This is a genomic window from Lactobacillus melliventris (assembly GCF_013346935.1).
GTDB lineage: Bacteria > Bacillota > Bacilli > Lactobacillales > Lactobacillaceae > Lactobacillus.
The window spans coordinates 173,014-230,684 of the sequence record NZ_JAAEEB010000002.1 but is presented as its reverse complement, the minus strand read 5'-3'; the positions used below and the strand labels follow the sequence as shown (position 1 = coordinate 230,684).

The following is a 57,671-nucleotide window of genomic DNA, read 5'->3' as shown; positions in this document are numbered from 1 at the left end:
TTAATTGCCCCTGGTATCATACTTCCTCATGCAGGAATTAGTTCGCACGTATTTAAAACTGGCATGAGTTTGTTAAAAATTAAAAAGCCCTTTAATTACAAGGGAGAAAAAATAATAGCTTTTATTGCCTTTTGTACAATAAATAGCACTCAACATCAAGGAGCTTTTCAACAGTTAGGTTATTTATTAGATGATAAAGAATTTCTAGAAGGTTTTAAAGAAACAGAAAATTATGAGGACTTTAAAAATTTAGTTTTAAGTTGTTTAAAAAAAGGAGAAAAATTATTATGAAAATTGTTGCTGTATGCGGAATGGGCATGGGAAGTTCACTCATTGCTAAAATGAATATTGATAGTATTTTAAACGAAAAAGGTATTGAGGGAACAGTCGAAAATTGTGATGTAGGATCAGTAAGTGGTCATCCCGCAGATTGGTATGTTGCAACCCAAGAAATTGCCAACAACATGCCAGAAGAATTTAAGAAAAGAACAATCATACTTCATGACTTTGTTAATAAAGATGAAATGGAAAAAGAATTAAGTAAATATTTATTTTAAGACAAAAATACTAACATATAAAAATCACATTTTATTTTTGATTGTAATATTATCTAAATATAGTTATAATTGAAAGCGATAACACGAGGGGTGCCTTTTAGGCTGAGATGAATTTTTTTCAGACCCTTTGAACCTGTAAGCTAATACTTGCGTAGGAACGTGTCAAAAACGCTTAAGCTTTGGCACTTCCACGTGCCAGGGCTTTTTTATTAATCAAAATTTTTCAAAAACATTTAGTCGGGAGTAATAAAATGCAGTTAGACTTATTAGATAAATTACGAGCGCAAAATCCCGTTATTTTTAACATCGCCAATTTTGTGACAGTCCAAGATGTGGCGAATGCTGTCAATGCTATTGGTGCTTCACCAATTATGAGCAATGAAGTCGCTGAAGCCGAAGAAATAGTGCGAATGGCTTCCGCAGTGGCAGTTAATATTGGCTGTTTAACCAAGCAGCAAATCAATCATATTAAAAAGGTAGAAGACCTAGCAAGGCAGTATAATAAGCCGATAGTATTTGATCCTGTTGCGGTTGGTGCAGTCGAATATCGCTACAAAATCGCAGATAAGCTTTTATGGGATTTTCATACCAGTATTATTCGCGGTAATATTGGTGAAATCGCTGCACTAGGTGACTTCAACTGGAATTCAAAGGGCATCGATGCAGGTTCCGGCTCCGGTAATATTGATGATATTGCTATGAAAACTGCTCAGAAATATCATTGTACGGTCATTGCCAGTGGTCCTACAGATACAATTAGTGACGGTAAAAGACTGGCTCATATTCACAACGGCTCACCACTTTTTAAAACTCATGTGGGCTCAGGTGATATGTTGTCCAGTATTGTCACAGCTTTTACCGCAGTCACTGATGATCCGTTTGAAGCGGCTCAGATAGGTGCTTTAATTTTCAGTTGTGCGGGTCAAATGGTTGTCCAAGATCATCCCGGTGTTGGACCAAGTACTTTTGGTATGTACCTTATAGATTATTTGTACAAAGTAACAGTCGCTGATATTAAGCAAATTGCTGATTTTGATTAAGGAACTTCATGATGACAGAAAAAATTAATTCTTTTCCCCAGGTTTTAACTATTGCCGGTACAGATTCAGGTGGTGGTGCCGGAATAATGGCTGACCTTAAAACTTTTCAAATGCAAAAAGTATTTGGAACAGCTGTTGTAGTAGCAGTGACAGCACAAAACACTTTAGGTGTACAAAAATCTTTTTTACTACCACTAGAAATGATCGATGCCCAATTTGCATCTTTAGCAGAAGATTTTCATATTCGTGCTTGTAAAACGGGAATGTTAGGTGATGCAGCTCATGTTCACCAAGTTGCTCTTAACCTGCAAAAGTATGACTTTGGCCCTATTACCATAGATCCCGTGATGATTGCTAAAGGAGGTGCACCACTTTTAAGTCAAGATGCTGTTGCCACGGTTAAAAATGAACTACTGCCTTTAGCCGATTTAATCACACCTAACTTACCCGAAGCAGAAGCTTTAACTGGCATTAAGGTGCAAGTGCAAGATCAATTTCCTGAATTAGCCCATAAACTACAAGACATGGGTGTTAAAAATGTACTAATTAAAGGTGGACACACTAATAGCGCAGAAGTAAAAGATTATGCTTTATTTGCCGATGGTACTGATCTTTGGGTCAGCAGTTTTAGAGTACATACTAAACGGACTCACGGCACCGGTGATACTTTAGCTGCAGCAATTACGGCGCAGCTAGCTTTAGGTCAAAGTTTACCTGCAGCAATTACAATTGCTAAGAAATACGTTACCGAGACTATTAAGGAAACTATTCAAGTCGGTCATGGCCATGGTCCCTTAAATCATTGGGCAAAGTAATTTAGGAGAAATAATGAAAGAATTTAACACTGATTTTTTACATGCTTATTTTATTTGCGGCAGTCAAGATGTGCCCAAAGGTAAAACACTACCTGGTATAGTCGCAGAAGCCCTTGCTGCCGGCATCACGGCTTTTCAGTTTCGGGACAAGGGTCCTAATTCAACTTTAAGTAAAACTGAGAGACTACCTATGGCGCAAAAATTACATCAACTGTGTCAAGCATATCATGTACCCTTCTTCATTGATGATGATGTCAAGTTGGCCCAACAAGTTCATGCCGAGGGAGTTCATGTTGGTCAAAGTGATGAAGAAATAAAACAGGTTATTAAAGAAGTTGGTGGTCAAATGTTTATCGGCTATTCCTGTTCGAATTTAGCTCAAATTGAGCAAGCCAATAAAATTAGCGGAATCGATTATTACGGTAGTGGTCCAATTTATGCCACCCAGTCTAAAAGTGATGCCGATCCCGAAATTGGTATTACTGGTTTAACCCAGCTGGTTAAAAGCAGCGCTCGGCTAATTGTTGCTATTGGCGGAATAACTGCTAGCGACTTAGAAGCAATCTCCAAAACTGGGGCAGCTGGTGCTGCAGTAATCTCAATGATTGCTCAAAGCAATAATATTAAGCAAACTGTTAGTCAAATGCTCACAGCGCCATGGGTAAAAAGCGACTAGCGTATTTTAAAGACACAAAAAATGATTCTGCACTTGGCAGAACCATTTTTTTATTGATGATAAACAGTTTTTAATTGTAAAAATATAAGTTATATTGATAATTAACCTAATTGGGCAACTTTTTGCAGTGTTCTAATCATTTGAGCTACAAAGCCGGATTCATTATCATACCAGGCGTAACCCTTAACTAATTGTGCACCGTCATCACCAGTTTCAACCTGAGTCAGAGTTGGATCAAAGACCGAGCCATACTCAGTACCAATAATATCTGATGATACAATCTGATCATCATTATAACCAAAAGAAGGATTACCTTCAGTGTGCTTTTTAATTTTGGCATTAAACTCTTCAGCTGTAACTTTTTGCTTTAAAATAGCAGCTAGTTCAGTAATTGAACCGGAAATAACAGGGACTCGTTGAGCAATACCTGTAAGTTTACCGTCTAATTCAGGTATAACTAGTCCTATCGCTTTAGCTGCTCCTGTAGAATGGGGAATAACATTAGCAACTGCGGCACGGGCATTACGGACATTTCCTCCACGGTCAGGTCCGTCCTGCAACATTTGCGAAGCAGTATAAGCATGAGTGGTAGACATGATTCCTACCTGAATGCCAAATTCATCGTTCATTGCTTGTGCTAACGGTGCCAAGCAATTAGTGGTACATGAGCCAGCAGAAATAATTTGATCAGAGTCAGTTAGTTGGTCATCATTTACACTGTAGACAATTGTCTTCATGTTACCTGCGGGTGCTGAGATCAGTACTCTTTTAACACCGGCATCAAGATGAGCCTGTGATTTTGCAGTTGAAGTGTAAAAGCCGGTACATTCAAGCACTATTTTGACGCCATCATTTTTGACCCACGGAATTTGACTAGCATCTTTTTCCGCATAAACCGGAATATTTTTGCCATCTATTACAATACTATTAGTGGTAGCAATTACTTCATGATGAAATTGGCCATGCGCGGTATCATACTTCAATAAATGTGCTAACATAGCTGGTGAAGTCAAATCATTGATTGCGACAATTTCGATATCATCACTGGCCACTTCATATATCCGCCGTAAAGCAAGTCGGCCAATGCGGCCAAAGCCGTTAATACCAATTTTTGTAGTCATAATAAGTTCCTCCTTTTAGATTACAAAATTAGTATATTAAGATAAAATTGCCTTGCATAATCCAAGTTTATAATAGAGCTATCACTTTTAATGATATGGAGCAACATGAATTTCAACGACTTACATATTTACCAAACAATTTATGAAACTAGATCGCTTAACAAAGCAGCACTGAAATTAGGCTACACCCAATCCAATATTACAGCCAGGCTCAAAGCACTGGAGCAAGAATTGAATACGCCCCTTTTTGTGCGTTCTAATTTAGGAGTCAAACCAACTAAAAACGGACAAAAAATGCATAACTTTGCTACTAAAGTTTTACAAAACTACCAAAACCTGAAAGAGGATTTGTCTATTAACAAGCCCAAAGTCCTCATTTCTGAGTTGCTTTTTGGCTATATTATTACCAAAAAAGCACCATTTTCATTTGAGCACTACGACATTATCATTAAAAATACCAATGAAATTCAAGAATTAATAACTAAGCATGCATATGACATGGTCTGGACTTTTACCCCTATTACTCTACCCAAATATTCGCTAATCAAAAAAAGTCATTTAGAAGCTTGCTTTTTAAAGGGCAATAAAAAAGCAACCGGCAAAGTACCAGTTGCCATCAATGCTGATATTAATTGTCCTTTTCGTAACTTAACTCTTAAGTTAACACAAAATAAAAATGACATAACTGAAATCAATTCTCTGGAAATGATTTTAGAGCTGGTCAAAAAAGGCCAGGCAACTGCATTACTGCCCAAATATTTAATTAATGATGATCTAGTTGCAGCTGATTCACAAGTTTGGAATATTCCCTATTATTTTTACCGTTATCAACTGTAAATAAAACATCCAATTTTTAGAAAAGTTATTTTTTCGCCTGTAAAATTTTGGCCTTGGCATCATTGTAGCCGTCAATGTAGCGTTCTATTTCAACTGCTTTATTCTGGGTAACACGATTAACTAAGTTAACACCTTTTTTAGGAAAAGCCTTGAAAGAATGACTCTCTGCATAGTCCTTTTTGGCTTGTTCACAACCCATTTGATAATCACTGAGAGAACTCTTTTTCACAGCATTTTTTGCTGCATGATAGGTATAATCATTGGTATCACGCCATTTTTTATATGCTTTTTCAGCTTCTTTATAGTTTCCGGCCTCATAATTTTTTTTGACATAATCATGTAATTGTTTTAAAGTAACCATTTTTTCCTCCTAAATTAAAGATAATAAGTTCCAACTTCATTCAAAAAATAATTAATTGTTATACTGCGTAAATTATGTGAATGACGTAGCACGAAACTGATGATAAATGCTATTTTACTATTATATTTTTTCCTAAATTTATTGAAATGCTTAGTACAGAAGACATCATTAGCGGAGATTTAATATTATGCATCTTTTATGAGTAAGATATTAATCCCACCAATTAATATCAGAAGTGAACTGATCAATATAATTACTTCAGACCCTGTATGATCAAGTAATAAACCCGCTAAAACAGAAGAAATTGGCCCACCAATATATGCAGTTGTTCTTATGGTCGTGAAAACTCTGGCCAAGTAATCATCTGGTGTAGTAGTTTGAATAATTGATTCTGCCAGAACGTTATGAATACTCGTTACTGGTCCAAACAGGAAGAGCAAAATACAAAAAGCAATTAGATTTGATTTAAAAAGCAACATTAGCCCTATTGGAATAGAGCTTAAAAGCCAGGCTAAACCAATAGTTTTGATTTTTGCTTTCATTTTGCCAGCAATCATGGCTCCCAAAATTATCCCCAGTAAGATCATAATATAAAACGTACCATATAATGAAGCATTACCGGCTTCTTGAGCAACACGAGGCAGCACTAACATTAGCGCTGGCTGAGCAAACGAATATAAAACTCCAGCCCATAAGTAGCGCCTTAAGAACTTGTTTTTTCTGATATATTGATATCCACTAGTTATGCTATATACATATGAAGCTACAACAGACCCTTTTTGACTCTTCTTGTTTGATAAATTATTGGCACTATCAGGAATTTTTCTTAAAGCAATATTTAAAAAAATTAATCCTATTAAACTAAGGAAAGAACAGACCAGCATTATTTGTCCACTTAACAAAAATACAAGCAGTGCTCCAGAAAGTGCTGTTCCTCCAACATTAACCAATTGATCAACAATATTAACTTTAGAGATTATTTTTGTCATTTCATCTTCATTTAAAATTGCTTCACTTAAAATTGCACGATCAGCTGGACTAAAAAATTCATCACAAATTGAAAGTACACTTGCTATTACAATTGCCAGTAAATAATTATATGGAGAAAAAAGTATAACGTATGTTAACCCAAATAATAAAATTACTTGGATGAGCATAGAATAAATACTAACTTTTTTATAAGACTGCCTATCAATTATAGGCCCATAAAAGATAGACAATGCAGCTGTAACCGAGAATATTGCATTACAAATACCAACTATTGATGAACTTTTTGTCTGATTTTGAAGCCACCAAATAAATACCATGCCATACAGTGAGTTGCCTAGGCCACACGCCAGTCGTGAAGCTAGATAAGCTTTTTTATTTAACATATTTTTACCCCTTCATTTATATTTAAGCTAATTTTTGCTAAAATGACCTCATTTCATAGAAACAATAAGACTTCTTTTTGTTCTAAAAGCTTTTTATTACTATTTAGTTTTAATCTAATCATAATTTTGCTTTAAAATATATGTTTATATACTAAGAGGTAGTTTTAAAAGACCAAGTGGTCATTTTTAGACACTAAAAATCTCACTGAGCTGGAAAAAACAATCAAAGACTACATTGAGTATCACAACCCGCAAAGAATCAAGACCAAACTAAAAGGACTAACTCCGATTGAATAACGGCAGTTAGTCCTCAGTTATTAACTAATAAAATGTCCTAATTTTATTGTTCACATCAAATCACCGAGAGAACTTTTTTATAAACATGATAGGTATAGTCATTGGTTTCAAACCATTTTTAATATGCTTTTTCAGCATCTTTATAGTTTTCTTTGACATAATCATGTAGCTGCTTTAAAGCAACTATTTTATTTTTATACATAATTAATTTCAACTTCAGACATACTGCAGTGGCCGGTCAAAACCAATGTGGGACCATCGCCACTAGATTCACCAGAAATTTCCAGTTCTCCCAAAACAAGATCTAAGTTTTCACTATTAACTTTCCATGAAAGTGGCACATAAATTTCAATTTCACCCATGGTACCGTTAATATCTACTGTCACTACATCGCCAGCAGCCTTAGCCTGATCAAGGTAGACTTCAACTTCACCTAATGAAGAATTAATCATGACACTACGTAAATTTTGTGAATGAACGTAGCGTGAAACTGATGACAGCTTCTGATTGATTACTATATCTTCACCAGCAGTATAGTTTTTACTATCATTAATGGAACTGCTATCAGTTGTATAGTCTTTACTGTCATTAATGGTATTATTATCAGTCGTTTTATAACTTTTATCAAAGTCTGACCAATCATCATAGTAATCTCTAGGACTAAATTTATGTTTAAAGTAGTTTCCTCCTAAAAACCAGCTTTTTCTAAAAATTAATGTCAAACCTATATAAATCAACAATGCAGCAATCAATACTGTCCATGGAACAATTTTGGTAATATGCAATGGTTCAGCGTAAACAATTAAGAGAAAAGCAATAGAAAAAGTCGTACCAAACAAGCTTCTATCTGCTAGACTTTCAATTAAAGCCGCTCCAAACACAATAGTCCAAATAATCATGCTTACTTTCAAATGGAAAGAAAACAGGTGCAGCTGGTTCATTACCAAGAAAATAGCAGCAGCCACTAATGCTATCCCCCAAAATATTTCTCTAATTTTATTTTTTCTCATTATGATGACCTTCTCTCGTTTAACCTATCATTTAAGTTATGGTAGTAATGACGTGAAACATAGACAGTTTTATAAGAATCGCGAAAATTAATTTTACAGTTAGAAATCGAGCGTGTTAACGCATAAATTTGATTTAAATTTAAAATTGTTGACTTAGAGACCCGCATGAATTGATTGTTTAATAAATTTTCTAATTCATAGAGTTTGTAATCTACTGTAAAAGCATCCCTCGCAGTATGAGCAATCACTTGTTTATCTTCTGTTTCAAAAAATAAAATTTCGTTCATACTCAAGTAATAGGACACGTTATCTTTTTTACATTCAATTTGATCAGGGTGGCTGTTGATACCTTGAAGTTGACGGTAAATTTGTTCAACTTCTGGTGTCACAGCTTTAGCACGGATAGTTACACTAGTTTCATCATTATCCATATCCGGATCCAGCTCTATTTTTATTTTCACGCTTCTCACCTGCCCTTCATCACTTGATGATTTTATTAAACGCTAATTTTAATATAAAATCTAGCCTTTTTAACTAAGTGGCAATTTTAAGAAACTAAGTGGCTCACTTTTTGGATTCACAAGCAATAAAAAGTATTTAAAAATGCCAAAAAGTCGTAATTTGCTTTATTGTAAAATAAGGTTATTTTATATATATAAAAGTTGCAACAATAAAAAGCAGGTCATTAGCTTTAACCAAACTTATGACCTGTTTTAAATTCCAAACAACTATTTATTTAATTTTACTTAATGCATCCCTGACAGCGTCTTTTAATCCTCTAGTGGTATTAGAGGCACCAGAAATTGCATCGACATCAACTGTATTTGCATTAACCATTTTTACTGGTAATTCATTAATTGCCTTTTGACCATAGTCATCGGATTCAGCTTGTTTCAGAACTTCGATATTTTTGAGATTCTTTTGCTTATCAGCCGTTACCCGGACAACAATTTCATCTCCCATACCTTTAGTGGATTTACCAATATATTGTTCAGGACCAGTTGGATATTCTTCTTTCTTAATATCAGAACCAAGTGGCCGTGGCTTTAATGGCTTTTCATGCTTAGGAGCAGGCACATTAACTTCCGCTACATCGTCTTTAGGATGAGCTGCATTTTGGCCTGCAATCTTACCGAAAATCAAGCAGTCCGCAAGATCGGACCCACCTTGATATAAGTTAGACATATTACTGCCCAGCTCCCCAGCACCATATAAATGAGGAATTGGTTTGTGCTCTGGATCAAGAATTTCAGCACGAGCATTTCTTCTAGGACCAGCTTCGGACCAGCCAATAGTTTGTACTAGCGGTATGGCATAATACGGACCCTCTTCAGAAAATGCACTTAAAGTAGCGGGATCACGATGATAAGCATAATCATGTTTCTTTTCGGCAAAGAAGTTAAATTCGTCAATTGTACTTTGCAGTTTATCCGCAGCAACTCCCATCTTTTCTGCTAATTCAGAAACAGAATCAGCTTTAAGAACGGAATTAAGTGCTTTATTATCAGGGAAAGTATTAATTTCACTGATCTTGTCATATTGCTTTTGATCAAAGACAAAGTAAGGGTGAATTGGATTCAACGGTTTATACCATGAACCATGATTTTCTACATAGCCTTCACGTGCTCCTTGGTCTTCCTTAAAGTAGCGTGTACCGTCATCGCCAACCGTAAAAATACTGCCTGTATAGAAGACTGGGTTACCCATATAAAATGGTGCACGTTTCATCCCAGGTTCATAAAAAGCAAAAGCTTGTTGCATTCCACCGGCCGCATACATTGACATATGCCACATATCCGCACCTGCCTCGTGGGCCAGGTCAATACCCTTACCTTTATTATAAAGTGAACCCAGTGGCACTAACTTGTGTGAACCAATGTAATCCTGAATCATTTGCGGATTATTTTCGATACCACCAGTGGTTAACACTACACCATTTTTAGCGTAAACGTTTAATAAAACATGATCCCGCTCAATTTGAGCTCCGACAACTTTTTTACCAGGAGTTTGCAAGATGTGCTTAACAGGTGCAGAATACCAAACATCAATTTTATCACTACGATCAAGTACTTTTTGCCGTAAAATATTCCATAATGAAGCGTTAAAAATCCCCTTCTCCATTGTGATCATGTCATAGCTTTTAGCACCAGGTAAATCAGGATGATCGGCAATTACTGCATCATCCGGCAATCCTAAAATAGTTTTATAGCTAACAGGTTCATTCACATCCAGATATTTTCTAAAATATTCTTTCATGTGTGTAATGCCATGAACAACTGTATCCTCTATTTCAGAGTCAATGTTAAAGTGCTGGGCCAAATGCTCGTAGTAAGCACGATAATCTTCTTCATTGCTGCTATAACCTACAAGTTCAGCAGCATACCTTGTATTACCACCTTCGTGACCTTCTGGAGCAGAATCAACTATTAGCACTTTAGCACCACTATCAGCCGCAAAGCGAGCCGCAGTTGCTCCGGCTCCACCAAAACCTAAAACTACTACATCATAGCTTGCGTCATAATATGTATGATCATTAACTATCATATGATTACCTTTCTTTCATAATAATAATTTTTAAAACTATTTATATTCTTCATCAAAAACAATAATTGGTTTTATCATGCTGCCATTTACTGAATCCTTAATGGCCTCATTAATTTCCTCTGATTGATAAAACTTAACAATTTTATCAATTGGAAACTTACCTGAACAATAAAGGTCAACCATTTCAGGAATAAAATTCCTGCGGTACAGAATCGCCTTCAATAACACCGGTAAGACACTTTGAAGCTGATAAAAGATTAATCATCGGACTTAGTTCCTTAATTGTCTTGACCCCTATAGTTTTATTTTAATTTCATTTTGTTTTTAACAAGTTCAGCTTATCACATAACCGCTTACATTAAACTGGACTTATCCAAAATTTAATTTTTGAGTATAAAAAAAGTTCACATTCAAGTGAACTTTTATTTATTAATTTATTCCAAACCAACTTTTTTGAAGATCTCATCTACATGCCGTAAATGGTAATGGTAGTCAAAGGCATCGGCAACATCATCTTCAGAAAGGTAATTCATAATTTGACTATCTTCAACTAATTTTCTAAAGGAAATTCCCTCATTCCAAGACTTGTTAGTTAGCTTTTGGACCATGTCATAAGCATCTTCACGGGAAAGACCAGCCTCATCAATCAATTTTAATAATAAGCGCTGGGAATAAATCAGACCATAAGTTTTATCCATATTCTTAAGCATTGTTTCTGGGAAAACATCAAGATTGGTCAAAATGCGGTTAAAACGATCAAGCATATAATCAATACCAATCGTAGTATCAGGTAAAATTACACGTTCAGCACTAGAATGAGAAATATCGCGCTCATGCCAAAGTGATATATCTTCATAGGCTGTGATAATATGACCACGTAGAACCCGCGCCATGCCGCAAAGATTTTCTGAGCCAATAGGATTACGCTTATGAGGCATCGCCGAGGAACCTTTTTGTCCAGCACGGAAGTGTTCTTCAACTTCGTGTATTTCGGAACGCTGTAAACCCCGAATTTCAGTTGCCCAATTTTCAATACTTGTCGCTATTAAAGCCAAGGTCGCAATATATTCAGCGTGTAAGTCGCGCGGCAATACCTGGCTGGTAATAGGCTGCTGAGTTAAGCCTAATTGTTTTAATACACTGGTTTCAACAGCTGGCGGCACATTGGCAAAAGTCCCAACGGCTCCAGAAATTTTCCCTGATTCTGCCCCCTTAGCAGCATGCTCGAAGCGTTCAATATCACGATTAATTTCCGCATACCAGCGAGCTAATTTCAGGCCAAAAGTAGTAGGTTCAGCTTGAACGCCATGAGTCCGACCCATCTCAACCGTATTTTTATACTTAAGTGCTTTTTGTGCAATCGTCTTTTTTAGGTCTTGCAAATCCTGCCGAATAATTTCATCAGCCTGCTTTAAGATGTATCCCTGGGCTGTGTCAACAACATCAGTAGAAGTTAAACCAAAGTGTACCCACTTTTTTTCTGAACCCAGGCTTTCGGAAACAGTACGGGTAAAAGCCACAACATCATGATGCGTTATCTGTTCCAGTTCTGCTACCCGTTCAGGCGTAAAACTGGCTTTTTGCGCAATTTTAGCAGCATCTGTTTTGGGTACTTCACCTAATTCACTCCAGGCATTGGTGGCAGCTATTTCTACCTTTAACCACGCTTCATATTTATTTTCATCCGACCATATTTTGCCCATTTCTGGGCGAGTATAACGTTCTAACATAAATTACATTTCCCACGGATTCTGTAACACGATTGTTTGCTCACGGTCAGGTCCTACTGAAACAGTAACAAGAGGAATACCAACAAGCTCCGAAACACGGTTTAAAAACTTCTGTGCATTTTCCGGCAAGTCAGACCAAGACTTAGCACCTGTGATATCTTCTTTCCAGGCAGGTAATTCCTCATAAACAGGTTTACACCGGTCTAGTTCTTTCAGGCTGGCAGGATAATAGTCAATTTTTTGACCATCAAGTTCATAAGCAGTTGCAATTTTAATAGTGTCAAAGCCACTGAAAATATCAAGAAGGTTTAGACTTAAGCCGTTAATACCAGCTACACGTTTGGCATGACGTAAAGCGACTGAATCAAACCAGCCCACGCGTCGAGGACGGCCAGTAACCGTACCATATTCATGAGCAGTTTCACGAATACGGTCACCAGTTTCATCTAATAATTCAGTTGGAAAAGGACCAGCACCAACACGAGTAGTATAAGCTTTGCAGACACCAATGACAGTCTTTAACCGGTTGGCGCCAACGCCGATACCACTGGAAATACCGCCGGAAATTGTGTTCGATGAAGTAACAAAAGGATAAGTTCCTTCATCTATATCAAGCATAATTCCCTGTGCCCCTTCAAACAGGACTTTTTCATTGTTATCAAGAGCATCATTAACTAACACCGAAGTATCTGTAACATATTTTTTCATTTTTTGACCGTATTCATAATATTTGTCAAAAATATCCTCAAATTTAAGAGCAGGTTTACCATAAATTTTGGTAAATACTTCATTTTTTTGCTCTAAGTTAGTACGCAATTTTGCTTCAAAAGTATCCTTCTCAAGTAAGTCACAAACGCGAATACCAATTCTGGAAGCTTTGTCCATGTAAGCTGGACCAATACCGTTTTTAGTAGTTCCGATTTTTTGATCGCCCTTTGCTTCTTCTTGGTATTCATCTTGCTTAATATGATAAGGCATGATGATGTGTGCACGATTAGAAATCTTTAATTTACTGGTGTCTATGCCTTTTTCTTCAAGATTTTTTAATTCACTAAATAAAACTTCTGGATTAATGACCACGCCATTGCCGATTACAGCACCTTCCTTTGACGCAAAAATGCCTGACGGAATCAAACGCATCTTAAAATCTTGACCATTGATTTCAATAGTATGACCAGCATTATTACCACCGTTTGAGCGCACAGTATACGCTGCTTCATTACTCAAAAAGTCAGTGATTTTGCCCTTTCCTTCGTCGCCCCATTGACTACCAACAACTGCAACTGCTGTCATTTTTATTCACCTCATTAAATTTCTACAAATATCACGTAAATAGTCTAGCAATTTGCCCACATTTAGTCAAATTTAAATGCGAATTATTATAGTATTCAGATTTTTAATAGTTCGATTTTTCTGTTGACAAAAAAAGTATTTTTGATTATAGTTACTTCGTTTGCAAAGATTTTTTATTCTAGGAGCCGATTTATTTATGAGTAATTATTTCAGTATGGAAGCCTTTGATTATGACGACATCCAGCTTGTTCCCAACAAGGGAATTATCAAAAGCCGTCATGATGCTGATACTAGTGTAAAGTTTGGAAACCGAACATTTAAAATACCTGTAGTACCCGCAAACATGGAAAGTGTCATTAACGATGACTTAGCAGTCTGGCTCGCTCAAAATGGCTACTACTATGTCATGCACCGCTTTCAGCCTGAGAAGCGTCTTAATTTTATTAAAATGATGCATGAAAAAGGGTTATTTGCTTCAATATCCGTAGGTATCAAAAAAGGCGAATATGATTTTATCGATCAATTAGTTAGTGAGAATATCAAACCTGAATATATCACAATTGATGTAGCCCACGGTCATTCTATCTATGTAATTGATATGATCAAATACATTAAAGAAAAATTACCTGATACTTTCTTAACAGCAGGTAATATTGCAACTCCTGAAGCCGTACGTGAATTAGAAGGCGCAGGAGCTGATGCCACTAAGGTGGGTGTTGGCCCTGGCCGTGCATGTATCACCAAACTTAAAACTGGTTTTGGTACTGGTGGCTGGCAACTAGCTGCTTTAAGAATGTGCAGTAAAGTGGCCAGCAAGCCATTGATTGCAGATGGCGGTATCCGTTATAACGGCGATATAGCAAAATCAATTCGTTTTGGCGCTACAATGATCATGATTGGTTCAATGCTTGCGGGACATGAGGAGTCTCCAGGTAACGTAATTAAAATTAACGGCAAAACTTACAAACAATATTGGGGCTCAGCTTCAGAAGTCCAAAAGGGTGCTTATCGCAATGTTGAAGGTAAGCAAATGCTGGTTCCATATCGCGGACATATCGCGGACACTTTAAAAGAAATGCAGGAAGATTTACAATCTTCGATTTCTTATGCCGGTGGTAAAGATCTTAGTTCAATTAAGTTGGTTGATTATGTAATTGTTAAAAACACGATTATGAATGGCGATAAATAGCTAATTATGTGATTTTATTGCCAAATTATTAATAATTATGGTAATAATTTCTTTTTTTCGTTAAAATAAGATTTATCTCAGCTCTGGTAGGTAGTCGGCGCTGGGATTTTTTATTTTGTTCTAATTTAGTTGATACCCAGCTTTAACAAATGAAAACCTAAAGAAATCACTAAAAAAAATGTCATATTAAGATTTTTTTAGTCTTAATACGACGCATTTTTGAATTTAATTAAACTTTTTATCTTAATACACGCATATTACCTTGTTTTGCCATCACCGCTTGAATTTCTGCATCACTAACTAAGTTAAAATCACCGCTAATAGTTAATTTTAAGACACTGGCTGCTAGAGCATAATTAAGCATCTTTTCCTTAGAAAAATTATGCAACAAGCCGTGAACTAAACCGGCACCAAAAGCATCGCCAGAGGCTACACCTTCCCATACATGCATCTGATAGACTGGTGCTTGAAAAACATCGCCATGATCAACCATCAAAGCAGTCCACTTTGAATCTTCTACTGAGTGAATATCCCTTAGGATGCTAGCTACTGTCTGACATTTAGGATATCTATGTGAAATTTCTTTCATTCCTTGAATAAATGTTTCTCTTTGCTCAATACCATGACTCATATCGTTATCAAAGGCTTTGATCCCTAAAGTCGCTTCAAAGTCTTCATCATGAGCAAGGCAAATATCTACATAAGGCATTAATTTTGCCATTGCTACTTGAGCGTTCTTAGGTGACCACATTCTTCCCCTATAATTAAGATCACAGATAACCTTAATATCATGCTTTGCGCAATATTGACAAGCTGCCAAAAGTGCTTTTTGCATTGCAGAAGAAATTGCGGGCGTAATTCCCGAAAAGTAAAAATAACCCGCATCTTTTAAAATTTGGTCCCAGTCATATTCTTCAGCCGATGCTACAGCAAAAGAGCTTCCTGCCCGATCGTAAACTACACTGGTATTGCGGATACTGGCTCCCTTTTCGAAAAAATAAATTCCTAAGCGTGGTCCACCCCGATGAATTTCAGTGGTATCTACTCCATAACGACTTAGCGCTCCTAATGCTGCCTGACCAATAGCATGAGCTGGTACTTTGGAAACAAATTGAGCATTATCACCTAATAGAGCCAATGACACTGCTACATTTGCTTCTGCTCCTCCATATAGACCAGAAAAACTATCTGTTTGAATGATACGCTCGTTTTCACGCGGCTTAAGACGCAACATAATTTCACCAAAAGTAACAACCTTTTGCATATATATCACCTATTTTCTTTAATTCGCAGATATTCTTTGCGATATAACTTAGCCTGCTCAGTTACTGCAGCATAATTTCCCTTAGCCGCAGCTGCAGTCAAATTGCTGCCCGCACCAATTACAGTAACGCCAGCTTCAAACCACTTGTGCATATTGCTTAAATTAACACCACCAGTCGGCATAATATTAGCTTGTGGTAAAGGTGCCTCAACAGCCTTAACAAAGTCGGGTCCCATGGTACTTCCCGGGAAAACTTTAACAATCTCTGCACCATAACGCATAGCCGTTTGAATTTCACTCACAGTCATACAACCTGGTATATAAGGCACCTGATACTCATTACATAAGAATGCAGTATTTTCGTCAAAAGTAGGAGCTACAATAAATTTTGCTCCCGCTAAAAGTGCAATTCGCGCGGTTACTGCATCTAAAACTGTTCCGGCACCAATCACAACATCTTTGTCTTGGGCATATTTTGTACTTAGTTTTTCTATAATTTCTGATGCATTAGGCACAGTAAAAGTTAATTCAATCGCTTTAATTCCACCCTTAATACAGGCATTGGCAGTTTTGTCAGCTTCTTCAGGAGAATTTCCTCTAACTACTGCAACTATTCCTGCATTTTTGATAGCTAAAAGTGTTTCTGATTTTTGCATTGTAAGTCCTTTCATTACTCTTTTTATTTTATGGTAAACCTTTACCTAAAATAATTCAATGACGTTTTTGTCAGACCATTTAAGTTTTTAGTTATTTGTTATAATGATCTCAGTACAATTATTCGAGGGTATCATGAAGAAAAAAACAGCAAGTATTAAAGATGTTGCCAGCTTAGCACATGTTTCTATTGCAACAGTTTCACGTTATTTACATGGTCAGCTCAATCGAATGTCTACTGAAACAGCTGATCAGGTAAAAGACGCAATTGTTAAACTAAATTATGTTCCTAATGCTGCAGCCAGACAGCTAATAACTCATAAAAGTAAAATGATTGCAATTATTGTTGTTAATATAGCTGATTCGTTTTCTACCGAATTATATAAGGGAGCGAATTCTGTCTTAGAACGTGCTGGCTATGCGACCGTAATGCTTGATACTGATTCTCAGCAAGCTAAAGAAAAACGACTAATTAATATGGTAGGATTAAATACTTATGACGGTTTAATATTACAGCCCTTAAGTAGTAATGTTGCTAAAATCAAATCTGAAGTACGGAGGGATTTGCCAATTGTAATTCTTGACCGTCAATTAAAAGATTCCCCATGGCCCCAAGTAATAAGCGAAAATTTGATGGCCAGTAAAAAAGCTGCTCAGTATTTTTATCAACATGGATTTACAAAAGCAATTGTTTTTTCATCCCCAATCGCAATTGCATCGACCAGACAAAAGCGTCTTAAAGGTATTAAAGCTGTTTATCCACAAGTTACCATCTTTGAACTTGACGAAAAAATGCTCCAACATAAGGAAATATTTGCTAAATTAGAAAAAATTTTGGCTGAAAAAACAGAAAAAACGGTGCTTTTCTTTTTAGAAGAACGGTGGCTTTTGTTATTTTTACCAGATTTAATCCATGCTAACCTTTTATCCAACAAAAAGATAGAAATTTCTGGTTTTGCGGATTCTAACTTAATCTCGTCTATTTGGCATTCTGCTAAGATGATATTGCAAGACCCTTATAAAATGGGGCAAAAAGCTGGTACAATTATGCTCAATTTATTGACAAACAAGCAAAACGTACCTCATACTTCAACGGTTAAAACCTGTTTTCTTGAAAAAGACTAAAAAAGTGCAAAATCTAACTCAAAAAAGTAAAGCGTTAAGAATTTATTTTCTCAACGCTTTCTTATAATGAATATAATCATAAAGCTATTTGCTGTTTAGAAACACGCACTAAATTATCTCTCACTAAACATTCTGCAATTTCTACTGTGTTGCTGGCGGCGCCTCTTAATAAGTTATCAGCTACGATCCACATATTAAATGCACCAGGATTTTCTTGATCTGAACGAATACGGCCAACGAAAGTTTCCTTTTTACCGGCAGCTAAAAGTGGTTGGGGATAGATCTGATTTTCAGGGTCATCCTGTAAAACAAGGCCAGGAGTTTTTACAATTTCCCGCTTTATTCCTGCAGTCGTTGCCTTTTCATCCTTCAGCACAAAATAAACCGTTTCACCATGACCAATTTCAACCGGTACGCGGACACAAGTAGCAGTGACTTTAATCTTCTTTGAGTCCTGATCATTAAACAAAATCTTTTTGGTTTCATGAATCATTTTCCATTCTTCGTGCGTGTAGCCATCATCTTCAAAAACATCAATTTGGGGTAACAAGTTAAACGCCATAGGATAATGCTTTTTAGCAGAGGCGGTGGGTAGGATCTTAGCTGTTGTCTTTTGCTTATTCAACCTGTCCTGAGCTTGCTGAAGCAGCTCATCCCAAGCTGCCTTACCAGCTCCAGACACAGCCTGATAAGTCGAAACAATAATTTGCTTAATTCCCCATTTAACGTGCAGCGGGTAAAGTGCAGCCACCATTTGAATAGTTGAACAGTTAGGGTTGGCAATAATGCCATGGTGATTTACCAATTGTTCATCATTAACTCCCGGAACAATCAAGGGCACCTCATCAGCCATACGGAAAGCACTAGTGTTGTCCACACATACCGCTCCTCTTTTGACTGCTTCAGGCAACAGCCTTTTTGACACAGCTCCGCCAGCAGATGATAAAACTAAGTCCACTCCCTTAAATGAATCAGGTTGTGCTTCTTCTACTATGATTTCTTGATTCTTAAATTTTAATTTTTTACCTGCTGACCGCTTAGAAGCCAGTAGTTTGATTTGTTTGACTGGAATTTTAGACTTTTCTAGTTCACTAATTAAACGCTGACCTACTGCACCTGTGGCGCCCAGAATTGCAACTGCGTATTTTCTCATCAATTATCACCTTTTTCTGTTAAAAACTGTTGGATACGGTTCATTGCTGTATGCAAGTTTTCATCGCTGGCAGCGTATGAAAAACGAATATACCCTTCACCACCAGGACCAAAAGCATTTCCAGGCGTTCCCCCAACTTTAGCCTTGTGAGCTAAGTCCAGTGCAAAAGCCTCATCATCTTGACCATAACTTGCCGGTATTTTAGCAAAAACATAAAATGCTCCTTCACTGGCATGGGTTTCAAGACCCATATTGTTTAACGCACTAACAATATAGTCACGTCTTTTTTGATAAATTGGGCGTGCCTTAGCTGGATCCTGATCACCATTTTCCAAAGCCTCGGTTGCCGCTGCTTGTGCAGGATTAGATGGGGCGGTAACCAAAAATGCGTGCATCTTCGCAATCAAACTAATTAAAGCAGCTGGTCCAGTCACATAGCCTAAACGATAACCGGTCATCGCATGAGACTTGGACAAGCCATTAATTAATAAAGTGCGTTCGGGTAAATAATGCGCAATCGAAACATGATTAAAGTCATAAGTCAATTCACTATAAATTTCATCGGAAATAATATAAAGATGATGCTTTTTAATGATCGGTGCTATCTGTTCTAAAACAGAACTAGGACATTCCCTGCCGGTGGGATTAGTAGGATAGTTAAATAAAATTGCTTTAGCATGAGGGTGCTCATCTAAAGTCTTTTCCAGTGCCTGCGGAGTTAAAACGAAATTCGTATCTGCCGTATTGATGGCGACCAATTCAGCTTTAGTGTATTGAATTAGCGGAAAATAAAGAGCATAAGATGGAGTAGGCACAATAATTTGATCACCTGGTTGAAATAGTGCCAACATGGTTGCAGCTATGGCCTCTGTCGCACCGACCGTGACTATAATTTCACTTTCAGGATCATAGGTTAAGCCTTGCTTGCGCTTTAAATAATTGCTGATAGCCTGACGCAGCCTAGGTGTTCCTTTTTGGGCCGAGTAATGCGAATCATTATCTAATATACTTTGGATTGCAGCTTTTTTAACATGTTCAGGTGTATTTAAATCGGGTTCTCCTAAAGTTAATTTAATTAAATCAGGAATACCATCAACTTTTTGGGCAAAAGCACGGATACCAGAAGGAGGAATTTTTGCCAATGGTGTATGAGTAATTGAAGTTAAATCAGTAGCTAATTGGGGCATTTTGTTCTCCTTGTAATTATAAAATCTGGTCTAAACCGACCACTAAATCCGTTAAATCCATTACCCGACTCAAGGCTACTTTAACGCCCTGCATAAATGAAGAACGGGAAAATGAGTCTTGCCTGATTGTTAAAGCTTCGCCGGAACCACCAAAAAGCACCTGTTCGTGGGCTATATAACCAGGTAAACGAACGGAGTGAACAGGAACTCCATCATAATCAGCACCGCGAGCTTTAAAATCACTTGTTGTTTTGGAACAATTTTCTGAATTGCGGTTTTCTGCAATCACTTTGGCAGTCGCAATAGCAGTAGCACTAGGGGCATCCTTTTTATCAGCATGATGCATTTCAATGACCTCTGCATCAGGAAAATACCGCGCCGCTTCTTGCGCGAATTTCATCAATAAGACAGCTGACAAGCCAAAATTTGGAGCAATAAGGCCACCAATTTTTTCCTTTTTTGCCAGTTCTTGTAACTGTTTTATTTGTTCAGAAGTTAAACCACTTGTTCCCACAATTGGGTGCATATGGTGCTTTAAAGCAAATTTAGTATTTTCAAAAACTGCTTGTGGGGTCGTAAAATCAATCCAAATATCAGCACTAACATCTATAGCTGCTAAATTATCAAAGCGTGCAATAGTAGGCTTAAAGTCTGAACACTTAGATGCAGTAGGTGCCAAAACTGCTACCAATTGATAGTCAGGTAATTTTTCAACCAATTGAATAGTTTTTCTGCCCATAGACCCCGTGGCACCAGCTATCAAAATTTTTTTCATTACTCTACTCCTAGTTCTAGTGGCAATTCATGCAATAATGCTGATTCAGTTAAGCCTAAATGAATAGCTAATTGCCGCTTTTCTGTTTCATTTAAATCTACAATAGGTAACCGGCAGCCGCCAGCTGGCAATCCTTGGGCATTTAAGACGGCTTTAACTGGCGATGGTGAAGGATACATGAATAAGGCTTGCATCTTCGGCATTAATCGTCTTTGCAATTTCCCTGCTGCAGCTACCTTACCCTGATCTAAATCATCATACATTTCCCGCATAGCCAAACCATAAATATGAGAAGCTACCGAAATTACTCCTTTTGCACCTAAAACTTTAGCCGTTAAAGACTGCAAGTCTTCACCTGTGTACACCAAAAAATCTTTTGCCGCGTGTTCAACAATATATTCTAAGTCTTCTAAATCTGAACATTGCTTAACACCAGCAATTTTAGGATTATGCGACAACTCGACCAGAGTTTCTTTAGTGATCTTAATTCCTGTTCGACCCGGAATGTTATATATAATGATCGGTATTGGCGAACTTTTAGCCACCTTTTCAAAATGGGCTGTAATTCCCCTTTGATCTGGTTTGTTATAGTAAGGTGCTACTACTAGTGCCATATCAATACCGGGAATTTGTCCCACCTCTTGAGTAAATGCAACTGTCTGTGCAGTATTATTGCTGCCTGTACCCGCTACCACTGGCACACGCCCAGCAATTATTTGAGCAAATTTAGTATATAATTCAATTTTTTCATCATGAGTCATTGTTGCTGTTTCACCAGTAGTACCGCCAATGACAAAACCAGTGCTACCCGTGTTAAGTAAATGCTCGGTTAATTTTTTCAGACCGGGATAGTCAACTTTATCTTCCTTATTAAAAGGCGTAATTATCGCTGTCATTAAATCTGCCTTGTCAAAATTAGTCATGTTTTTTCTCCTTTTGAGCTACATGTGACTCAGTAAAAAACTTACCACTACTTTAATTCCTACTTCTATGGCTTCTTCATGCGGGTTGAAGGTTGCAGAATGAAGTTGCGAATCATCATCCACTCCCAACCAGAACATGGTGCCGGGAATTTGCGCTAGTAAATAGCCAAAGTCCTCTCCAGTCATAGCTGGTTGCATCTCTTGGTAATTAATTTGAGCATTTTCCTTCATATATTTAATAAATTCAGCTGTAATTTGGGGATTATTTTCAACTGGCCAATAACCACCCTGATTAAGCTGCAAATCAACTTTAGCATTATAGCTGTGTGCTATTCCTTGAGTTACATCCCGCAGACGCTGATCAATTTTTTCAATCATTTTTTGGGTTAATCCCCGAATGGTTCCTTCTAAGTGAGCATGGCCTGCAATAGCATTTCTAACTGTACCAGCTCTAACTTTTCCTATTGTAATAACACCACCTGCAATAGGATCAATACTGCGAGAAATAATTGTTTGAATTTGCTCTATTAAAGCAGCCGCAGCCACTACCATATCATTAGCTTGCTGAGGATATGCTGCATGACCATCCTTACCATGTAAATCAATATTGATTTCAGTTGTACCTGCAAATAAAGTCCCCAAACGGCAGCCAATTGTGCCGGTAGGTAAATCGGGAGTATCATGCAAAGCAAAGAATTCATCTGGGCGCCACTTACCAGTAAAAATTCCTGCCTCATAGGCTTTTTTACCACCACTCTCACTTTCTTCAGCTGGCTGGAAAAAGAACAGCAAATTGTCTTGCGGTTGGTGATCGCAAAAATAATCTAGAATTCCCAGGGCTACTGTCATATGGATATCATGACCACAAGCATGCATTTGACCTTGATTATGAGAAGTAAACGGCAGGCCGGTCTGTTCTTGAACCGGTAAGCCATCTATATCTGCGCGATAGCCAATCGTTTTTTGCGGTTTGCTTCCCCGAACCAGAACCAATATAGCTGTAGGCAGTTCAGAACATGTACGAATTTCAATGTATTTTTGATTAAAATTACCAATAACCTGCAATAAATATTTTTGTGTTTGGTATTCGTGCAGAGCTAATTCTGGGATCTGATGCAAGTCGCGGCGAATTTTAATTAGTTGTGCAGAAGTTAACATTAATTAATTCACAGCTTTCTTAATCCTGGCTCAATTCCTGTTTTAGAGGCAGTTTTTTGATCACGCATTTTAATAATTTTTGCCGGTACCCCGGCAACGACACTATTTGCTGGCACATCCTTAGTTACTATTGCTCCAGCAGCTACTACGGCATGATCACCAACTTGAACTCCTTCTAAAACTACGGCATTGGCGCCAATTAAAACATCCTTGCCAATTTTCACAGGTTGTGCCGAAGCCGGTTCTACGACTCCAGCTATTACTGCACCTGCCCCGACATGAGTGTTAGGGCCAACAATTGCTCTGCCACCTAAAACAGCATTCATATCAATCATGGCATTTTCCCCTATTTCAGCACCGATATTAATGACTGCCCCCATCATGATTACCGCATTTTTGCCTATATCAACGTTTTCACGAATTAGTGCCCCTGGCTCAATTCTGGCAGAAATGTTCTTTAGATCCAACAACGGAATGGCGGAATTGCGACTAGTATTTTCCACTTGATAATCAGCAAATTTGTCAGAGTTTTTTTCTATAAAAGGCCCCAAGACTTGCCAGTCTCCAAAAACGACCCCAGTATGATTTTCAATAAAAGTTTTGCAGTCTTCTGGCCAATTTAACTGAGACAAATTTCCTTTGACATAAACTTTAACTGGTGTTTTTTTGGTTGAATTAGCAATAAAATCAATGATTTCGGTTGCCGTCATTTTTTTCATATTTATAATTTATCCTTCCATTTGATAAAAACGATCATGACTAACTAGATCCGCATAAGTTTCACGTGTAACTACTTCTTGTACCTGCCCATTTTCTGCAAAAACAACAGCTGGCCTGGGAACACGATTATAATTAGATGCCATACTATAGCCGTAAGCACCAGTTGCTAAAACCGCAATTACATCTCCCGGCTTGCTTTTAGGCAATGCCAATTTGTTAATAATAATGTCGCCAGATTCACAGTAGCGACCCGCAAGCTTAACTGTTTCTTCAGGCTTTGCTTGAGGATTTTCTGCTAACAGTGCCTCATATTCTGCCTTATAAAGTGCCGGTCTGATATTATCACCCATACCGCCATCGACTGCCACGTAAGGCAAAAGCCCTGGTACATCTTTACGTGAACCAACTGTATACAAGTTATAGCCAGCCTCGCCGACAATCGAACGTCCTGGTTCAATCCAAATTGTAGGCATTTTTAAGTGATCTTCCTGTACACACTTTTTGACTGTCTGTACGATTTGACCAACAAAGGTATGAGCAGTTACTGGATTATCCTGCTTGGTATACCTGATGCCGAAACCGCCTCCCAAATTTAACACCTGAGGTTGATAATCATATTTTTGTTTCCAATTGTTCACTAGCTTCATCAACTTCTCTACTTCAAGTTTAAAACCTTCTGTTGCTAAAATTTGTGAACCGATATGTGCGTGTAGTCCAATTAATTCCATTTGTGCGTCAGCTCTAACTTGTAAAAATGCCTGTTCAGCCTGACCTGAACGAATGTCAAAGCCAAATTTGCTGTCCTCTTGACCTGTTTGGTCATATTCATGAGTATGAGCAGAGATCCCTGGAGTTACTCTCAACATTACCTGAACGTGAGTATTAGTTTGTTTTAAAACCCTTTTTAACAGCTTAATTTCAGTAAAATTATCTAAAATAATCACACCCACATGGTTTTGGACGGCCATCAACAATTCATCTGGAGTTTTATTGTTACCGTGAAAACTGATTTGTGCTGCAGGAAAACCAGCTTTAAGTGCAGTATATAATTCTCCACCAGAAACAACGTCAATGTGTCCACCCAGTTTATTGATTATCTGGTAAATTGCAATCGTAGCAAATGCCTTACTGGCATAGCTAATTGCATAATCTACCTGCTCTTTTTCAAAAGCAGCTTGGAAAGTCTGAAATTGCCGTTTGATTTTCTGAACATCATAAACAACTAAGGGGGTACCAAACTTCTTTGCTAGTTCCAAAGTGTCTACTCCCCCAATTGTCAAATGACCCTGGGTATTAGTTTGATAATAATCATTAGCAGCCATTTAAGTCTCTCCCTTTTTGTTAAATAAAAAGGCTCTTTTGTTGTACCTAACAAAAGAGTCCTTCAAGTTATTATCTGGTATCAATTTTGTCGATAGCGCTCCGCGAATATAAAATTGCGACAGTCCGTAACCTGTTAGATTACGTCCCAGCTTATTAATTACCGCAATAATTAAAGCTTCGGCAACCGCCCCTTTGACTGGCTTCCTGGTTTTTTGCAGAAACTCCACCAGCTACTCTTGTTGGTTGCAACCTCTTCGATTTATTAAAATATTATTATTAATTAATATGATTGTCAACCATTTTCACTGACAATTGCTTTTTAAATTTTTAAATAAAAATATTATTTTTTAAATTTATTTATTTTTTACCTTGTAAAATGCTACCAACACCAACACTTTTAGCTCAAATTTTAATGCAATAATATGACGCAAAACAGCCCCTTTACTGAATATCAACTTTATTTTGCAGTTGAAGATTAAAATTTTAATGTTAAAATCCAATACTAATTACTTAAATTAAATTTAATTGTGAAAGGTATTAACATGAAAGTTGTTAAATTTGGCGGTAGTTCTCTAGCTGACGGAGAACAATTTCAAAAAGTTTTAAAAATTATTAATGCTGATCCAGCACGTAAAGTGATCGTGACTTCTGCTCCCGGCAAAAGGTCTAAAAATGACACTAAAGTAACAGACTTATTAATTACATATGCGGAAAATGTACTTAATAACCAAGATTACAGTAGAACGGTAAAGGCAATTTGGACCAGGTATCAGAATATTGCAGATTACTTTCAAATATCCGAGCAATTAGTAAAGCCATTGTTACAAGAATTACTCAATCTTCCTCAACTCTCTTATCCAAACACAGATTTTTTAATGGCGGGTTTTAAAGCACATGGTGAAAAACTTAGTGCACAGCTTTTAACTTTAATTCTGCAAAAGCGCCATATAGCCGCTCGCTTTTTGGATCCCGTAGAAGCTGGCTTTATGGTTACTAGTAATGCTAACGATGCTCAAGTTTTACCAGAAACTTACGAAAATTTACAAAAATGGGCACAAACTTCAGATTTACTAGTCGTACCCGGTTTTTATGGCATTACAGAAGATGGCTTAATAGCAACCTTTTCTCGCGGAGGTTCGGATATTACCGGAGCAATTTGGGCACGTGGAATTAAAGCAGATTTATATGAAAACTTTACGGATGTAGATGCAATCTACGCAGCTGACCCCAGAATTATTGCTCATCCCCGTGCCATTAAGCTTATGACATACCGTGAGTTGCGGGAGCTGTCATATGCAGGATTTTCTGTTTTTCATGATGAAGCCATTATTCCCGCAATTGAAGGTCAGATTCCAGTAAATGTCAAAAACACTAATCATCCGGAACTACCTGGAACAATGATTGTCCCGCAAAATAATTTTACCCCGCAAAGTACAATTACAGGTGTGGCAAGTTCTGGACATTTTGCCGCATTATATTTACATAAATATTTACTAAATAAAGAGGTTGGATTTACACTTAAATTACTACAAATATTCTATAAATTTAATATATCATATGAACATATGCCATCAGGAATTGATGATTTGACCATTATTTTTGATAAAAAACAATTTGATAAACAAATTCGTCAGCAAATGTGTCTTGAAATTCAAAAAGCACTTCAACCTGATCAACTAGAATGGATTGATGATTATGCCATCATTATGGTGGTTGGAGAAGGGATGCGTAACAAAATTGGTGTAATGAAGAATATCACTCTGCCTTTAGCAGAAAAGCATATTGCCATTCATATGATTAACCAGGGTGCTTCACGCATTTCAATCATGCTAGGCACCAAAAAGGCAGACGCAGCTGCCGCTGTTAAAGAAATCTATCACCAGTTTTTTAATTAATTTAAGGAGAATTTTTCATGATACAACTACAAAAAGTTCACGGTTCACAGAATAAGTTTTTTCTACTTGATCAAACTCAATTTCAAACACCATTATCTAAGGGAGAGTTAGTCAACTTGGCGCAGCAGATAACTAAGCCGGAAAGAGGCTTACTTAATGGTGCTGATGGTTTACTAGTAGTCAACAATTCAGACCATGCAGAAACTCTAGGAAAAATGCAGGTTATCAATGCAGACGGTTCTTTTGCTTCTATGTGTGGTAACGGGTTAAGGACAGTAGGCCGCTATTTAGCACAAAAATACCATAAAGAAACATTCAAAGTTGAAACTATGCAAAGCGATTTGCGCGTTAACTGTCAGCCGGACTGGGCGCCAAAGGTTAAAGCAATCAGTGTTGAAATCAGTCCGGTTAGTTTTACAGCTGTGGCTCTCCCCTTTACTAATTTAAGTTATTCTGAATTAATTAATCAAGAGTTGCCAGAACTGGCACCAAAACTGAAATTTTCAGCAGTTGCTGTCCCTAACCCCCACTTGATCAGCTTTGTTTCAGACAGTGTCTTCAAAAGCGACTTATTGGCAAAATTAGGCGCAAAACTAAATCAGAAAAATCCATTTTTCCCTGATGGAGTAAATGTTAGTTTTGCTCAAGTTTTGAGTGCGCATCATCTATTTGTACGCACTTTCGAACGAGGTGTAGGCTTCACCAATGCCTGTGGTACAGCCATGTCAGCTGCAAGTCTAATTTACGCAGTAACTTACCAGTCAAAGAATCTGTTTGACAAATTGCTGACTGTTTCTAATCCTGGCGGCTTTGTTCAAACTAAAGTTCATCATAGTGATCATAGCTATTGGATAGAATTGATCGGAAATGCTACGGTTACACATTATATTGACGTTACAGAAAGTGAATTACACCAGAAGCATCCCGACTTTAATAACTTTAAGGTTACGCCCACTATGGAAGATGAGGCATATCAAGAATTTATTACTACACATGGCAAGTAGAAAAATATTTTGGTATCTAAGTATTTATTAAAATAAAAATTCAAACTGCTCAATCGCCATTTTGAAGTGACTTTATAGCCTTTCTTTTTCATAATAGTGAAGTAAAATATACTTGATAAAGCGATTTCACAAAAAGGAGTGCTGTAAAATGGCAGAACCAGATTATCAAAAATTAGTTCAAGAAATGCGTAGCGAATTTAAAAAAGGTGACGACCAACGTGACGAAGGCTTACCAACACAAATTCCCGAAGTAGAAAGATTTGATAATATACCTTATGGTAATGATCCCAAGTATCAGATACTTGATGTGTACTTACCACAAAAAAGAACTAATGGAAAACTACCGGTTATCGTCAATATCCACGGTGGCGGCTGGGTATATGGCACTAAGGAAACATACCAGTTCTATTGTTTAGCTCTTGCTAAAGCAGGCTTTGCAGTAGTTAACGCCAATTATCGGTTAGCACCGGATGTTGTATACCCGGGCGAGTTAGATGATATTAATCGGGTATTTCATTGGGTAGCCAAAAAAGAAAATGCCTCTAAATATCAGTTTGACTTAGACAACGTCTTTATAGTTGGAGACAGTGCTGGTGGTCAAATGGGTGAACAAATTTTAGCAGTTTATACCAACAATGAATATCGTAAATATTTCGGCTATTCTGTACCTGACTTAACTATTAAAGCTGCTGCTTTAAACTGTGGAGCTTACTTCTTAACGGAAATTAATTCAATTGCCGGTGCACCCGAAGCTTATTTCAGACCTGAAATTCGCATGGATAAGCATGATGAATTAAATGTAGAACAATTCCTAACACCGGCATTGCCACCCCTGTTTATCATGACTTCTACCGATGATTTTCTACGCGATAATGCCTACATGCTTTCAGGTTATCTCCACGCTAAAAACATTTACCATGAACTTCATTTTTATGGTGATAATGACCATCGCCGGGGACACGTCTTCCACGTTAACCAAAAAGACGATTTAGCCAAGCAGTGTAATGAAGATGAATTAAACTTTTTCCGCAAATATCTCAATTAAATAATATCTACCAAAACTGGTTGAACTAGTATAATTTAGTTCGACCATTTTTAGTAAAGGAGAAACATATCATGGTGCGTGATAAGCATGAATTGGTGCACTTAGATGAACTTCCTGTTTTTATCAAGGTTCATCAATACCCAGGCTCCTCAGAGGTACCTCCCCACTGGCATCAAAGTATTGAGCTGAGTTTTACACTAAGAGGGAAAATTGACCATTTTATTGTTGGCGGGGTAGATCATGAAACACATCCTGGTGAAGTTTTAATAATTAATACCCAAGTTGTTCATAGCGTGCGTAATCTTAACAGTTCTAAAAATGATCTGGCTTTAACCTTGCTTTTTCCTTATTCCCTAGTATTACAAATGTTTCCTGAAATGGATCATTATCAATTTGAAGTGCAGCCTCTTGAAAAATTAAGTTTAGAGCAGGCAGAACAATATCATTATTTACAAACTTTATTGAGTAAAATTATTGCAATAAAATCCGCGCCTGCTAAGCCTCTAAAAAATCTGGACTTAACTATTCTTAGCTATCAGGTTTTAAAAATTCTACTCAAATACTTTTTAAAGCAACGAGATAATAAGGGGCAAATATCACGTAACTTAATTATTACCGGACATTTGCGTCATGCTCTAGATTATATTCAAGATCATTACCAAGAGCCAATTACGCCCCAAGACATTGCAGATAGCTGCCATTTATCACGGCAATATCTGCAACGAATTTTTCATCAAAATATGGGAACTACTATCGGTAAATATCTTAAGAACTTTCGGGCACAAAAGGCGCATCAAGACTTATGTCATACTGCTATGACTCTCACAGCAATAGCAATGAATAATGGCTTTAGTGGTATCCGCTCTTTAAATAGAGCAATGCTTGATTATTATGGCAAAACTAGTATGCAAATCAGAAAAAGTTCCTCAGCGCCAGATCAAAGCTACTGAAAGCGCTATTTTAATTGTAAAAAGAGAGTAATATATTATTAAAACTAGTATTAAATAAAAAGAGGCAATTAATATGAAAAAATTTAATCCAAAATCTGGATTATTCAAATGTGCTTTATTATCAATATCATTAATGTTAATGATAGCACCACAAATTTCTTCAGTACTGCCGTTAATGTACTCATCATTTCCACAAGTTTCACGGGCTGCTGTAGAAACATTAAGCACTATTCCTAACATTGGAATTGTTGTAGGTCTGATTATAAGTCCTTTTTTGATAAAACTGATCGGTACCAAGCCAACGGTTATTACTGGTTTAGCAATTGCTTTACTGGCAGGCACATACCCAATGTATGCAGCAAATTATACACCGATTTTAATTTCCCGCTTTCTTTTAGGAGCCGGAATTGGCCTCTTTAATTCTTTAGCAGTTAGCCTGCTGTCCAAATTCTACCAGGGAAACGAACTATCAACTATGCTAGGTTTTCAAAACTCAATGGGTAGTGTAGGTGCCGCTGTATTTTCATTTTGTGTTGGTCTCTTAGCCGTTCTGGGTTGGCATGCAACTTTTGCAATCTACTTAGTAGCACTGCCAATCATGTTATTATTCGGCTTTGTAGTGTCATTACCAAATGAGAAAAGTAACGAAACTGGTACTGGAAAGCCAGCAGTTAAAGAGGAAAACAAGATCAACGGCAGCGTCGTAGAAATCTCTCTTATCATGTTCTTCATGTATGTCTTCTTTATGCCAATGACTTTTAAATTGCCACAATTAGCCACTACGCAAAAAATCGCCAATGTCAGTCAAATTGCTTTTGTTTCAAGTGTAGCAACTCTGGTTGGGATACCTGTCGGAATGTGCTATGGCTATTTAAAAAAGAAACTCCAAGATTTAATTTTACCAATAGGTTTGTTGCTGCAAGTCGTCGGTCTGTTGGCTCTTGCCTATGCTTCTAATTTACCAGTATTGGTTATTGCTGTTATTGTCCTAGGCACTGGGTTTGGCCTGTCAGTTCCTTATATTTTTAACTGGCTAGATGAAGTAGCTCCTCAAAATTCGGTTAACTTTGCTACGACGATTACTTTAGTGCTTGTAAATGTTGGCTGCGCCGCTTCACCAACGATTATAGATTGGTTAGGCAGCAATTTAGGTAATGGTTCACCTCGTGCCGATATGACGATGGCTGGAGCTGGTATGATTATTTTATTCTGTTATAGCTTGATCCATTATTTTAAAGTAAGAAAACACTAGAAAAATTTGGATTCAAAAAGAGTTGACGTGATTTTTCACGTTCAACTCTTTTTTACGTGGTAATTTATCTTTAGAAACTATTGCTGCTTGCTTCTTTCTTTTCTAGAGAACCAAAACATAAATAGCGGTAAAATTACGAAGCCAAAGATCATCATGAAAATTGCATACCAGTTAACACCAACGACTTTACCATTCTCAATAATACCAAATTGTGCTTGCCAGTTATATTTAATCAGCAAAAAGATCACTAAAACTATTGACAATATTGGTACAAATATATCAGTTATGACATTCTTAGGAGCTGGTAAAATTGGTTGCTTATTTTTACCATAGTAAAAGCAAATTACTGCCAGCGGAACAATGATAAAGCCTAAAAATCTGACCATAGCACTCAATGTAATTAAGTTAGTCATGTTATATTGAAAAGCTAAAGGTACTAAAATTGCTAATGCTTCAGAAATAAAAAATGTTTTAATAGGAAAGTTATTTTTAGTTCTTTCGGTTAAAGTACCTGGCAATTGATGTTCGCGAGCCATTGCTTCCAAAATACGTGGAGCATTAAAACTAGAAGCAACATTTATTCCCAGCATAGAAATAAGCGCACCAACTAAAATTACATCCCGCAATATTTCATTTTTGAAAATAGCACTGACTGCTACCACTTGTTTAGTCGTCATTAGTGCCTTAGGATCTAACACCATCGCTACGGCCACTACCCCAATATAAATTGCAGCAATAACTAAAATTGCTAGCGGGATAGCCTTTGGTAAGTTTTTTTCAGGCTCTTGCATATCTTCTGAACCAGAAGCAACAGATTCAAAACCTGTAAAAGCATAGAACGCCGAAACAACAGCCATTACAAGTCCTGTAGTAGTCAAAGTTGGCACTATTTTATGCCCATTTTGCGTTATTTGATCAACAGATGACAAACTATGTGTGGCTCCAGTTTTAATAAGTAAAACAACACCTGCCACAATAATTAAAATTAATGCAGCTAATTTACCTGCTGTAGCCAAATTCATAACAAGTTTCACAAACTTTTGTCCAAATAAGTTAATTACGGTAACAACTACCATTAATATAATAAAACCAATAGTAACGTTTAAAAATTTATCGGGATTACCACCAAAAATAGAAATAGTTGATTTAATTACACCAACAGCCATTACTCCCCAGGCAACACTGGCAGAAAAGTAACGCAAAATCCCAACGTAAAAACCAACGTTATCACCAAAAGCAGCTTTAGAATAGGCATAAGAAGCACCAGATTTAGTTACATATTTAGCCGCTGCGGAAAAAGAAATGGCTAAGATTGAGGCAAAAATTGCAGCAATGAAGTAGACAATTAAAGCTTTACTCCCTGCCTGACTAACTACACTACCAGGTGTTAAAAAAATACCGGAACCAATAATTGAGTTAATAGCTAAAAGAACAATCGACCAAAAGCCAAGTTTGTCTCCTGCGTTTTTGTTTTGAGTCATATTTACTCCCTACTTGGCATTTTCAACCACAAATTTAAACAAATTATTCATATACTTAGTATTAGGATTGTTGTGTAGCATTTCTGGGTGCCATTGAATCGCCAAAACAGTACCCTGTTTATTTTCAAGCCCTTCCGGTACGCCATCGCTTGCATCCGCAACCTCAAGTAAATCTGGCGCTACGTCTTTAATTAATTGGTGGTGAAAAGAATTAACCATGCATTCAGTCTTACCCAATGTTTTAGCTAACAAGCTGTTTTCCCTAATTGTTACTTTATGAGTAGGTAAATCAGGTGTATGACCTTGTTCGTGTTTTAGAGTTTGCTCTGAGCGATAACTAATATCCTGGTAGAGACTGCCACCATGTGCTACATTAATAATTTGTGCCCCGCGGCAAACTCCCAGAACAGGTTTATTAGTTTCTTCAGCAATTTTTAATAAAAGCATATCAAAGTGATCTCTCTGAGGCCAAATGGGACCAATCTTAGGCATTAATTCTTCACCATATAAGTGAGGATCAACATCATGTCCACCGGATAAAATCAATCCTTGAACGTGATCCATTTGGCTTTTAATAACTTCATCATCTTCAGTAAAAGGAATTATAAAGGGAATTCCACCATTTTTAACTACAGAATCCACATAATCCTCATTAACATAACTACGTCTGTATCCTGGAAACATTCCAGCAGAATCAATCATTTCAGATCCTGCTATGCCAATAACTGGTTTTGTCATTTTTCCTCCTTAATTAAACTTATACTATTAGTTATTAACATTATAATAGTTATTAGTAATTTACGTGTATCTTTTGTTCATATAATTTTCCGCTTAATTTGCTTTTGTAGTAAAATATTTAAGCTAAAAACAAGTCATCAATAAATTTTCAAAAGTGAGTTATCGTGAAAAGTATTAGTAAAAGTCTTAAACAACAAAAAATATTGTGGTTCACACTTATAGTTTTAGCTATAGTATGTATAGTGTGTCACTCATTGCCTAAAATATCTGATGTTAATTGGCAAACAATTTTATCATTATTCAGTTTAATGCTGGTAACTCAGTATCTAATTAATATCAATGCTCTGGCCTATCTTAGCCAAAAAATTATCAGTTTAGCTCACACACACCGCCAAATTACCCAACTATTAGTTTTACTAGCGGGATTTTTGGCAATGTTTTTAACAAATGATGTTGCAATTTTGAGTCTTATACCCTTATTTTTAGTAATTCATAAGCAAGTTCATGGGCCTTTTATTTTGCCCTTAACATTGATAACAATTACAGCAAATCTTGGAAGTGCATTAACCCCTTTCGGTAACCCACAGAATCTCTATATTTATAATCACTACCATTTATCTATTATTAACTTTTTAAAAATTTCTGTTCCATTAGCCATTATTAGTTTTGCCTTAATTTTATTAACTACATTTATAATTCCAGCAAGTTCCTTACCCGTTTTGAAACCTAAAAACTATAATGTTAAGCCAACTGCTTTATTTATCGCATTTATTTCACTCATGGTCACACTTGCGGGTGTCCTACATTTCGTACCGCTAATTTATACTACAATTGTTGTTGTGGCAGTCATTTTATTTACAAACCGCTTTATTTTTACACAAGTTGATTACGGTACTTTAATTACTTTTATCGGCTTTTTCCTGATAGTGGGCATTTTAGGAAGACAAAAATTTATCATTACAATTGTGGCCCAACTTTTAAAACAGAGTTCCTTTATCACCTATTTAACTGGTATATTATTGAGCCAAGTAATTAGCAATGTTCCAGCTACTTTCCTAATTACACGCTTCAGCATAGATATCACAGCAATCTTTCTTGGCGTTAATGTCGGTGGATTAGGAACTCCATTAGCATCATTTGCCAATTTATTAGCTCTAAAGCAAGCCCACGTACATAGCAGGCAAGTATTAATAGGCTTTTTGACAATTAATTTTATTTTTTTAATTGTTTTAGCTACAATAATTTTCCTGCTATTACCCCAATTAATAAAACTTAGTTCTTTTTAGAAATTCTATTTATTTCCCGGGAAATATTTTCAATATCAGTAAATGAAGTGTTAGGATCAGAAATCAGTTGGTCTAATTTAAATTGTAATAAACTGATTTGATTAGCAGTCTTAGCATTTTCTTTACTGGAGAAATCACTAGGAGTTATTAACTTGTGATTTTTTATTTTCCAAGAAGTAAAGTTTAAGTTTTTTAACAGGTTCTGATCGTGAGAAACTACAATAACAGCAAACGGATAGTTTCTTAAAAATTCTTCTAAAGCATTAATAGATGAAATATCTAAAAAGTTGTCCGGCTCATCAAGTATTAGCAAGTTATGCTCACCTAAAAGCACTTTTGCCAATTTATAACAAATCAGCTGGCCTCCACTCAAAGCACTAACTTGGTTATCCAAAGACCTTTGCAAATGTAAGTCACCTAAAAGCTGCATTGTAGTAGTTTTATTAAAAATGCTGTTTTTATATATTACCTCTTTTACTGTAGCTGTTTCTTCAGTTTCCTGTGCCATATTCTGCTTGAAATAGCCTATTTTTAGCTGTGGATTAAGCCAGACAGACAGTTTTTTGTGAAATAATTTTGCTAAAAAAACTGATTTTCCAGCACCATTTTTTCCAGTTAACGCTATTTTTTCTTTTCCTTTGATCTTCAGCTCTTTAGTTATTGCAAATAATTGCTTTTTATGAACAGCAACACTTTGAGTCTTGAATCTGACTATGCTGCTTTTCTGTGATAGCTCCAAGTTCTTGTTTTCAGTATTACCCAAAGTAATTGGATGATGAACTTGCGGCTTTTTCAGCGTCGTTTCTGCTTTAGCTATACGCCTTTTCAGTAAAGTACTTTCACGAAAAAGGCTTTTTTCTACACCGCTGCTATCTTTTATTTTCCAATCGGACCAAGAAATACTTTTCTTTTTCTTAGTAGATTTTTTAGCCCTAGTTTCGTACTCCCTTTGATCTTTTTTTAGTCTTTTAATTTCAATTCGTTTTTGATAATACTCAGTATTCCGCCTTTTTTCTTGTGTTCTAAGAAATTGCTGGTATTCGTCATAAGTACCTTTAAATTCATAAACTTGTTGGTTCTTGATCTGCCAGATAACATTGACAAGCTTACTTAAAAAAGCCTGATCATGACTTATTACTAAAAGTGGTTGTTTTAAGCCATTTAAGACTTTAATTAACCATTTCTGTTGCTCAATATCTAAATTAGATGTCGGCTCATCCAAAATTAGCAGAGAATTCTGAGTTTGATTTATCTGAAGTAATGCTCGAACAATAGTTGCCTTTTCCTTTTCTCCACCACTTTGCTCACTGTTATTTAAAATTTGGGGTACTAAAATAGTATGACAATTTCGTTTAACTTGCCCTTCTATTCCAAAAATTATAGGCTTTTCAGCAATAATGTTGACTAGCGTAGTTTTACCTACACCATTATCACCTATCAAACCAACTATTTGCCGGTCTTGAACATTTAAATGTGGAGCTTGAAATAAAACCTCACCTTGATACTCTACTTTCAGATTCGTTATTTTAATATATTCCATATTAACACCTGCTTTTTGCTAAAGAAAAAGCACTGATAACCAAATTGCCCATAATTTGATTAGCAGTGCACAAAAAGCCAGTGAAACTAAAAAATCACCACAAAGAGACAATACTAATTTCTGATTATCGGCAAAAAAGCATGACAAAAGCTTTGGCTATCAAACTTTTTGCTTACTAATAAAACCAGAAATTAATTCTCCATTTTGGCAATAACCTCTTTCTCTAAATTATTTTAACTATATCATATTCTTTTCATTTTGCAACGTCCCAATTAATCAATCTTTGCAAAAGTTTCACAAACCATTGGCGCTTGAGGATAAAATTTTTGCCCATTAGCTTTAAATTCTTCTTCAAAGAATTGATCATGAACCTTACGCCAATATTGATAACTGCGATCTCCTTCTCCTTCATGATAAGCATGCTCTGCGGAAATTTGATTATACGGAATAATTTCTACAACTTTGTCTTGGACAACACAGACGGGTTTACCTTGACTATCGAGAATTATGTTCCAATCGCCAACTTTAGGCATATCTTCATCACCTGGTACATATTCTGAAGTTGTGGCAGTTTTTATGCCTCTCCTAACTAACTCAGCCAATTCATCTGCATCTTTTTCACTATAACCAAAAGCCCAGGCGTCAACTATAGTGTCAGCAGCTAAATTGTGCTTTAGGCAAAAATCCTGCCAAAATTGTTTTACTTCTTTATTCATTATAGCCACCATTGCGGGGTTAGTTCGCCCATTGTAGCGACTTTGGCCTTTTCATAGTCCAGCATAATTTCAACTTGCTGATGATCCTTTTCCATTAACTGAACAATAAATTCGCGACAAGCACCACAAGGAGCACAATTTTTACCATCTGCCATTAATGCTAAAACTCTGCTAATTTTAGTTTCACCATTTGTAATCATATTAAAAAGAGCGCTGCGTTCCGCGCAGACACCTAATCCACAGGCTGTGTCAATACAAACTCCCGTATAAATTTTTCCTGATTCAGCTAGAACAGCAGCAGCGACTCCACCAGCTTCCATATGAGGACCAATGGCAGTGAACCCTTGTACTTTTTTTGCTGCCTCATACATTTTTTGCCATGTTTTATCCATAATTTTCACCTTCAATTCTTTCATATAATATCTATAAAACTAAACTCAAATTTTCTTTGACATAATATTGAATTTATAGATGCCGCCATTTGAATGCACATTTTCTGTACCTGTTTGGACATAACCTGCTTTTTGATAGACTTTAATCGCACGCAAATTAAAGTCAGCAACCGCTAAAATAATCACTTGATAATCATAGTTATTTTTAACGTAATTTTCAATAACTGACATAAATTCGCTGCCCAAACCACGACCAGTTAAATTTGGAGCCAATCCCAATCCAACTTCAACTTGTTCTCTTTTCTCCTTATCTGGATCAAGACAAAAGAAGGCGACTAAATTATCGTTAGTATCCAAAACCTGAAAGTAATTATTTTTACGCAATTTGGGAGAAATTATTTCATCATAATCTTCTTGATCATTTTTCATATCGTAAAAAGCATATTGGCCGTCGTAGTGCCACTCATCTGCAATAATCCTGGCATTTTTTTGCGACAGCATTGCTATTTTTTGAAAAATACTTTTATTCATTTCTTCACCTCTATTATTTGGATATTAAATACTAATTAATTATTTAATATACTGAAGCCCTTTCCAAAAAGCAAATTTTGCATAAAAAAATCCGTTTTTACTTACACAGAGGCAAAAACGGAAATTAAATTTAATTTATTATCCTTTAGTTAATAGCTGGTCCACCTGTGGCACCATAAACTTGACCTGTTACATAACTCGCCAAGTTTGAAGCTAAGAAAATATAAACATGAGCTATTTCATCAGGCTGTCCTGCACGTTTCAACAGTACTTCCTGACCAAACTTGGAAAGAGCTGCAGTTGGTTGACCTCCACAAACTTGCAGAGGTGTCCAAACAGGACCAGGTGCAACACTGTTAACCCTAATTCCTTTAGGTGCAAGACTTTGAGCCAAATTAATAGAAAAGCTGACAATTGCTGCTTTGGTAGCTGCATAATCAAGCAATATTGGTGATGGACTGAAGCCTTCCAAAGAAGTCGAGGTCAGAATTACGCTGCCCGGCTTCATGTGTGGTACTGCAGCCTTAGCCATCTCAAACATTGAAATGATATTAACTTCAAAAGTATCGTGAACTTGATCAAGCGATAAGTTCTCAATGCCATCAACATTTTGTTGGATAGCTGCGTTCATTACCAGTAATTCTAAACTGCCCAATTCTTTGACAGTTTTCTCAACAACTTTTGCTGCTTCGCCACGTTTACGGAAATCAGCTGGCAGCAAAACTGCTTTACGTCCAGCCTTTTTAATCAATTCAGCTGTATCTTTAGCATCTGACTCTTCTTCTGGCAAATACTGAATGGCTACATCTGCTCCTTCTTTGGCAAAACCAATCGCTACAGCGCGGCCAATACCGGAATCACCACCTGTGACAAGGGCATTGCGCCCCTTTAACAATCCATGTCCTTCATAGTCGGCCATGTCACCAGCAGGTGCAGGATCCATTTTACTTTGCAGTCCAGGATATTCCTGTGATTGCTTAGGAAAATCATCGTGATGATAGCGTTTTAACGGGTCTGATAAATTATTGTCCATTTGTACTTTCTCCCTTCAATAAATTCAAGTTCAAGATACCGCTTTTATAATAATAAAACAAAAATAATGCTTATTAATTCACATAAAGCCTTTATCTTTGCCCATTCTCTTGCAATGCACTATGATGAATTTATTAGGTAAAAGTAGGAGGAAATATTTAATGATTAAATCATATAAAAAGTTCTGGCAGAATATTTTTAATTTTTCTGGCACTGCTAATCGTTCAGAATATTGGTGGCCGGTGATTATTAATTGGATATTAGCTTTTATTTTGATGAATTTAGTTGAGAGCATATTAGGTCACTCAATTAATGATATTTATAATTGGGGCGATTGGAGCATCAAGACGAGCTCTCTCATCATATCCTTTGTTGTCTGGATTGCAATGTTATCTTTGCGCTTTCGCCGTTTACATGACAGTAATCATTCTGCTTGGTGGATTTTAATCATGATAGTCCCAATCATTGGCGACATTTGGTTCATAATTCTAATGTTATTACCATCCAAAGCAAATAATTACGATTAAAAAGTATTCCCGTTTCAATAAAAACTTAGTTTTATTTAAAGCAATATAAACCAGGTGCAATAATTTACCTTTAGTGTCATTATTGCACTTTTTCTTTGTCAGCTAATATTTCTCCTGACTATTTTTACGCTCATCCATGCTCTGCTTTTTGATAGCTTCATTAGAAAAAGTGAGTTTACGGTCAATTACTTTCGTTAATATATCTAGCTTCATCATTTATGCAATAATTCTTTTAAATAATGAACCATGTCTCTATCATCAAGTGACCCGTAATAATGTTTCACATGAAAAAAGGAAATTTTAATTTAAGCATATAAAGATTGTATAATTTCCAACCTTGCTATAATTAGGAAAAGGAAGTATATCTTATGCATATTAAAAATCAGTTAGTAAATTGGCAAAAAAGTATATTGCCAACGAAAATGACACAGAAATTATTCAGCCAATTTAATCAAAGAATTGCACAGATACCAGAATTATGGGAAAGAATTAATTCAAATAATTATTCATGGAATTTATCTGGACTACAACAAATTCAAAATTTATTGCAGGTTTGCGCTAAGCATAATAAACATATTGCAGAACAACTAAAACAATTATCCACAGAAGCAAATGATCAATTAGTCTCTGTCTTTAAAAATAGCACCTTTTTAAAAATTCTTGCTCAGAAAATGCAACTATCACCACAAACAACAAAAAAGATTCAAACTTTATTAGATAAGTTCACAAGTAGTAATGGCAAATTTTCTCCGGGTAAACTTTTGATCATAGTTCTGTTTATTGCAATGGGTGCTCAACTACCGCTAATTTTTGAAGACTCAGTTAATTTCAAAGGCATCATATTAGCTGTCTCAACTATTCTTGACTACATCACCACTGCCATTCAACTTGCTCAGCACTTTCAAAAAAATAAATCTAAAAATTAATTTTTTACAACTTAAAAACGGCAAATAAAACGGTTGTTTCAATAAACAATATATAAATAATCGATTTAATATTTGTATATTTAGCAAATTAATTATATAAATTAAGAGTCATGGTAAATTTGTGATGTGAACCCTAAAATTGGGACACTTTATTAATTGAGGACTAACTTCTGATATTCAATCGGAGTTAGTCCTTTTAGTTTGATTTCTATTCTTTTCTGATTGTAATACTCAATGTAGTCTCTGATTGCATCTTTTAGTTCAGTGAAATTTTTAAACTGCTTCTCAAAGCCATAAAACTTTTCTCGTTTGAATATTCCGAAGAAGCTTTCCACTAGCATCATCAAGGGAATCGACCTTACATGCTATTAACTGTGACTTAATGCAATGACAGCAAAGCCGCTTACTTAAATTCTAATTTAATTAATATCGGTTTTAGCAACATTTCCCGGGAAATACCACTGACTCAAATATATAATCTGCCATATTTATTACCTTTTTGTTTTTTAAGTTTCACATGAAACATTAATTTCGGTTTATAACACTAGTTAGCTTTTTTGATTACTTTCTAATCAAAAAACGACTATGCTAATTGCCATAGTCGTCTTTTTAACAGATTTAAGCAGAATATTCTGTCAGTCCTGTCTTTAACCTTTCTAAGCCATCTTTAACCATTGTTAACGGGCAAGCAAGGTTCATGCGTAAAAAGTTGTGACCGTTACCGCGATAAATACTCCCCGGTGATAAAACCAGACCTGTTTTCTTTTCTAAGTAGTCAGCTAGTTCTTGCGAGTCGGTACTAATCTGTTCAACATTAAGCCAAATTAAATATGTTGCCTTGCCTGAGACCACTTTTACTTGGGGAAGATTATTGCTGATAAATTCTTGAGCATATGTAAAATTAACATTTAGCTGCTTAATCAATGCTTGCAGCCAATCATGACCATGTTCATACGCAGCAATTGTTCCTGGAATAGCCAACAAATTAGGTTCTGCAACTTCGTCACTATTGAGACCGCGATTAACCATAGCACGCAAGTTATTATTCGGTACGATAGCAGTTGCTGCATGTAAAGCTGCAACGTTAAAGGTCTTACTTGGCGAAACCAAGGAAATGACGTTGTCACGTGCAGGACCATTTACTGAAAAGGCAGGAGTATAATCTGGCCCTTTGCGTATCAGATCACCATGAATTTCATCAGACAAAAGTACCACATGATGTTTAAAGCATAAATCAGCAATTTTTTGAACTTCTTCTTGAGTCCATACCTTTCCTACAGGATTATGCGGATTACAAAAAATCATTAGTGTCGTCAGAGGTAATGCTAATTTTTGTTCCAAGTCTTCCCAATTGATCTTATAATTTGAGCCATCAAACTGCAGATCATTACTTAAAACGTGTCGACCGTTATTTTCAATTGAATTATAAAAAACATTATAAACAGGTGCTTGCACTAAAACATTGTCACCAATGTGAGAGATTCGCCGCACAACTGAAGAAATTGCTGGTACTACACCCGTAGTAAAAATCAGCCATTCCTGCTCTGGCCGATGACCGTGCTCTTTTTCATACCAATCTGCGACAGCATTAAAATAATCATTTTCAGGCCACTCATAGCCAAAAACACCGAGACTAATTTTTTCTTTCATTGCAGCAATAATTTCCGGTGCAGTTTTAAAGTCCATGTCGGCAATTGACATTGGTAAGTCGCCTTTTTTAATATGCCACTTGACTGAGTCCGTCGTACTTCTATCCGGTGCATTAACAAAATCATATCTATTCATTATACTTAATCCTCTGGTTTCTGATTTTCATCTGAATGATCAATCTTCTCATCAATTTTAGCACAGATAATTTCCGTTTTAGCGGGAGTAATTTTTTGTGGATCTAGAATCAATTTACCAATTGCAGGAGCAGAAATTCTACCGGAAATTGGATTCTTGACACTGTCAATTTTACTTGAAACCGTAGCATCGATATCAGAAACATATTCAAAAGCTAAGTCCGTGTGAATTAAACTGGTATTTTTTAGTTCCAAATGGTCAATGTAATTAAGTCCTTGATCACTTTCAATCTGACAATTAATGAACTTAATATTGTGGCTATTCCATGCTAAATATTCCCCATCAATTGTTGAGTCATAAACACTAACATTTTCGCAATTCCAAAAGGCATCTTTAGAAACAAAAGTAGAATTATGTACTTCAACATTTTGAGCACCATCAAAAACATAGTTGCCAACCACACTGACGTGGTCAAGATAAATATTTTGACTATCTTTGCCAAAATAATCACCGTTAATTTGACTATTGGTAATGCGAATGTCCTTGCATGTCCACATTGTCTCTTCAGCATTTGCAAAATGAACATGGTCTAAATTTATTTTTTCTGCTCTTCTAAATAGCTTTGGTGCTTGTAAAGCCGAATTTTTAATCGCAATATTTTTGGTATACCAGATACCACTACGAGCCATAGTTTCAAAAACAGTATTATCGACAGTGATGTCATTGTCATACCACAAAGGATATTTCCACTTAAAAACAGAGTCTTTAATGCTAATTTTACTGGCTTCCTTTAGTGGTGACTCACCCTCTCCAAAAGTTATTCCTTCCAGCTGTGCATCTTTTAGTCCAAAAAGAATTCTTTCACCTGCAAAAAAATGATTTTTGATAATGCTCATTCTGATCTCTTTTCTTTGATATAATTGGTGGGCTTTAATTTTTCATTATTAAAATAATCAAATTGCCTTATTTTATTATCCACTGAAAAGTATTCAACTTAAAATACCAATTAATTAGGTCTTACTATTACAAAAAGTTATACTAAATTACTTTTCAATTATATAAATATTTTACCATTCTGCTAAAAGCTTACTGTATATTTTTTAAAAGCATGAAGGACTTTTTAAATAATTATTTTACTGTAGCTAAAGATAGGCCATCTAATACGAAAACCATTAAATATAGTAAAATTGTATACTATTTATAAAACATGATGTTTTCAAATAGATGTAGAGTACAATGAAGAAACCAGAAATTTTGGCTGTTACCTGTGCTCAAAAAAACGTGGTTCTATTATCGTAGCAGAATCACGTTTTTAATTTATCATTTATAAATACCTAGCGTGGCACCCTTTCCGGTTGGGGAGCAATAGCTGGTAAATCACTTGCTTTTTCTGCTGAGTACCAATAAGCAACGGCAGCAACATCATCTGAACGCTCAAACAATTGAATATCATTATTACCGATTTGCTGGACAGTTACCTTTAAATCGTGTTTAAACCGAATTGGATCTAATAAGTGAAAGCGATATAACCCATGCATTGGCAAAGCATCATTGCCAAATGCGTGTAAAGGCATTAACTCACCATTATTAAATTCATCCCGAGTATGATCTACCTTTGACATAAATGGATATCCCATAAAAGGCCTTTGAAAAGTTTGGGCATATGTCTTACCATTTTTGTCTTTTTGATGAAATGCCCAAGCTCCACCAAAATAATCTTCAGTACCTGTAGAAGTAACTGTTGGGTAATTGGTATCGCCATCAATATAAAATTTGAATTCTCCTTCACCCCACCAATAACGTTGTAAAGCACAGACTTCAAAATAGACTCCTACAAAATGTCCAGGACCTTTTATAGAAGGTAAAATTACAAAATCATTTTGTTTTTGAGTATATTCTTGTCTATTCCAAGCAGCGTGAAAGTATGCGGCATCTTCGGGCACATCTTTGATAACATAATCAATACCATAAAAGAAACCGTCAATATCACCTGGATGTTCGTTTGTGATTGTAATTTTAGCGGATTTTCTAAACGGCATTGGAAAATAAGTGTTAAAGCCACCTGTTGGGTTAACAGTAATTAAAGCAGAATTAATTTCACACCGTTCACCAAAACCATTACAGAAAAAATCACCAATAGGAACTTCAACTGCCGGCTTGTCTGCTCCGTCCCAATACATTTTCAAAACTACATCCCGCAGTACAAAACTACCTGCTGGTGTTGCATCAGCAATTGTCATCCAAATATGTCTAATTTCTCCTGCAGAATGAATATCAGCTATGGTTACAGTTTTTCCTTGAGGTAATTTAATGGAGCCATTGCCTTTGCGGCTGGGACCCAAGTCACTGGCACTCATTGCGGCTTTTCCCTTAGCGCCAGATAAATTTTCAGGTGATATTGTCCGATTTTCTTCATTTAAGTTAATTCGAGTTAAATCTGAAATGTTCATTTTAATTCTCCTTATTAGTCATTTTTATTTGGTTATAAATTTTATCAAGATTATAAAAGTACATTACTACAATTGATAATACAATCATAGCTATCGGTAACAAAATAAAGTTAGCCTTAATGGCAAAGATTGCTTTACCGGATTGAACATGATGCGGTACATATTGGCTCCAACTTAGTAAAATATTAACTAAAGGCAGTGTTACAACTAAAAATGAGAAAAGTCATTCTAGTCGTTGACATATTAGTTCTTTCAACCATATCTTTAGTCAGATTACTAAGTTTGACGATATCGTAATCTTTACTATTATGAAGAAACTGTTTATCAGTTACTTTTTAAGCTAAAAAATTATTCGGTTAAAATTCCTGAAGAATTACAATTAATTGGTTATGATGGTTTTCAAATGATGCCAAGCATTACACCCAGTCTTTCTTCAATAGTCCAGCCTGTTAAAGAAATCGCTCGATTAGCAGTCGATAACTTAATTAAATTAATTTTGCATAGCCGTGAAGTCGACAACATCGTTGTTCCCATAGCCTTTCGAGCTGCTCAAACAACTAAAAACATACAGCAAAATGAATTAATTTAAAAAGCACCAGTATTAGCTGAAATACTAGTGCTTTTAAACATTTTAAGTAGTTAATAGCTAAAGCAATGACTTAGCCCCTAATAATATAAGCAAAATACCAATTGTGGGTTTCATGTAACGAGTAATTTTAGTTTTGGCTAAAATCTGGGCCAGTCTGGGTGCAATTATTGCACCTAATATGGCACCAATCATTAAGGGCAAGCCAGCAGACCAGTCTACCCGACCGTCAGCAATATGAAAAATCGCGCCCGTAATGGTCATAAAAACTAAAACGTAAGTTGAAGTTGCAGTAGCTTGAAAATCTTGTAATCCTAACAAAAATAAGCCACCGATGATAACAGCGCCACCGCTCATGCCGGCTACGCCAACCATTAAACCTCCTAAAATACCATAAATTCCAGCTTCCATTCTAGCAAACCGGGTTTTCTCAACTGTCTCAGCAGTTTGTGTTTTCTTCTTAAATAACATGTTAATGCCAAGCACTACTAGGACAATTCCTATTAACCATTTATAAATTTTGGCAGGAATATATTTTGAGACTAATGAGCCTATTATCACAGCAGGAATTGCCGTCATTAGCATCTGATTACCTACTTTAGTATTTATTTGTCTTTGACGATAATAGCTAATTGCACCGATAATTAATGAAGGTAAAGCAGTCACTAATGAAGTTGAAGAAGCTGCTGCTGCATTTAAGCCAAACAAACCGGTCAAAATTGCCAGGTAAATGGCTGCACCGCCACCACCAAAAAGAATAACAAAAGTTCCTATTACTAACCCTATTAGTCCCAATAAAAAAATCTTCATGATGCTTAAACCCCTTCAGTTTTGCCCTATCTTGTGTTATAGTTACAATATGTAATTTTAATTTACAAATTGTAAAAGTCAAGCAAATAGGAAATTTAGTATGCCACGTCAAATTTTATCCAAAGAATTAATTATAAAAACCAGCATTAAATTAATTGAAAATAAAAAAGAAAATAATTTTGCAACGATCGCTAGAGAACTTGGTATTCAATCACAGGCTTTATATAATTACTTTCCCAATCAGTTAGCACTAAATTATGCTATAGTTGCTTGGTTAATTAATTTAATGACAGATCAGCTGCGACGAAATTTATTTGGTAAAGCCGGCATGACAGCAATTATTGATTTTGCAATGGAATTTCGCCAAATAGCTCTTAACCATTTTCATTTAACACAATTTGTTTTAAAAATGCCGCGGACCAATATGTATCCTGAAACTACTGCAGCTTTTAATGATCTAAAATCTATTTTTAATCAAATGATAGCAACAGAGTTCACTGACCCCAAAAGGCAACTACTAGCAAGCAGATGTATCAGAGATTTGGCAATAGGAGATATTGTCAATGTCGGAACAGGTTGGTTTGCGGATAAATCGTTACCTGCCGATAAAAGCTTTCGCAAATTGCTGAAGCAAAGTCTATACAAGATTGAAGAATAAAGATTCTTATAATTAAACTTTTACTTCAATACTATAGCAATAAAAAAACGAGGACTGAGCCTCGCTTTTGTGTTCCCGATATTTAAACTTATTCTACTGTTTGGACCCAGCCCTCTGGGCCTTTTTTATTACCGTACTGAATATCAACTAATTCATTGTAAAGCTTAGTCGTTACTGGGCCAGTTTCTGTTTCACTGTAGATAACGTGCTTTTCACCCTTGTACGTAATTGAACCTACGGGGGAAATTACAGCAGCTGTACCCATAGCACCAGCTTCTTTCATGTTGAAAGCTTCTTCCAAAGTGATTTGACGTTCGACTGGGTTTAGGCCTTGCCACTTAGCGACTTCCAAAAGTGAGCGCTTGGTAATAGAAACCAAAATCGATTGTGATTTTGGTGTGACAAATTGACCTTCTTGGGTAATGCCGTAGAAGTTAGCACCACCAAATTCATCAATATATTTATGTTCACGTGGATCCAAGTAAAGACAATCGGCAAAGCCGTTCTTGTGTGCTTCAACGGATGGAAGCAAGCTGCTGGCATAGTTACCTGATGTCTTTGCTTGACCAGTACCAGCATAAGCGGCACGGTCATATTCACTAACAATGTAATCTGCAGGGTTCAATCCTTTAATATATGCACCAACTGGGACCGCAAAAATGCGGAAAGTATATTCGCTGGCTGCTTCGACACCTAAAACTTTAGATGTCCCCACCATAAGTGGCCGTAAATACAGGGTCGCACCACTGTCGTATGGTGGTACAAACTCTTCGTTAGCCTTAACAACTTGTTTTACTGCAGCAACAAACCTATCTTCAGGGAAAGGCGGCATGGCTAACCGCTTTGCTGAAAGAGTAAAGCGGTGTGCGTTTTGATCAGGTCTAAACAGGTTGATTTTACCGTCTTTTCTACGATAAGCCTTTAAGCCCTCAAAAATTTCCTGACCATAATGCAGGACTTCTGCACCTTCAGAAAATGTCATGGTTGAATCTTCAGTCAACTTTCCTTCCTGCCATTCACCATCTTTATATTTTGCCTCATAGCGATAAGGCAGATCTCGATACTTAAATCCCAGATTTTTCCAATCTAGGTCTTCTACTCGTTGTTTCATTTGAACTGTCCCCTATAAAAACTACATAAGCTAAAAATTTCTCTTTAGCTTTTAATATTAATTTAATTGTTAACTAATTTAAACTAATTTCTTTTTATTGTCAATAGTAAAACTTTTCTATCTTCCAATAAAATAATATGAATTTCTAATAATAAAACAAAAATGTATTTTTGTATGTGCATCTGGTTTCACGTGAAACGAATATATCCAAAAAAGAGTCATCCCTTCATTGTGGTATGACTCCCCAATTTTGTCCTAATTTCAGGGTTTATATCACTTTTGGAGGATGACTCTCGTTTTAAAAATTAGTCTTGTTTTGCGTTATCTTTAGTTTCAGTATTTTGTTTTGTCGAAATATCCAAAACTGCGGCATCATTTAGGTAAACATGCTTATCATCTGCTGTAAACTTAACTGACTTAGTGTCAGGCTCTTTCATCAATAATTTGGCAATTGGCGTTTCTAAATCTTGCTCAACGACTCTACGTAGAGGTCTTGCACCAAATTTCTTATCATAGCCTTTGTCTGCTAAGTAGGCTTTAGCTTCATCAGAGACTTCAACCTTAACACCTTTTTTAGCCAAAACATGTGCCATTTTATTCAAATAGATATCAATGATCTTATTCATATCATCTTTGGTCAATGAATTAAACGGAACAATAGCATCAAGTCTATTCAAAAATTCTGGTCTGAAGTAGGTCTCAAGAGCTTTAATCAGCTTATCATGATCAACTTTGCCGTCTTTTAATAATTGGTCAGAGTAGCCTGCATTAGAAGTCATGATTAAAATTGTGTCCTTAAAGGAAACCGTTCTGCCCTGAGCATCAGTTAAGCGACCATCGTCCATGATCTGAAGCAAGGCATTAAATACTTGTGGGTTAGCTTTTTCAATTTCATCAAACAAAATCAAACTGTATGGTTGATGACGAACTTTTTCAGTTAATTGGCCACCTTCACCATAACCAACATAACCAGGTGCCGAACCAATCAATTTATTAACCGCCATCTGATCTTGATATTCAGACATATCCAGTCTGATAAGATGATTTTCACCACCAAATAGTTGAATGGCTAATTGTTTAGCTAATTCCGTCTTACCTACGCCAGTAGGTCCTGTTAACAAGAACGTACCAGTAGGACGATCATTGTCTTTAAAAACTTGTTTACGGGCAATCGCATCTGTAATGACGTCAACAGCATTATCTTGATCAATAACTACTTTCTTTAATTTCTCAGCCAAGTCAAGATTCTTTTGTCCTTCACTTGCATGCAATTCACTCATTGGAATCTTAGTCTTAGCTTCGATTAAAGCGTAGATATCTTCATCAGTAACATGAGGAGTGGCAGCGTCATCCACATGACTAGCCTTATCACGCAAGTCTTCAATTTGCTTTTTCAACTCGCTTGCTCTACTATAATCTTCTTTTTTGGCAGCTGCTTCTTTCTCACTTTCAAGCTTTTTAATCCGTTTCTTTAAAGTTGCTTCGTCGCTTGGAATTGTATCAAGACCCTTTTTAGCACCTGCCTCATCCATTAAGTCAATGGCCTTGTCAGGCAAATAACGTCCCTGAATATAACGTTGCGATAATTCAACTGCGAGTTTCAAAGCACTGTCATTATATTTTACGTGATGGAAAGACTCATATTTATCTTTTAATCCTTCCAAGATTTTAACGGTAACTTCAGCTGATGGTTCAGGAACCTGTACCGGTTGGAATCTACGTGCTAGTGCCGCATCATTTTCAATTCTGCGGTACTCACTTGTAGTCGTTGCACCAATTAAGTTTAAATCGCCACTAGCTAAAGCCGGTTTTAAAATATTAGCGGCATCACCGTTATTATTTTCAGAATCAGTAGAACCTGCACCAACTATATTATGTAATTCATCAATAAATAAAATAATGTTCGGATTCTTTTTTGCTTCGTCAATCACTTTCTTAAGGCGTTCTTCAAAACTGCCACGCAAGCTTGATCCTGCAACCATATCATTAATATTAATTGCAATAATATGCTTGTCCTTCATTTTATCAGGAACATCGCCTGCAGCAATCTTTTGTGCCAAACCTTCTACAATGGCTGTTTTACCAACCCCGGCAGGTCCAATTAATACAGGATTATTCTTCTTGCGCCGACTTAAAATTTCAATTACTTCTTGAATTTGTTCGTCACGCCCAATTACAGGATCATACTTATTCTTCTTAGCTTGCTCAACCAGATCAACACCAATTGGCTTTTGACCTTGTTTTTGTCCCACTTGTCCACCTTGATTCAAGTCTTGTGGAGAAATATTCATACTACTAGAGTAATGAATAGGAATAGCACCACCGTTGTCGTTAGTATTGTTGAAGAATGAATTGTTTAATTCGTTAAATAAATCGTCAAAATCGTTATCAAAATATGCCATATGCAAACACCCCTTTGATAGGTTATAAATTTGTAATTAGCACTCGCTGCGTTCGACTGCTAATTGCTTACATATAATATTATAGCAGGTTATCCACAGAAAGCAATAATTATGATTAACTTTTCCACAGATTTCCCGTTTTTTCCACAAAAGAAAAAAAGCCTTACTATAAAAGCACTAATGCTCTTTTTAAAGACTTTTCACTGCTATTTTTGATACAATTTAAATTGTTTTTGCAAATATTTACCAGTTAAGCTATTAGATTTTTGCGAGATATCCACAGGTGTGCCACTTGCAATAATTTTCCCGCCTTGCATCCCACCTTTTGGTCCCATATCAATCATATAATCACTGTTAGCCATAATATCTAAATCGTGTGTGATTGTAATAATAGTTCCTTTTTGCTCAAGTAATCTTTGAAAAACATGCAAAAGAGTTCTGACATCTTGTGGATGTAGGCCAACGGTCGGTTCATCAAAAACAAATAATGTCCCTTTCTGTCTTTGATGGATATGACTGGTTAGTTTCAAGCGCTGTGCTTCTCCTCCAGACAAAGCTGGGGTAGATTCTCCCAAGTGTAGATATCCTAGACCCATATCATGCAAAGTTGTAATTGTTTTATTAATTTTTGGTTCGTTCTTAAAAAGTTTTTTGTCCAGCGCATCATCAACGGAATAATTTAAGACATCCGCAATACTTAAGTTATGCCATTTTACTTGTAAAACATCTTGGTTAAAACGGTGACCGCCACATACAGAGCATGTTTCAACCATGTCCGGTAGATATTGGATGTCAAGTGAAATGACACCGGTTCCGTTACATGCCGGACAGGCACCTTCTTTGTTATTGTAAGAAAAATGAGATGCGCGATATTTTAACTTTTTTGCTAATGGTTGTTTGGCAAAGAGTTTACGCAAATTATCCATAATATCAGTATAAGTTGCAACAGTTGACCTTTGATTTTTACCAACAGGTGTAGAGTCAACACTAATTACATTTTTAATAACATCATTCTTTAAATTTTTTACCCAATCAGGACCATTTTTAAGATTTTTTTGTGCTTTAAGTGCAGGAATGAGGGAATCAAGAATTAGGGTAGTCTTACCAGCACCAGAAAAGCCGGTAACAGAAGTTAAGCGATTAAGAGGAATTTGAGCATGAATATTCTTCAAGTTAAAGCGTTCGGTAACATCAAACTCAACTTTGCCATGTTTAAAAATTTGGTCAGCTTTTGCCTTGTGACGAACTAAAAGTGGTGCCTTACCAGTTAAGTAAGGACCAATCAGAGACTGCTCACTTTGCTCGATCTCACTGGGTATTCCCTGGGAAATAATCTCACCACCCCGGCTGCCTGAACCTGGACCAATTTCAATCACCCAATCAGCTGCCTTAATGATTGCAGTTTCATGATCAACTACAACTAAAGAGTTTCCTTGATTAACCAGTTCATGAAATATATCAATAAGTCCGGCCACATTATCAGGGTGCAAACCAACAGATGGTTCATCTAAGACGTAAAGCACACCAGTGGTTTCCGTACGCAAAGTTCTACCAAGCTGAATTCGTTGCAGTTCCCCAGTAGATAAACTGTCAGCCTGTCTATCTAGGCTCAGATAGTCTAGGCCTAATTTTAGCAGGGGCTTGACTTGATGCATCAATTCACCGGTTAAATTTTCTGCCAATTCTTGCATATCTTGTGGCAGGGAAGCTAAAATCTCACCCATATAATGGTTCAGTTCACCTAAAGTTAGCTGTTCAGCTTCAACAATATTTTTTCCAGCAACTAACTGCTGCCAGCGACTGGGATCAATGCGATAGCCTTGGCAGCGGGGACAGGTACTGAACTTATAAAAAGAGTTAATTCTTTGCAAGCCACGTTCGGATTTTGTAGTTTTGCGTGAATTAGCCACGGCATTATAAGCATTCTCATATAATGCATCTAAATGATATACGCGACCAGTGGAAGTTGGCAAATCAATCGGAACTTTACGCTCTTTTCCATGAAGTACAATTTCTTTTTCTTTAGCATTCAGCTCTTTATATGGAATATCGGTCCGTACCCCCAATTCCCGGGCAATACGCCACATCCAATTTCGTCCAGGAATTTGCCAAGTTGCCACTGCTCCATTTTCAAGAGATAAATTCTCATCTGCAATGATTTTACTATCATCAATTTCTTCAACTGTTCCCAATCCCTGGCATTTTTGACACGAACCATCAGAATTAAATGCAAAGTCTTCTGCACTAAAAGCATAAAATTGTATCCCGCATGTAGGACAAGTTAATCGCCCCATTGCTTCTCCAGTTAGATCCATGGCTTCAGCTATTTTAATGGTTGCTGGTACCCGGTGACCGTTTGGGCATACAGGTGAACCTAAACGGGAAAAAATCAGCCGTAAGATGTTAAAAACTTCTGTTACTGTTCCTACCGTGGAACGAACTCCAGGCACAGCCGGCCTTTGCCTTAAAGCCAGTGCCGAAGGAATATGTTTCACTTCATCAACCTGTGCACGACCAACTTGACTAATACGTCTTCTGGTATAGGCTGCCAAAGAATCAAGATAACGTCTTGCACCCTCTGAGTACAAAATTCCCATCGCCAAGCTTGATTTGCCAGAACCACTTAATCCCGATATCGCTACAAATTTATGTAGGGGAATATCAACGTTGATGTTTTTTAAGTTATTCACCCTACCACCAATTACTTCAATTTTGGTCGGCTGTTTTTGATATTTCATTAATGATTGCCCTTTCTTTTAGCCGGTTTTAACGGCTTTTCTGGTTTCTTTAATAAGTACTGCCGAATTGCCTGAATTACTTGCTTGTTCTGCGGCAAATCAGAGTGGTCTGCCTTTTCACCCGTAACTGTTATTGCAGTATAGTTTTTTACTTGTTTTTGAAAAATAAATTTACCTGCAGCTACACTTGATTCAGGTACAATACCATCAGATTCGTAGTTTTTACCACCAGAAAGAGAATAAACTTTTAGATTGGTTGGCAATGCTGAACGCTTTTTAATAAAATCAGCCAGCATTTGCGTTCTGTTATTAATGTTATTTTCAGTAAAATTATATGGTGTACCTAAAGTCATTAATTTCTTTATTTTGATATCGTTTGAATACTCAGAATAATAGTGTTCCAGCCAGTAAGTCCAAATTAAACCGCCGTTAGAATGACCAAACGCCTTAAAATTATTGAACTTATAATTTTGAATTAACGACTCAAATGCTACATTCAGCCACTTAGCTTGTTTTTTAATATTGGAATAGCCGTCTTTATTGTTATCAAATCCAATAATAATGAAGGGCTCCAAGTCATTTTTACCTATAGAGCCACTATAAGTCAATTTTGCTTCACGTGAAACTCTAATTTTTATTACACTATGCTGGTTAAGTGTCGTTTTATTAAGTTCATCAATTAACTGGTTAAAGCGCTCGGTAGTAGCACTTGAACCCGGAACCATAATTACAGGTGAAAGAAGCGATTTGCTGAGTTCTGCTCGCGATTTATTATCTTTTTTCATCCAAAAGAAGCTGGGAACAGCAAGCATAATGATAATAATAATAACCAGGATTAACCATTTATAGTTAGGATTTTTATGCATTTTATTATTCCCTCTCCTGATTTTTAATTCTCAATTCTATCTTTTCATTAATTTTAATTACAGGTAGCAATAAAAAGATATCTAATAAGAACAACAATAGTGTAAAGAACAGCGCCGCCCAGTTACCGTTAGTGCCAAAAAATGAAACTAATAAACCAGGAGTCCCCTTTAAATTCTGGTAAACGCAAACTGGAATAATGTGTAAACTAATAGCTGCTACTGCTATTGTCATATTAATAAGAGGAATTAAAATACTAGGTAATATAAAAACAGGATTTAAAATTAAAGGTAAGCCAACTGCAAACCCCAGGCTTGAACCAAAAGCAGCAGGCAACAAGTTAATTTTAGCATTTATTTCGTTTTCCCTGTTATCTCTTCTGATAAGTAGTAACACAATAACAGCCAAAACAACGCTGGCATCGCCCATTATGCCGTAACTGTTAATAAGTGAGCTGCCTAGGTATTTATACGGCACATTCCAAGAATTACCGTGTTTTAATGTATATGTTAAATTTTCTGCAGTAAAGGCGTTATTTACCATTCCTGTTAGAGAGCGCAATGGGTACCCAATTCCAAGCCAATCCAAAAAAGTAATTACGGTTGTCAATAACAGCACCTCGCCAAAGTTATTAGTAGTCTGGACCCTGCTGACAATTTCATTAAAACTGGCGGAATTAAGTAATTTAAGCTGTAATTCATAAATTAAAATGCCTAAAAAAACACCTAATAATAATGAAACAGCGCTGGGTAAAACGGCATCCCCTGCTCTTTTTTGAATTACTTTTGTGCCCTCATATTCAACGTAAGAAAAGTCTTTCCCTAATAAATGAAATATTTGGCCCACACAGTATCCTACAATTAAGGCAATAAAAACTGCATTAATTTGTAACAAACTGGCTGTAAAAGGCATACGAGCATTACGGCCACTACTGGAAGCATATGAACAAAAAAGCATTATTAAGACTGCTGTTAGACCTGCCATGGTTGAGTCCTTATGGTAAAGGCGTGCGGTGTAACGAGCCATAAAATAACTAGCATAGACGCCAAATACGCCAAAAGTAATTTCTACCATTCCCCGGCACACAAAAGAGCCACCATACCAAATGTGATCTGATAAAACTTTGTCCAAATTGAAAATATTATAGATTAATCCGTTAGGTGTAAAGATCAAATCACCTAAAAGCTTAAAATAGGAGCCAACTACAGCAATTGGCATTAACATTGCCATAGTTCGTCTTGTTGCACGAAAAAAAGAAAATTCCTGCAGGCGAGCTATAAAATTGATAGTAAATTTTGTCATTATTTCAAACCTTATTTTTAGTTATTATATTTAAAAGAAAATAATACTCTAATTTTTTAATGCGAGCCATTTTTATCACCCATTATCTTTTTTATTATTAGTTATGAATAAAATGGTATAATGAAATTGTATTTTAAGAGGCGAGAACATGAGCAGAAAGAAAATCGAATTAACTGAAAAAGTGGCAAAACTAACAGATAAATATTTAGAAACTACTGATACAGAATTTAATGACCTAATCAATAAGGCATTAAAACTATATTTATTAGATCACTTAAGTTCCAGCCAAATCAAAGATGCGCTTAAAAAAACCGATAATTTCAATTCTGCGTATGCGGGAAAATGGTTTCAGGAAAGTATTGAGGATTTAAATAAATACTAAACTTTCTTAAAACAAAACTAAAAGAGCAAGACAGCTATTGCCTTGCTCTTTTAGTTTGTTACCAATTTACTTTTTTAAATAATGATCTCCCGCCAATTGACGGTAAAAGTTAGCTTTAGTTGTTTGTTCATAAGGAATCAGCCAAATAAACCCAATACCTAAAGTAATAAGACATAATAGATACCAGCCAATAAAGCTTAAATTAAGTACGAACAATTCCCACTTATGACCAGCCATCAGCTGACGGCTTGCAGTAATTGCTGTTGTGGCATGTACCTCTTGTCCACTTTCCACCAAATCATTAACAATATATGGCGTCATAGCATAAGAATAGGATTTAATTAACCCGGGAATGAATAATAATAAAGTCCATAAAAATTGAAAAATAGAGCTAAAAAGAAAATTTAGAAATTCTGGAATAAAACGGCCATCAGTAAAAGTAGAAAAAATTCCCTTAAAAAAGCTTAGCCTTTCTCCGCGAGCAAAATGCAAAAATGTTATCACCATGCTCAACATGAAAAAACTACCAATAAAAGTTAAACCATTATCAGGTCCTATTTGTCCTGCCCAAAATGCAGGCTTAAACAGTGAATCAATTGAGCCAGTTCCCATGACATCATTTACATTATTGGCAGTCTTAAGTGAACCATTTACTACTGGTGCAGCAAAAAAGAAGCCGACAAATAGCGTCATTACGATACCAATACTAACTGCCCAGCCCCAGTTATGACGAAGCTGATTTCTAGCTTCTAGTTTCAGTTCTGCTCTGTTCATAACTTATCTCCTTATCTAGTATATACTAATTACATTTTACTCTCGAATAATGTTACGTAGCAAAGAAAAGACAAAAAAAGCCTAGTTCCACCAACATCGGAACTAAGCTCACACAGTGTTTGTGTCACCACTACTGACCACATATAGAAATTTACATTTTCGCTACCGGAGAAAATGATTACTTCCCTATGGCGACACAACAGAATTTTAGCATGCAATTAACCAAAAAACAAGTTTTAGCCAATTATATTTGCACTGTAAGCCTTACGGCCAAGCAGTTCCAACATAATTTGATTTATTTGCCCTTTTAGTCGGCCAAATCGACCTTCACGAGTTTTATTAGACTGAATAATCAGAATGGTTTTGGCATTATTAGTGCTACGCATGAAAGTATAATAGCCCTGTCCGGCTCCATTAGCCGTTTTGGTTTTCAGCTTAATATTGTTATAAAAGCCACCATTATAATAGGCCGGAGGGGCCGCTTGGTATAGCAATTTGCGGCTCCTGCGGGTTAGTAAACTACCAGTCAGCAGATATCGTATTACTTTAGCCAAATCATGATTTGACATTACTACTGAACCAGCACCTAACTCACTATGAGCATCCCTTAGGGCTGCTTTATGCTTAACTACATCATAGCGGCCTTTGCGATAAATCATACCCGGTACCAAATGACTAGCAATAATTTTGCCCGGCTTTGACCACAAAAATTCTGTTTGTTTCAACTTTAATGGTCTGACATAGGTGTCGCGGAATAACTGCTCATAGCTTTGGCCCGTTATTTTACTCATAATACCGCACAAGTAAACATAATTTAGCGAGCTATAGTGCCACTTATTTAACAAGGCGGGCTCAAAAATAGTGTTAACCGCATCATGTTGGATATTATCATTATCCGAAACAAAATGCTTTTGTCCCAGTCTTGCCCCTGGTTTAAGATCAAGACCAGCGGTCATTGCCAGCAGGTTTTTCAGCTTAACCTTCTTCGCTCCAGCAATTTGCGGATAAAATTTACTTAATTTATCCTGCAAACTTAACTTGCCCTCTTGCACTAGGTGCATGATAATTGCGGCAGTCATGGATTTTTGTACTGAATTAATTAGATAACTAGTGTCAGTGTTATTGCCTAAAGCATAGTTAAGCATTATCTTGTCATTTTTAATGACTAGAATTGAGCCCTTTATTCTGAGAGCATCAATTTGCTGGCGCACTATTTTCCTTTTAAAGATTCTTTTGAAGTGCCATTTACCGGATTTTCATTTGTTAAACTAATCTGGTACGGCTTTTTTTGCCACTTTTTACTATAAAAATAGTTATGAATATTATAGTTATGCGGTACATTAGCTTGCGCCATAAACGGCTTTACTGC

General features: G+C 36.4%; 55 protein-coding genes, 3 pseudogenes and 2 riboswitches (2 of these 60 only partly in view). Of the genes and pseudogenes, 20 read left to right on the top strand and 38 right to left on the bottom strand.

Annotation, left to right across the window (positions count from 1 at the left end; translation table 11 throughout):
• The 5 genes from GYV61_RS02635 to thiE all read left to right on the top strand — a co-directional run.
• Nucleotides 1–291: the 3' end of a BglG family transcription antiterminator gene (locus GYV61_RS02635; RefSeq protein WP_174794664.1), read on the top strand. The gene continues 1,716 nt to the left of window position 1, outside the view; 291 of the gene's 2,007 nt are visible here — the last part of the coding sequence; the start codon falls outside the window, past its left edge; its stop codon occupies nt 289–291.
• Nucleotides 288–557: a PTS sugar transporter subunit IIB gene (locus GYV61_RS02630; RefSeq protein WP_174794663.1), complete on the top strand. Its 270-nt coding sequence runs from the start codon at nt 288–290 to the stop codon at nt 555–557. The genes GYV61_RS02635 and GYV61_RS02630 overlap by 4 nt, the downstream gene beginning before the upstream one ends.
• 76 nt (nt 558–633) lie before the next feature.
• Nucleotides 634–732: riboswitch (TPP riboswitch) on the top strand.
• Nucleotides 733–808: 76 nt separating this feature from the next.
• Entirely contained in the window at nt 809–1,597 is a 789-nt protein-coding gene (gene thiM / locus GYV61_RS02625) for a hydroxyethylthiazole kinase (protein ID WP_174794662.1), read from the top strand.
• Nucleotides 1,598–1,608: 11 nt separating this feature from the next.
• The gene (gene thiD / locus GYV61_RS02620) at nt 1,609–2,412 is read left to right on the top strand and encodes a bifunctional hydroxymethylpyrimidine kinase/phosphomethylpyrimidine kinase (protein ID WP_174794661.1); all 804 of its coding nucleotides are present in this window, start codon (nt 1,609–1,611) and stop codon (nt 2,410–2,412) included.
• Nucleotides 2,413–2,422: 10 nt separating this feature from the next.
• Complete coding sequence (thiE, locus tag GYV61_RS02615) at nt 2,423–3,088, top strand: thiamine phosphate synthase (RefSeq protein WP_420870789.1); 666 nt, start codon at nt 2,423–2,425, stop codon at nt 3,086–3,088.
• A 101-nt stretch (nt 3,089–3,189) separates the two neighbouring features.
• On the opposite strand, the gene gap is transcribed toward thiE, so the two are convergent.
• Complete coding sequence (gene gap, locus GYV61_RS02610) at nt 3,190–4,209, bottom strand: type I glyceraldehyde-3-phosphate dehydrogenase (protein ID WP_174794659.1); 1,020 nt, start codon at nt 4,207–4,209, stop codon at nt 3,190–3,192.
• Nucleotides 4,210–4,314: 105 nt separating this feature from the next.
• On the opposite strand from gap, the gene GYV61_RS02605 reads away from it, so the two are divergent.
• The gene (locus GYV61_RS02605; protein ID WP_174794658.1) at nt 4,315–5,046 is read left to right on the top strand and encodes a LysR family transcriptional regulator; all 732 of its coding nucleotides are present in this window, start codon (nt 4,315–4,317) and stop codon (nt 5,044–5,046) included.
• A 25-nt stretch (nt 5,047–5,071) separates the two neighbouring features.
• On the opposite strand, the gene GYV61_RS02600 is transcribed toward GYV61_RS02605, so the two are convergent.
• On the bottom strand, nt 5,072–5,407 hold the full coding sequence (locus tag GYV61_RS02600) for a hypothetical protein (RefSeq protein ID WP_174794657.1): 336 nt from the start codon (nt 5,405–5,407) through the stop codon (nt 5,072–5,074).
• Nucleotides 5,408–5,592: 185 nt separating this feature from the next.
• Nucleotides 5,593–6,780, bottom strand: a complete 1,188-nt coding sequence (locus tag GYV61_RS02595; protein ID WP_174794656.1) for an MFS transporter — start codon at nt 6,778–6,780, stop codon at nt 5,593–5,595.
• Between the two features lie 207 nt (nt 6,781–6,987).
• On the opposite strand from GYV61_RS02595, the pseudogene GYV61_RS02590 reads away from it, so the two are divergent.
• A pseudogene (locus GYV61_RS02590) lies at nt 6,988–7,077 on the top strand (IS3 family transposase); the annotation flags it as partial.
• A gap of 194 nt (nt 7,078–7,271) precedes the next feature.
• On the opposite strand, the gene GYV61_RS02585 reads toward GYV61_RS02590, so the two are convergent.
• From GYV61_RS02585 to GYV61_RS02560, 6 genes are all read right to left on the bottom strand, one after another.
• On the bottom strand, nt 7,272–8,087 hold the full coding sequence (locus tag GYV61_RS02585; RefSeq protein ID WP_174794655.1) for a LiaF transmembrane domain-containing protein: 816 nt from the start codon (nt 8,085–8,087) through the stop codon (nt 7,272–7,274).
• Nucleotides 8,087–8,548: a LytTR family transcriptional regulator DNA-binding domain-containing protein gene (locus GYV61_RS02580; RefSeq protein ID WP_174794654.1), complete on the bottom strand. Its 462-nt coding sequence runs from the start codon at nt 8,546–8,548 to the stop codon at nt 8,087–8,089. Before GYV61_RS02580 ends, GYV61_RS02585 begins: the two co-directional genes overlap by 1 nt.
• 271 nt (nt 8,549–8,819) lie before the next feature.
• Nucleotides 8,820–10,631: an FAD-binding protein gene (locus GYV61_RS02575; RefSeq protein WP_174794653.1), complete on the bottom strand. Its 1,812-nt coding sequence runs from the start codon at nt 10,629–10,631 to the stop codon at nt 8,820–8,822.
• 36 nt (nt 10,632–10,667) lie between these two features.
• Nucleotides 10,668–10,859 (bottom strand): hypothetical protein, encoded by a 192-nt coding sequence (locus GYV61_RS02570; RefSeq protein WP_174794652.1) that lies wholly within the window; start codon nt 10,857–10,859, stop codon nt 10,668–10,670.
• 206 nt (nt 10,860–11,065) lie between these two features.
• Complete coding sequence (gene purB / locus GYV61_RS02565) at nt 11,066–12,361, bottom strand: adenylosuccinate lyase (RefSeq protein ID WP_174794651.1); 1,296 nt, start codon at nt 12,359–12,361, stop codon at nt 11,066–11,068.
• Between the two features lie 3 nt (nt 12,362–12,364).
• Entirely contained in the window at nt 12,365–13,654 is a 1,290-nt protein-coding gene (locus GYV61_RS02560) for an adenylosuccinate synthase (RefSeq protein ID WP_174794650.1), read from the bottom strand.
• A 196-nt stretch (nt 13,655–13,850) separates the two neighbouring features.
• Here GYV61_RS02560 and GYV61_RS02555 point away from each other — a divergent pair, with 196 nt between their 5' ends.
• Entirely contained in the window at nt 13,851–14,843 is a 993-nt protein-coding gene (locus tag GYV61_RS02555) for a GMP reductase (protein ID WP_174794649.1), read from the top strand.
• A 238-nt stretch (nt 14,844–15,081) separates the two neighbouring features.
• On the opposite strand, the gene GYV61_RS02550 is transcribed toward GYV61_RS02555, so the two are convergent.
• On the bottom strand, nt 15,082–16,107 hold the full coding sequence (locus GYV61_RS02550) for a sugar kinase (protein ID WP_174794648.1): 1,026 nt from the start codon (nt 16,105–16,107) through the stop codon (nt 15,082–15,084).
• A 5-nt stretch (nt 16,108–16,112) separates the two neighbouring features.
• The gene (locus tag GYV61_RS02545; protein ID WP_174794647.1) at nt 16,113–16,763 is read right to left on the bottom strand and encodes a bifunctional 4-hydroxy-2-oxoglutarate aldolase/2-dehydro-3-deoxy-phosphogluconate aldolase; all 651 of its coding nucleotides are present in this window, start codon (nt 16,761–16,763) and stop codon (nt 16,113–16,115) included.
• 133 nt (nt 16,764–16,896) lie between these two features.
• Between GYV61_RS02545 and GYV61_RS02540 the strand changes: the two genes are divergently transcribed.
• A complete protein-coding gene (locus GYV61_RS02540) occupies nt 16,897–17,886 on the top strand; it encodes a LacI family DNA-binding transcriptional regulator (RefSeq protein ID WP_174794646.1) in 990 nt (329 codons plus the stop codon).
• 76 nt (nt 17,887–17,962) lie between these two features.
• Here GYV61_RS02540 and GYV61_RS02535 read toward each other — a convergent pair whose 3' ends face one another.
• Genes GYV61_RS02535 through lysA form a run of 7 tightly spaced genes read right to left on the bottom strand, consistent with a single transcriptional unit; the run spans nt 17,963 to nt 25,124 of the window.
• Nucleotides 17,963–19,042, bottom strand: a complete 1,080-nt coding sequence (locus GYV61_RS02535) for an aspartate-semialdehyde dehydrogenase (protein ID WP_174794645.1) — start codon at nt 19,040–19,042, stop codon at nt 17,963–17,965.
• Nucleotides 19,039–20,226: an aminotransferase class I/II-fold pyridoxal phosphate-dependent enzyme gene (locus tag GYV61_RS02530; RefSeq protein ID WP_174794644.1), complete on the bottom strand. Its 1,188-nt coding sequence runs from the start codon at nt 20,224–20,226 to the stop codon at nt 19,039–19,041. Before GYV61_RS02530 ends, GYV61_RS02535 begins: the two co-directional genes overlap by 4 nt.
• 16 nt (nt 20,227–20,242) lie before the next feature.
• Complete coding sequence (dapB, locus tag GYV61_RS02525) at nt 20,243–21,001, bottom strand: 4-hydroxy-tetrahydrodipicolinate reductase (RefSeq protein WP_174794643.1); 759 nt, start codon at nt 20,999–21,001, stop codon at nt 20,243–20,245.
• A complete protein-coding gene (gene dapA / locus GYV61_RS02520; RefSeq protein ID WP_174794642.1) occupies nt 21,001–21,924 on the bottom strand; it encodes a 4-hydroxy-tetrahydrodipicolinate synthase in 924 nt (307 codons plus the stop codon). Before dapA ends, dapB begins: the two co-directional genes overlap by 1 nt.
• A gap of 18 nt (nt 21,925–21,942) precedes the next feature.
• Nucleotides 21,943–23,082, bottom strand: coding sequence for an N-acetyldiaminopimelate deacetylase (locus tag GYV61_RS02515; protein WP_174794641.1), 1,140 nt, complete (start codon nt 23,080–23,082; stop codon nt 21,943–21,945).
• An 8-nt stretch (nt 23,083–23,090) separates the two neighbouring features.
• Nucleotides 23,091–23,801: a 2,3,4,5-tetrahydropyridine-2,6-dicarboxylate N-acetyltransferase gene (gene dapD, locus GYV61_RS02510; RefSeq protein ID WP_174794640.1), complete on the bottom strand. Its 711-nt coding sequence runs from the start codon at nt 23,799–23,801 to the stop codon at nt 23,091–23,093.
• A gap of 9 nt (nt 23,802–23,810) precedes the next feature.
• On the bottom strand, nt 23,811–25,124 hold the full coding sequence (gene lysA / locus GYV61_RS02505; RefSeq protein ID WP_174794639.1) for a diaminopimelate decarboxylase: 1,314 nt from the start codon (nt 25,122–25,124) through the stop codon (nt 23,811–23,813).
• 84 nt (nt 25,125–25,208) lie between these two features.
• Nucleotides 25,209–25,388: riboswitch (Lysine riboswitch) on the bottom strand.
• Nucleotides 25,389–25,667: 279 nt separating this feature from the next.
• Here lysA and GYV61_RS02495 point away from each other — a divergent pair.
• The 5 genes from GYV61_RS02495 (at nt 25,668) to GYV61_RS02475 (ending at nt 31,271) form a co-directional block, all read left to right on the top strand.
• Nucleotides 25,668–27,020 carry an aspartate kinase gene (locus GYV61_RS02495; RefSeq protein ID WP_174794637.1) on the top strand — a complete coding sequence of 451 codons (1,353 nt, stop codon included), beginning with the start codon at nt 25,668–25,670 and terminating at the stop codon, nt 27,018–27,020.
• A gap of 17 nt (nt 27,021–27,037) precedes the next feature.
• On the top strand, nt 27,038–28,024 hold the full coding sequence (gene dapF / locus GYV61_RS02490; protein ID WP_174794636.1) for a diaminopimelate epimerase: 987 nt from the start codon (nt 27,038–27,040) through the stop codon (nt 28,022–28,024).
• A gap of 148 nt (nt 28,025–28,172) precedes the next feature.
• On the top strand, nt 28,173–29,069 hold the full coding sequence (locus GYV61_RS02485) for an alpha/beta hydrolase (RefSeq protein ID WP_238786739.1): 897 nt from the start codon (nt 28,173–28,175) through the stop codon (nt 29,067–29,069).
• Between the two features lie 71 nt (nt 29,070–29,140).
• Nucleotides 29,141–30,019, top strand: a complete 879-nt coding sequence (locus GYV61_RS02480) for an AraC family transcriptional regulator (protein WP_174794635.1) — start codon at nt 29,141–29,143, stop codon at nt 30,017–30,019.
• Nucleotides 30,020–30,092: 73 nt separating this feature from the next.
• Nucleotides 30,093–31,271 (top strand): MFS transporter, encoded by a 1,179-nt coding sequence (locus GYV61_RS02475; RefSeq protein ID WP_174794634.1) that lies wholly within the window; start codon nt 30,093–30,095, stop codon nt 31,269–31,271.
• Between the two features lie 77 nt (nt 31,272–31,348).
• On the opposite strand, the gene GYV61_RS02470 is transcribed toward GYV61_RS02475, so the two are convergent.
• Together GYV61_RS02470 and GYV61_RS02465 are read right to left on the bottom strand one after the other, a co-directional pair.
• Complete coding sequence (locus tag GYV61_RS02470) at nt 31,349–32,752, bottom strand: APC family permease (protein ID WP_174794633.1); 1,404 nt, start codon at nt 32,750–32,752, stop codon at nt 31,349–31,351.
• A gap of 9 nt (nt 32,753–32,761) precedes the next feature.
• Nucleotides 32,762–33,490 carry a gamma-glutamyl-gamma-aminobutyrate hydrolase family protein gene (locus tag GYV61_RS02465; RefSeq protein WP_174794632.1) on the bottom strand — a complete coding sequence of 243 codons (729 nt, stop codon included), beginning with the start codon at nt 33,488–33,490 and terminating at the stop codon, nt 32,762–32,764.
• Between the two features lie 164 nt (nt 33,491–33,654).
• On the opposite strand from GYV61_RS02465, the gene GYV61_RS02460 reads away from it, so the two are divergent.
• Nucleotides 33,655–34,776 (top strand): SLC13 family permease, encoded by a 1,122-nt coding sequence (locus GYV61_RS02460; RefSeq protein WP_338084985.1) that lies wholly within the window; start codon nt 33,655–33,657, stop codon nt 34,774–34,776.
• Here the strand turns inward: GYV61_RS02460 and GYV61_RS02455 are convergent.
• From GYV61_RS02455 to GYV61_RS02435, 5 genes are all read right to left on the bottom strand, one after another.
• Complete coding sequence (locus GYV61_RS02455; protein WP_174794630.1) at nt 34,763–36,316, bottom strand: ATP-binding cassette domain-containing protein; 1,554 nt, start codon at nt 36,314–36,316, stop codon at nt 34,763–34,765. The genes GYV61_RS02460 and GYV61_RS02455 overlap by 14 nt on opposite strands.
• Nucleotides 36,317–36,588: 272 nt before the next feature.
• Nucleotides 36,589–37,032: an ASCH domain-containing protein gene (locus tag GYV61_RS02450; RefSeq protein ID WP_174794629.1), complete on the bottom strand. Its 444-nt coding sequence runs from the start codon at nt 37,030–37,032 to the stop codon at nt 36,589–36,591.
• Nucleotides 37,032–37,424 carry a cytidine deaminase family protein gene (locus tag GYV61_RS02445; protein ID WP_238786738.1) on the bottom strand — a complete coding sequence of 131 codons (393 nt, stop codon included), beginning with the start codon at nt 37,422–37,424 and terminating at the stop codon, nt 37,032–37,034. The genes GYV61_RS02450 and GYV61_RS02445 overlap by 1 nt, the downstream gene beginning before the upstream one ends.
• A gap of 45 nt (nt 37,425–37,469) precedes the next feature.
• Complete coding sequence (locus tag GYV61_RS02440; protein ID WP_174794627.1) at nt 37,470–37,955, bottom strand: GNAT family N-acetyltransferase; 486 nt, start codon at nt 37,953–37,955, stop codon at nt 37,470–37,472.
• Nucleotides 37,956–38,100: 145 nt separating this feature from the next.
• Entirely contained in the window at nt 38,101–38,988 is an 888-nt protein-coding gene (locus GYV61_RS02435) for an SDR family oxidoreductase (protein WP_174794626.1), read from the bottom strand.
• Between the two features lie 160 nt (nt 38,989–39,148).
• Here GYV61_RS02435 and GYV61_RS02430 point away from each other — a divergent pair, with 160 nt between their 5' ends.
• Nucleotides 39,149–39,514 (top strand): DUF805 domain-containing protein, encoded by a 366-nt coding sequence (locus tag GYV61_RS02430; RefSeq protein WP_174794625.1) that lies wholly within the window; start codon nt 39,149–39,151, stop codon nt 39,512–39,514.
• Nucleotides 39,515–39,882: 368 nt separating this feature from the next.
• Nucleotides 39,883–40,440, top strand: a complete 558-nt coding sequence (locus tag GYV61_RS02425; protein WP_174794624.1) for a hypothetical protein — start codon at nt 39,883–39,885, stop codon at nt 40,438–40,440.
• A 152-nt stretch (nt 40,441–40,592) separates the two neighbouring features.
• Here GYV61_RS02425 and GYV61_RS02420 read toward each other — a convergent pair.
• The 4 genes and pseudogenes from GYV61_RS02420 to GYV61_RS02405 all read right to left on the bottom strand — a co-directional run.
• Nucleotides 40,593–40,778, bottom strand: a pseudogene (locus GYV61_RS02420) (IS3 family transposase); the annotation flags it as partial.
• A 280-nt stretch (nt 40,779–41,058) separates the two neighbouring features.
• A complete protein-coding gene (locus GYV61_RS02415; RefSeq protein WP_174794622.1) occupies nt 41,059–42,225 on the bottom strand; it encodes a MalY/PatB family protein in 1,167 nt (388 codons plus the stop codon).
• Between the two features lie 5 nt (nt 42,226–42,230).
• On the bottom strand, nt 42,231–43,121 hold the full coding sequence (locus tag GYV61_RS02410; protein ID WP_174794621.1) for a DUF3737 family protein: 891 nt from the start codon (nt 43,119–43,121) through the stop codon (nt 42,231–42,233).
• A gap of 438 nt (nt 43,122–43,559) precedes the next feature.
• Complete coding sequence (locus GYV61_RS02405; RefSeq protein ID WP_174794620.1) at nt 43,560–44,675, bottom strand: glycoside hydrolase family 172 protein; 1,116 nt, start codon at nt 44,673–44,675, stop codon at nt 43,560–43,562.
• 319 nt (nt 44,676–44,994) lie between these two features.
• Here GYV61_RS02405 and GYV61_RS02395 point away from each other — a divergent pair.
• Nucleotides 44,995–45,264: pseudogene (locus tag GYV61_RS02395) on the top strand (substrate-binding domain-containing protein); the annotation flags it as partial.
• A gap of 57 nt (nt 45,265–45,321) precedes the next feature.
• On the opposite strand, the gene GYV61_RS02390 reads toward GYV61_RS02395, so the two are convergent.
• Entirely contained in the window at nt 45,322–46,071 is a 750-nt protein-coding gene (locus tag GYV61_RS02390; protein ID WP_174794619.1) for a sulfite exporter TauE/SafE family protein, read from the bottom strand.
• Nucleotides 46,072–46,171: 100 nt separating this feature from the next.
• Between GYV61_RS02390 and GYV61_RS02385 the strand changes: the two genes are divergently transcribed.
• On the top strand, nt 46,172–46,729 hold the full coding sequence (locus GYV61_RS02385; protein WP_174794618.1) for a TetR/AcrR family transcriptional regulator: 558 nt from the start codon (nt 46,172–46,174) through the stop codon (nt 46,727–46,729).
• A gap of 88 nt (nt 46,730–46,817) precedes the next feature.
• On the opposite strand, the gene GYV61_RS02380 is transcribed toward GYV61_RS02385, so the two are convergent.
• The 5 genes from GYV61_RS02380 to GYV61_RS02360 all read right to left on the bottom strand — a co-directional run bounded on the left by GYV61_RS02380 (nt 46,818) and on the right by GYV61_RS02360 (nt 55,146).
• Nucleotides 46,818–47,840, bottom strand: coding sequence for a branched-chain amino acid aminotransferase (locus GYV61_RS02380; RefSeq protein WP_046325710.1), 1,023 nt, complete (start codon nt 47,838–47,840; stop codon nt 46,818–46,820).
• A gap of 305 nt (nt 47,841–48,145) precedes the next feature.
• The gene (locus tag GYV61_RS02375; RefSeq protein WP_174794617.1) at nt 48,146–50,242 is read right to left on the bottom strand and encodes an ATP-dependent Clp protease ATP-binding subunit; all 2,097 of its coding nucleotides are present in this window, start codon (nt 50,240–50,242) and stop codon (nt 48,146–48,148) included.
• Between the two features lie 206 nt (nt 50,243–50,448).
• Complete coding sequence (locus tag GYV61_RS02370; RefSeq protein ID WP_174794616.1) at nt 50,449–52,980, bottom strand: AAA family ATPase; 2,532 nt, start codon at nt 52,978–52,980, stop codon at nt 50,449–50,451.
• Complete coding sequence (locus tag GYV61_RS02365) at nt 52,980–53,846, bottom strand: alpha/beta hydrolase (RefSeq protein WP_174794615.1); 867 nt, start codon at nt 53,844–53,846, stop codon at nt 52,980–52,982. The genes GYV61_RS02370 and GYV61_RS02365 overlap by 1 nt, the downstream gene beginning before the upstream one ends.
• 4 nt (nt 53,847–53,850) lie before the next feature.
• On the bottom strand, nt 53,851–55,146 hold the full coding sequence (locus GYV61_RS02360) for a PTS sugar transporter subunit IIC (RefSeq protein WP_174794614.1): 1,296 nt from the start codon (nt 55,144–55,146) through the stop codon (nt 53,851–53,853).
• A gap of 148 nt (nt 55,147–55,294) precedes the next feature.
• Here GYV61_RS02360 and GYV61_RS02355 point away from each other — a divergent pair, with 148 nt between their 5' ends.
• Nucleotides 55,295–55,528, top strand: a complete 234-nt coding sequence (locus tag GYV61_RS02355) for a hypothetical protein (protein ID WP_174794613.1) — start codon at nt 55,295–55,297, stop codon at nt 55,526–55,528.
• Nucleotides 55,529–55,594: 66 nt separating this feature from the next.
• On the opposite strand, the gene GYV61_RS02350 is transcribed toward GYV61_RS02355, so the two are convergent.
• The 3 genes from GYV61_RS02350 to dltD all read right to left on the bottom strand — a co-directional run.
• A complete protein-coding gene (locus GYV61_RS02350) occupies nt 55,595–56,302 on the bottom strand; it encodes a DUF975 family protein (RefSeq protein WP_174794612.1) in 708 nt (235 codons plus the stop codon).
• A 236-nt stretch (nt 56,303–56,538) separates the two neighbouring features.
• Nucleotides 56,539–57,513 carry a serine hydrolase gene (locus tag GYV61_RS02345; protein ID WP_174794611.1) on the bottom strand — a complete coding sequence of 325 codons (975 nt, stop codon included), beginning with the start codon at nt 57,511–57,513 and terminating at the stop codon, nt 56,539–56,541.
• Nucleotides 57,513–57,671, bottom strand: partial view of a D-alanyl-lipoteichoic acid biosynthesis protein DltD gene (gene dltD, locus GYV61_RS02340; protein ID WP_174794610.1) — the end only. 1,149 nt of this gene lie beyond the right edge of the window; the window shows 159 of its 1,308 coding nt (coding positions 1,150–1,308); the start codon falls outside the window, past its right edge; its stop codon occupies nt 57,513–57,515. The genes GYV61_RS02345 and dltD overlap by 1 nt, the downstream gene beginning before the upstream one ends.

Coding starts and splice junctions, on each gene's coding strand:
- GYV61_RS02480 (WP_174794635.1), top strand. CDS start 29,141: ATGGTGCGTGATAAGCATGAATTGGTGCACTTAGATGAACTTCCTGTT.
- GYV61_RS02405 (WP_174794620.1), bottom strand. CDS start 44,675: ATGAACATTTCAGATTTAACTCGAATTAACTTAAATGAAGAAAATCGG.
- GYV61_RS02540 (WP_174794646.1), top strand. CDS start 16,897: ATGAAGAAAAAAACAGCAAGTATTAAAGATGTTGCCAGCTTAGCACAT.
- GYV61_RS02455 (WP_174794630.1), bottom strand. CDS start 36,316: ATGGAATATATTAAAATAACGAATCTGAAAGTAGAGTATCAAGGTGAG.
- GYV61_RS02545 (WP_174794647.1), bottom strand. CDS start 16,763: ATGCAAAAATCAGAAACACTTTTAGCTATCAAAAATGCAGGAATAGTT.
- GYV61_RS02360 (WP_174794614.1), bottom strand. CDS start 55,146: ATGACAAAATTTACTATCAATTTTATAGCTCGCCTGCAGGAATTTTCT.
- GYV61_RS02600 (WP_174794657.1), bottom strand. CDS start 5,407: ATGGTTACTTTAAAACAATTACATGATTATGTCAAAAAAAATTATGAG.
- dapA (WP_174794642.1), bottom strand. CDS start 21,924: ATGACTAATTTTGACAAGGCAGATTTAATGACAGCGATAATTACGCCT.
- dapD (WP_174794640.1), bottom strand. CDS start 23,801: ATGAAAAAAATGACGGCAACCGAAATCATTGATTTTATTGCTAATTCA.
- GYV61_RS02415 (WP_174794622.1), bottom strand. CDS start 42,225: ATGAATAGATATGATTTTGTTAATGCACCGGATAGAAGTACGACGGAC.
- GYV61_RS02485 (WP_238786739.1), top strand. CDS start 28,173: ATGGCAGAACCAGATTATCAAAAATTAGTTCAAGAAATGCGTAGCGAA.
- GYV61_RS02530 (WP_174794644.1), bottom strand. CDS start 20,226: ATGCCCCAATTAGCTACTGATTTAACTTCAATTACTCATACACCATTG.
- GYV61_RS02370 (WP_174794616.1), bottom strand. CDS start 52,980: ATGAAATATCAAAAACAGCCGACCAAAATTGAAGTAATTGGTGGTAGG.
- GYV61_RS02595 (WP_174794656.1), bottom strand. CDS start 6,780: ATGTTAAATAAAAAAGCTTATCTAGCTTCACGACTGGCGTGTGGCCTA.
- GYV61_RS02575 (WP_174794653.1), bottom strand. CDS start 10,631: ATGATAGTTAATGATCATACATATTATGACGCAAGCTATGATGTAGTA.
- GYV61_RS02365 (WP_174794615.1), bottom strand. CDS start 53,846: ATGCATAAAAATCCTAACTATAAATGGTTAATCCTGGTTATTATTATT.
- GYV61_RS02470 (WP_174794633.1), bottom strand. CDS start 32,752: ATGACTCAAAACAAAAACGCAGGAGACAAACTTGGCTTTTGGTCGATT.
- GYV61_RS02630 (WP_174794663.1), top strand. CDS start 288: ATGAAAATTGTTGCTGTATGCGGAATGGGCATGGGAAGTTCACTCATT.
- GYV61_RS02440 (WP_174794627.1), bottom strand. CDS start 37,955: ATGAATAAAAGTATTTTTCAAAAAATAGCAATGCTGTCGCAAAAAAAT.
- GYV61_RS02355 (WP_174794613.1), top strand. CDS start 55,295: ATGAGCAGAAAGAAAATCGAATTAACTGAAAAAGTGGCAAAACTAACA.
- dapB (WP_174794643.1), bottom strand. CDS start 21,001: ATGAAAAAAATTTTGATAGCTGGTGCCACGGGGTCTATGGGCAGAAAA.
- GYV61_RS02435 (WP_174794626.1), bottom strand. CDS start 38,988: ATGGACAATAATTTATCAGACCCGTTAAAACGCTATCATCACGATGAT.
- GYV61_RS02390 (WP_174794619.1), bottom strand. CDS start 46,071: ATGAAGATTTTTTTATTGGGACTAATAGGGTTAGTAATAGGAACTTTT.
- GYV61_RS02445 (WP_238786738.1), bottom strand. CDS start 37,424: ATGGATAAAACATGGCAAAAAATGTATGAGGCAGCAAAAAAAGTACAA.
- GYV61_RS02375 (WP_174794617.1), bottom strand. CDS start 50,242: ATGGCATATTTTGATAACGATTTTGACGATTTATTTAACGAATTAAAC.
- GYV61_RS02605 (WP_174794658.1), top strand. CDS start 4,315: ATGAATTTCAACGACTTACATATTTACCAAACAATTTATGAAACTAGA.
- GYV61_RS02495 (WP_174794637.1), top strand. CDS start 25,668: ATGAAAGTTGTTAAATTTGGCGGTAGTTCTCTAGCTGACGGAGAACAA.
- GYV61_RS02380 (WP_046325710.1), bottom strand. CDS start 47,840: ATGAAACAACGAGTAGAAGACCTAGATTGGAAAAATCTGGGATTTAAG.
- GYV61_RS02475 (WP_174794634.1), top strand. CDS start 30,093: ATGAAAAAATTTAATCCAAAATCTGGATTATTCAAATGTGCTTTATTA.
- GYV61_RS02450 (WP_174794629.1), bottom strand. CDS start 37,032: ATGAATAAAGAAGTAAAACAATTTTGGCAGGATTTTTGCCTAAAGCAC.
- purB (WP_174794651.1), bottom strand. CDS start 12,361: ATGTTAGAACGTTATACTCGCCCAGAAATGGGCAAAATATGGTCGGAT.
- GYV61_RS02585 (WP_174794655.1), bottom strand. CDS start 8,087: ATGAGAAAAAATAAAATTAGAGAAATATTTTGGGGGATAGCATTAGTG.
- thiD (WP_174794661.1), top strand. CDS start 1,609: ATGACAGAAAAAATTAATTCTTTTCCCCAGGTTTTAACTATTGCCGGT.
- GYV61_RS02430 (WP_174794625.1), top strand. CDS start 39,149: ATGATTAAATCATATAAAAAGTTCTGGCAGAATATTTTTAATTTTTCT.
- GYV61_RS02550 (WP_174794648.1), bottom strand. CDS start 16,107: ATGCAAAAGGTTGTTACTTTTGGTGAAATTATGTTGCGTCTTAAGCCG.
- thiM (WP_174794662.1), top strand. CDS start 809: ATGCAGTTAGACTTATTAGATAAATTACGAGCGCAAAATCCCGTTATT.
- GYV61_RS02560 (WP_174794650.1), bottom strand. CDS start 13,654: ATGACAGCAGTTGCAGTTGTTGGTAGTCAATGGGGCGACGAAGGAAAG.
- GYV61_RS02425 (WP_174794624.1), top strand. CDS start 39,883: ATGCATATTAAAAATCAGTTAGTAAATTGGCAAAAAAGTATATTGCCA.
- GYV61_RS02350 (WP_174794612.1), bottom strand. CDS start 56,302: ATGAACAGAGCAGAACTGAAACTAGAAGCTAGAAATCAGCTTCGTCAT.
- GYV61_RS02555 (WP_174794649.1), top strand. CDS start 13,851: ATGAGTAATTATTTCAGTATGGAAGCCTTTGATTATGACGACATCCAG.
- GYV61_RS02465 (WP_174794632.1), bottom strand. CDS start 33,490: ATGACAAAACCAGTTATTGGCATAGCAGGATCTGAAATGATTGATTCT.
- GYV61_RS02385 (WP_174794618.1), top strand. CDS start 46,172: ATGCCACGTCAAATTTTATCCAAAGAATTAATTATAAAAACCAGCATT.
- gap (WP_174794659.1), bottom strand. CDS start 4,209: ATGACTACAAAAATTGGTATTAACGGCTTTGGCCGCATTGGCCGACTT.
- lysA (WP_174794639.1), bottom strand. CDS start 25,124: ATGGCTGCTAATGATTATTATCAAACTAATACCCAGGGTCATTTGACA.
- dapF (WP_174794636.1), top strand. CDS start 27,038: ATGATACAACTACAAAAAGTTCACGGTTCACAGAATAAGTTTTTTCTA.
- GYV61_RS02515 (WP_174794641.1), bottom strand. CDS start 23,082: ATGTTAACTTCTGCACAACTAATTAAAATTCGCCGCGACTTGCATCAG.
- GYV61_RS02410 (WP_174794621.1), bottom strand. CDS start 43,121: ATGAGCATTATCAAAAATCATTTTTTTGCAGGTGAAAGAATTCTTTTT.